Below are 57,671 nucleotides of genomic sequence, written 5' to 3'. Positions count from 1 at the left end.
ACGCTGTTGTCGTCTTCATCTTCGAGCTTTTGCAGGCAGCACAGGCCACAGCCGTCGCACAACGACTCCCATTCCTCTTGATCCAATTGATCGAGGGTTTTGCGTATCCAGAACGGTTCGACTTTGGCGGCCATGGCTCAAGCATCAACATCAGGTGGTGAAAAGGCCGCCAGTCTAGTGCCAAGGCCCTTGTGGGCCAAGCATTGGCGACTGCCGGTATAAACAGGCTTGTCAGTTTTTGCGCCGCCCAGTAGGGTTTCGCGTCGCTCCCTCACTTTCAAACGTAGCAAGGAATCTCTTGATGAGTGCTAATCCACGCGTTGCCGACTACGCCATCCACCCGCAGTTCACCGATCGCTGGTCACCCCGCGCGTTCACCGGCGAGACCATCCCGGAAGAAACCCTGCTGAGCTTCTTCGAAGCCGCCCGCTGGGCACCGTCGGCCTACAATTCGCAGCCTTGGCGGTTTCTCTATGCGCGTCGCGACACGCCAAACTGGGAGCGTTACCTGGGCCTGCTGAACGAATTCAACCGCGGCTGGGCACAACACGCCTCGGCGCTGGTGATCGTGATCTCGAAAACCACCTTCGCCGTGCCGGGCGCGACCGAAGAAACCCCGGCCCTGTGGCACACCTTTGACACCGGCTCGGCGTGGGGTCACTTGGCGTTGCAAGCGAGCATCAGCGGCTGGCACACCCATGGCATGGCCGGTTTCGATCAGGAACTGACCCGCAAGGAGCTGAACATTCCTGAAGGTTATGCGCTGCACGCGGCCATTGCGGTGGGCAAACTGGGCGACAAGGCATCGCTGGCGGATTACCTGCAAGCGCGTGAAGAGCCAAGCCCGCGTCGTCCGTTGAGCGAGTTGGCCGCCGAGGGCGACTTCACCCTCTAATCAACACTGAAGATCTACTGTAGGAGCCGAGCTTGCTCGCGAAGAGGCCGGCACTTTCAACATCCATGTTGACTATGACACCGCCATCGCGAGCAAGCTCGGCTCCTACAGGTTTTTGCATAAAATTCGAGCGAGGGGTGGGTTTAATAACCGCGATCGAAATCCACTTCCCCGCGCAACGCTTCACCCGCCTGATACGCCCGCAAATTCTCGACAAACAGGTTCACCATCATCGATGGCGACGTCGGCGCCGAGCTGTGGCCGGTCAGCAACAAGCCCCAGGCGGTCCAGAACGGATGACGTTGCGGCAGCGGCTCCTGACGGCAGACATCGATCACCGCGCCCGCCAGATGCCCTTCTTTCAAGGCTTCCACCAGATCCGCATCGACCACCGCGACACCGCGACCGACGTTGATGAACAACCCGGTCGGTTTGAACTGCTTGAACAGCGCCGCGTCGTACAGGTCGTGGGTATTGGGGGTGTTGGGCAGCAGATTGACCACGTAATCGACTTCCCCGACCAAACGCGGCAAATCCGTCAACGCACCGACTTCAACAAACGGCGCCTGCTCGCGGGCTTCGCTGGCGATGCCGTACAACTCGACGCCAAACGGCACCAGGAACTGCGCCACCGTCTGCCCGATGTCACCCGTGCCGACGATCAATACCTTGCGCCCCGCCAGGCTCTGGCCATGGCGGCTGTCCCATTTGCGCTCGACCTGGCTGACCAGCCGCGCCAATACTTCGCGCTCGTGGCCAAGCATGTAGGTCAGCACGTATTCGGCCATGACCTGACCGAAAATGCCAACCGCGCGGGTCAGGCGATAGTGACGTGGCAAACCGTCGGCCAGCAGTGGCGTGATGCCCGCCCAGGTCGATTGCAGCCATTGCGGCTCGTGGCCCTGACGCAACAGAGTGGCCAGCAGATCCGGCTGCCCCAGCCAGACCGGGCAATCAGCCGCCAGACGAGCCAGTTCAGCGGAGTCTCCACTGGTGAGCACTTCCAGCTCAGGCGCCGCCTGACGCAACAATTGTGCATACACCGGGTGGTCGTGTTCGGCAATCAGAACGCGCATGTTTCAAACCTTTCAAAAACCGTGCAGACGGCCGCGCACGGAGCATCGCTCTCTCGTCACGGCCATCGCCAAAAATCATTCCAGTGTTTCACACAGACTCTGAACAGAGCCTGTCTGCGGGTCACATCGGATCGTTGCGGCGCAGCAATTCTTCCGGCAAGTGTTCGATGTACTCGTCTTCGGCCGGCGGCATTTGCAGGTGGTAGCCCTGCTTTTCAAGGTTTTCCAGGACCACTGTGATGTCTTCGCGTGACAGCTTGCGCTCGGGCGTCAACACCAGATCGAACGCGTGGTGCGGTTTGCCGAAGGCCGCCATCAGTGATTCCGGGACACGCTCCAGTGCATCGCTTTTGAGCACATAGAGGTACATCTCGTTTTTCTTCAGGCTTCGGTAGATCGAGCAAATACGTTTCAAGGCTGTTCTCCGGCGGTGGCCAGGCTGTCGAGCAGTGCCTGGCCCATCAATTCGCGGCGCCAGCCACGCAACGAATCAGGCAATTGGTAAGGACCATTGGGGAAGCCGCTCTTGAGCAGCGCTTCCAGGGTTTTCTTGCGCAGCATCAGTTCCGGCGCGATGTTCAAGCGCTCGGCTTCGGCCTGGCCGATAGCGCGCAACTGTTTGACCAGCACGGCGGCATCCACCGGCAACGGCTCCGGCACGGCGGGCGGCCATTGATCGGGCGACACACTGCCAGAGCGCTTGATCAGATCAAGCAGAAATTCGCCATCCTGACGCACGGTACGCGGGTGCATGTCTTCAATTTTCGCCAGCGCGCCGAGGTTGTCCGGCTGAGTCCGCGCCAGCGGCCACAGGGAATGCTCACGGACGATGCGGTTGCGCGGCAAATCACGGGCACGGGCTTCGCGCTCACGCCAGGCGCACAGCTCCCGCAACACGGCGAGTTGGGCGCGGGACAGCTTCCAGGCCAGTTTGGCTTCGCGGTAGACCTCGTACGGGTCGACCTCGCGGCGCAGGTTGGCCACCAACTCGGCGCCGTCTTCCAGAACCCAGGCGTACTTGTCGTCAGAAAGCTTCGGGCGAAGCTGTACGAAAACTTCCGCCAGGTGCAAAGCATCTTCAGCGGCGTAACTGATCTGAGTATCGGAAAGCGGACGTTGCAGCCAGTCGGAACGGGTTTCGCCTTTGGGCAAGTCGATGCCGAGCACCTCTTGCACCAATCGCGAGTAGCCCATGGAGAAACCCAGGTTCAGGTAAGCGGCCGCCAGTTGCGTGTCGAACAGCGGCTCCGGCAGGCTGCCGGTCAGGCGCAACAGGACCTCAAGGTCTTCGCTGCAGGCATGGACGACTTTGACCACGGCCGGATTTTCCAGCAACGCGGCCAAGGGTTGCCAGTTGTCGATGGTCAGTGGGTCTATCAGGTAAGCGCGTACACCATCGCCGATCTGCAGCAGGCCGGCGATCGGGTAAAAGGTGTCGACCCGCATGAATTCGGTGTCGAGGGCAACGAATGGCAGCTGCTGCCACTCGGCGCAAAACTGACCGAGGCTATCGTTGTCGCGAATCCAGTGAATATCGATGGCCACACGGCTCTCCCTTGAAGAATGGCGCGCAGTATATATCGCCGCCAGCGATTTCCGCGCATCCACTGAACAAGAGCTTTAGCGAAAAGACCTGCCCGACATCAAGAAATGTCTGACAAGCGGAGACTAACTGGTCTTACTCAGCACATAGACCCGCATCCACGCGCAGCCCGGCAGGAAACCCTGATGGCTCAGCACTTGGAAACCTGCCTGCCTGAACTCAGCTTCAACCTCGACCTTGCTGACCGGCTGTGGGGCCTGAGAGGCCTCCGTCTCTAGTCGGCGCGGCTTGAAATAGCCGTCGACCCGCACCGCCACAATCACTGTGTCGCGACTGACCCGGTGGAACTCCTGAAGCATGGCCAATCGATGCTCGGGGCAACTGATGTGCTGAAACAGTCGCATGCAAAAAATGCAGTCCACTGCATTGGCGGACAAGCCAAGGTTGAAGGCGGAGCTCTGAAAGGTCTTGATTCGCTTGAGCAGGCTCTGTGGATGGTGAGTCTGCGCATGGTTAAGCATGTCCTGGGACGGGTCCGACGCGAGGATCACGCGGTTGGCGTGCTCGGCCAGCACCGGCCAGAAGCGCCCGACGCCGCACGCCACATCAAGGATCAACCCCGGCTCGCCGGCCACCTTGAGCGCATTGCGCACCAGGTTTTGCTCGCGCCAGAACGCCAGACGCCCGGTCAGGTTTCGCGGTTGCGGCTGACGGCAGACGCGGGCGTGTTCCTGATCGTAGCGCCGGGCGAACTCAAGCTCGATGGCGGATGTGGGTTGCGCAGACATGTGCAATGACTCTTGGTGGTGACTCTACCGGCCGCTGGCTAGCGGCCTGCGCGTAAAAGGGTTGAAACCTTCAATCTTTGGCCAACACGCCGTCGATAGCCGCACCACGACAACCGGCGAACATGTCCAGGTCCTGGTTGTAGACCTTGCTGCTGACTTCCAGCAGACCCAGCATCGAATGGAACAGGTTGTCCTGGCTCAATGGCTTGTCGCGAGTCAGTTGCAGGCATTGGGTGTCCACCGAGAACGACTTCTGATAGCTGTCGGAGAACCACGCCAACATCGCCACGTGCTTCTGTTGTTCAGGCGCCAACATGTAAGGCGTGCCATGCAGGAACAGGTTGTATTCACCCAGCGACTCGCCGTGGTCGGACAGGTACAGCATCGCGGTGTCGACTTTTTCCTGGTTCTTGCGCAACAGATCGATCAGGCTCGACAGCACATGGTCGGTATACACCAGCGTATTGTCGTAACCATTAACGATACTTTCGCGACTGCAGTTGTTCAGGGCGTTACTTTCACAAACTGGCGTGAACCGTTCGAATTCTTTCGGGTAGCGCTTGAAGTATTCAGGGCCATGGCTACCCATTTGATGCAAGACCAACACGGTGTCTTTATCGAGTGTGTCGATAAAGTGTTGTAAACCTTTTAGCAGGATTTCATCGCGGCATTCGCTGTTGGCGCACAGTATCGGGTCTTTCAAGTTGCTCACATCGTCAAGGGTGACGCGGTCGCACGTGCCTTTGCAGCCCGACTGATTGTCACGCCAGATCACGTCCAGACCGGCACGCTTAAGCACATCCAGCAGGCCTTCTTCATTCTTTGCCTTGCTGGCGTTGTAGTTCTTGCGGCCCATGTTAGAGAACATGCACGGCACGGACACGGCCGTTTCCGTGCCGCATGAATGCACATCGGTGAACGCGATCAGGCCGGCTTCTTTACTCAGCTTCGGGGTGGTGTCGCGGTCGTACCCCAGGATGCCGAAGTTCTCGGCCCGGGCGCTCTCGCCAACTACCAATACCGTCAGGGATTTGCGGCCATGAGCTTGCCAGACCGGATTTTTCTGCGCGTCTTCGCCGATTTTGACAAAGGGTTGACGGGCGGAAACCACTTGTTCACGCAAATAGCCGGCCGAGGCGCCGATGTAGTTGCTCGGCACAACCATCAGGCGCAACTCGTGGTGATTGCGAAACAATGAGGACAAGCCCTGATAGTTAATCAGGGCAACACCGCCGATGACGGCAGCCGAGGCAACACTCACTAACACCTTACTTAATAACTCATGGTGCCAGCGGCGATAATTAATCGGCGTTTTCCATAACAACCACGACGGCAATACGCCCAAAAACAGGATATAAGCCAACAACTTTAACGAGAGTAAGTCGCGTACTTCTGTCGCATTGGTTTGCGCAAAGTTACGTAACATACCGGTGTCAATCAGCGCACCGTATTGGCTCATGAAGTAGGCCACGCTGGCGCTGATCACGAAGAGCAGCGTCAGGACCGGCTTCAACACACGTTTGAAGGCCACAAAGGTCAGAAAAATGTTGAAAGCCGCCAGAATCATCGCACCGAATGCCACGCGCATGACGATGCCTTTACCGTCGGACGCGGTGATTTCAAACAGGTGCTGCCACAGCACAAAATTGAAGGCTGTTAACAAAAAGGCGCTGGCAATCAGTGTCACCCATTCCGGGCGCACGGCTTTAATCTTCAACATGGTGATCGGTTGTTCCTGAAAAGAAGTGCCTCCGGCAAATGTGAAAATTTCATTGACCGAGACAACACCAATGTTAGGCACCCATCCATCAATTTTTTGTGAAAAAGAAGCCAACGATTAGTTGGCTTATTAAACCTGCGACCAACGTCTTGACCCTTTGAGACTGGTTCAGACCTTGTTCAGGCCTGATGCAGATACCAGCGCCAATCCTGCTCACCGACCTCGCCCATGAACTGTCGGTACTCGGCGCGTTTCACCGCCAGGTAAACGCCAAGGAAAGGTTGTCCGAACGCTTCACGCGCCCAGGTCGAACCTTCCAGTGCGCGCAACGTGGTCAGCCAATCGGTCGGAAGCAATTCCGTGGCCTGGGCGTATCCATTGCCTTCCACCGGCGCACCCGGGTCGAGTTGTTCGCGGATACCGCGATGGATACCGGCCAGGATCGCCGCAGCGGCCAGGTACGGGTTGGCGTCGGCGCCACAAATACGGTGTTCGATGTGCCGGGAGAACGCCGGCCCGCCTGGCACGCGCAAGCTCACCGTGCGGTTATCCACGCCCCAGGTCGCCGCCAGGGGAGCGTAGCTGTTGGTCTGGAATCGACGGTAGGAGTTGGCATTCGGGCAGAACAACAGCAACGAATCGAGCAAGGTGCTGAGCATCCCACCGACGGCTTGCCTGAGCAGCGGTGTACCGTCCGGCGCTTCGCTGGCGAACAGGTTGTTGCCCTCCTTGTCCGCCAGGCTGACGTGCATGTGCATCCCGGTGCCCGCCAGGTCGTCGAAGGGTTTGGCCATGAAGCAGGCGGTCATCCCGTGCTTGTGGGCCACGCCCTTGACCAGCCGTTTGTAGCGCACTGCTTCGTCCATCGCCTGTAGGGCGTCGGTGCGGTGTTCGAGGGTAATTTCCACTTGGCCCGGCGCATATTCGGAAATCGCCGTACGCGCCGGAATCCCCTGCAACTTGCAGGCACTGTAGAGATCAGCCAGAAACGGCTCGATCTGCTCCAGCTCACGTAAACCGTAGACTTGCGTCGTGCGCGGCCGCCCGCCATCGACATCCCGCGCCGGTTGCGGTCGCCCCTGGCTGTCGCGCTGCTGATCCAGCAGATAAAACTCAAGCTCTGCAGCCATGACCGGGTAATAACCGTCCGCCTGCAAGCCTTCGATCACTTTCGCCAACAAGTGCCGAGGGTCGGCGATCGTCGCCGGCATGCCTTCTTTCGGATGCATGCTGACTTGCACCGCTGCCGTGGGAATCAACCGCCACGGCATGCGCGTCAGACTACCGCTGACCGGATAGGCGCGGCAGTCAATATCGCCGACATCCCAGACCAGTCCGGAGTTTTCCACGTCATCGCCATTAATGGTCAGGCCAAGAATGGTGCTCGGCAACGGCCGGCCGCTGTCGTACACCGCCAGAAGTTCATCGCGATGCAACAACTTGCCCCGGGGCACGCCGTTGTTGTCGAGGATGAACAGTTCGAACATTTCAATATCCGGGTTCTGTTCGAGAAAGGTCAGGGCTTCTTGCGGGGAGGCGAACGATGTCGTGGCGCAACTCATGGGAATTCTCTTTTTTCCGCGTCAGGCAAACGCGCAGGCGTCGCCGATGTGATCCAGCGCCGGGCGCCGGACCTGTCAGAACAATCAACGGGAAATGCAGGAATCCGGTGGGCGTGCGTGACGACAGTGCCACAGCGCCCAGAAGGCCAACTCGGAGGGAAGTGCGACGGGACAATCGCCCATAGGTAAAACCGTAGAGGACAGATGAGTGGCAGCGTCACACGGGCGGTCAGGTCTTTAAATCTGGATTTGAAGAACTTTGGTTGCGGGTTGGCTAAACAATCATCTCCCATGCACCGTCCAACCCTGTAGGAGCCGAGCTTGCTCGCGATGGCATCGTGTCAGTCACCATGAATATCGACTATCGCACCGCCATCGCGAGCAAGCTCGGCTCCTACAGGGGGGATCTGTGGTGTGGCTGAAGTATTTAATTTTTAAATAGTGCCGGGGATTATCTGATTTGCCGCCGCCAGCCATTGCGCGCCTAATCGAGGCCTTGTTTTTGAAGGCCTGTTTGATGGAAAACGTTCGCGCTACGACCCGCCCTGCCCTTTGGCTGATGTTCAGCATCATGCTCGTCGCCCTTAACCTGCGTCCGTCGATGGCGGCGGTCGGGCCTTTGCTGTCGTCGATTCGCGCGGACATTGCGCTGAGTTTCAGCTTGGCCTCACTGCTGACGATGCTGCCGGTCATGGCCATGGGCTTGGCGATGTTTTTCGGCTTGCGGGTGAGCCAACGCCTCGGCGAACAGCGCACGGTGGTGCTGTCGCTGTTGATCATTGGCGTGGCCACTACGTCGCGGCTGTTTCTCGATTCAGCCGCCGAACTGATCCTCAGTGCGGTGCTGGCAGGTATCGGTATTGCGCTAATCCAGGCCCTGATGCCGGCACTGATCAAAGCCCGGTTCAGTGACAACGTCGCCATGTGCATGGGGCTCTATGTCACGTCGATCATGGGCGGCGCGGCGATTGCGGCCTCGTTTGCGCCGCTGGTCATGAACCAAACCGGCAGCTGGCGCATCGGCCTGGCGATATGGGCGGCGCTGGCCGTGGTGGCCCTGCTGTTGTGGTCTGGCCAGCGCGGTGGATCAACGGCTCGCCCGACGCAATCAGCCCGCCAGCCGAGCTTCTTTGCCAATTCCCGCGCCTGGTTACTCGCAATCTTCTTCGGTTTGGGCACCGCGTCTTACACCTGCGTATTGGCGTGGCTCGCGCCGTACTACGTGGAAAAGGGCTGGAGCGAACAACACGCCGGTTTGTTGCTTGGCTTTTTGACGGCCATGGAAGTGTTATCCGGGCTGGTAACGCCTGCCATTGCCAATCGCAGCCGTGACCGGCGTCTGGTGCTGGTGGTGTTGCTGGCACTGATCATGGCCGGTTTCTGCGGGCTGATTCTCTGCCCACAACAGCTGAGCCTGCTCTGGCCGTGCCTGCTGGGGCTCGGCATCGGCGGGCTGTTCCCGATGAGCCTGATTGTGTCGCTGGATCACCTCGACAATCCGCAACGCGCCGGCGCCCTGACGGCATTCGTGCAAGGCATCGGGTACTTGATCGCCGGCCTCTCACCGCTAATGGCAGGGATGATTCGCGATCAACTGGGCAGTTTCGAATGGGCCTGGTGGACGCTGACCGGGGTCATGGGGTTGATGATCCTGATGGTCCTGCGCTTCAACCCGCGGCATTACAGCCAACACATCCGCTGATCGGAGTAGAAACTTCCTACAGGGCATTCTCTTGGCACCATCGTTCCGTTAGGATCTTTCGCACACGTTTGCGCACTGTCAGCGCAAGGAGCACAGCGAGACAGAACGGATGCTGAACAGTAACTTGCTTAGAAAGCTCGATATGCAGGACCTCATGGTGTTTGTCGCCGTGTACGAGCAAAGCAGCGTCACCGGTGTGTCGGAGACGCTCTGCGTCAGCCAGTCCACGGTGAGTTACTGCCTGAAAAAGCTGCGTACCGGTTTTGACGACGAGTTGTTCATCAAAACCCGCACCGGTATGCGCCCCACCTACAAAGCCAGCACCATGTACACGCCTGTGCTGAAAATCCTCGAAAGCATCAACCTGTGCCACGCCAGCGCCCCGGCATTTGACCCGACCCTGCACGCAGTGACCTTCAATATTTGCGCGCCGGAGTATTTCGAGCAGCTGATTTTGCCGCGTCTGCTCAAGCGCTTCGATTTCGCCGACCTGCCGGTGATGGTCAACATGTACAAGTTCGAAACCGACATCCCGGCCGACGAGTTGCGCGATGGCCGTCTCGACCTGGCGATCTGTTTCGGCCCGAATTTCCATCGCAGCCACACCGACTTCAAATCCCGGCTGTTACTGGAAGATGACTTGGTTTGCGTGTTCGACAAACGCGCCACGCCGCTGGAGCCGCGGTTAAGCCTGCAAGCCTTTGTGCAACGCCGGCATGTGTTTCCAACCCCATGGACGTCCAGCACCAACATGGTCGACGGCTGGCTGGCGCAACAGGCGCACAAACGACAGATTGTCGCGCGTGCCAACAGCTACAGCGCGGCATTGAAGATGATCACTGGCACCGACTACATCCTGACCCTGCCCCGCCGTATCCAGCAATTGCTGGCCAACGAGGCAATCTTCAATCATTGCGAAGCCCCCAACGGCCTGCCGGGTTTCACCCTGGACATGCAGTGGAGTCAAAGCGCCGATCAGGACAGTGCCAACACCTGGCTGCGCGAGCAGGTGATCGACGTTTGCGCCGAGCAGGCAATGGCCTGAGATTCAGCCGCTGATGGCGGTCTTGGTGTAGGACTCGCGATCGATATCGAGGATTTCCACGCACAGCTGCACTTCCACCTCGGCAGGCCATTCGCACAGGTCCTGGACCACCGCCAGCAGGCTTTCGGACAGCTGCTGTTTAATCTGCGGTGAGCGACCACTCAACAATGCCAGCTTCACATGCACAAACGCCCGTTCACTCAACGCAGTACCGACCTTGAAGGTCTCGACCTTCAGCGCTCGGCTCTTGATGTCGGACTCCGCAGCAAACTGACCGGAAGCCACCAAGGCATTATTGAGTCGGATCAATGCCACGTCGGCGTTCAGCTCGGGCAGATTGGCGGTGTATTCCATGTGCAGGTGTGGCATGTGGCGGCTCCAGATAGAGGGCAGAAAGATCCTACGTATAACACAGCGCCGTCTTACTCACTGGGGCTGCGGCAATGGCGAGCGCTCACTCATGAACACTTCCAGACGCGAACGCAACCAGCGTTCGGCGGGGTCGGTATCGACATGGCTGAGCCAGACCATCGACAGGTCAAGGGTCGGGGTCTTGAACGGGAACGGTTCCTTGAACAGCAAACCGGATGCCGCCATGGCTTCGGCCGCGTAATCGGGCAAACTGGCGATCAAATCGGTGCCGGCGAGCAAGGCCGGCAACGAGCTGTATTGCGGCACGGAAAGGACGACCTGGCGCGTACGCCCTATCTCCGCCAGCCACTCATCGGCGTAACCACTGACGTTCGCGGTGTGGGAAACCAACACATGAGGGCGTGAGCAATATTCATCGAGCGTCAGCGGTGTGTCGGACGCATCGGCGCGCAGGATGCTCGGCATGATGTGCCGCAACAACTTGCGCTTGGCGTTGGCCGGCAGGCCACGGGTCTGGCTGATGCCCACGGTGATGTCGCCGGCCGCCAGCAAATCGGGAATGCGCCAGTAATCGACATGCTGAACCACAAACACCACCTTCGGGGCTTCTTGGCGCAAGGCGCGCAGGAGCGGCGGGAGCAGTCCGAACTCGACGTCATCCGACAGTCCGATACGGAAGGTCATGGTGCTGCTGGCCGGGTCGAAATCGTGGGTCAGGCTTAATGCCATCGACAGCGAATCCAGCGCTGGCGACAGGTATTGAATCAACTCCTCGGCGCGGGCTGTCGGCTCCATGCGGTGGCCGACGCGGATGAACAGTGGATCGTTGAACATCGTCCGCAGGCGGTTGAGCGCGGAGCTGATGGTCGGTTGACCGAGAAACAGCTTCTCCGCCACCCGCGTCACGTTGCGCTCAAGCATCAACGATTCGAACACCACCATCAGGTTGATGTCCGCCTTGCGCAGTTCATTACGATTCATTCCTTGCCCCCGGTCCCCAACACTTGAGGCAGTGTAGAAAGGCCCGAGGGAGGCGTCTATGTCCAGCGGACATCAATTGACGGTCAAGGATTTCAATCCGAAGGCAAGCGGTCGAACGTCCGGCCCCATCCCGAACTGTTTCGGGCTGACGGCATCGGCGAACTGCAATTGCACAATCAACACCCCCTGACTCGACACCCGTTGCTGCATCTCGGCCGTAAGGGCCACATCGATGATGTTGCCATCAGCCTGTTCAAGCCGGGTATTCACGGCCGGTACGCCATTGATGTTGATGACGACACTTTGCCGCGCATGCCCCGGCGGCAGGAACGCCGTGGCTTCCAGACGTAAGGAATGCACGGGCGTCGGGACGCGGAACATCACTTCGGCGTCGGGACTTTTCGACCAGGTGCCCCAGAGTTCTGGCTCGGACCATCCATTGGCGAGCAATGCCCCGCCCTTGCCGCCGTAATTGAACAGCGTCTTTTGTCCGGGCTCGACGGAGGGCACAAGATCCAGCGGGTTGATTTGCGAGGCCAGCTGCAAACACGTGCTGCATTGTTTCCAGCCTGGGGCCAGCACCGTGAACCCGTCAATCCTGGCGAAGAGGTCCGTTCGGGTATCAACGTTTCTCACCGCCTGGATCAACGCCCGCTCATCGAGCAGGTACAACGAGTCGGCGGCATACTTGCCCGAGGCCATTTCACGCGCCGTCTCCTGCTCGGATTTGATCCAGTTGGCCGTGTCCATCCGCCCGAGGTACACGGCATTCGTTTCCAGGCCATGGGCACCGGCAAAATCAGCCACCGACATCCACTTCGGGGACAGATTCTGCGGAACGATCCAGCGAATGTTCCGGTAATGGGTCGCAGCACTGTTCCAGAACGGGTCGACCATGGGCGACACCCACTTCGACGCCGGTTCAACCATCAATTGTTTGCGCACGCCTATCCAGCCGGCGTGGGTATCGAGCACCTGGATCAGCAACGCCAGGGACAACAGACTCACGGCAGTGCGCGGGGTATTGGCGCGAATCACCAGGAAAATGATGGCGAAGATTATCGCGTAGTAGACCGGCCAGAACATCCGCCCTGACGCACGGAAGATGTTGGCGATTGAAATCACCAAGGGTGGCAGTGGATAGGTCAATTCGAGCGAACCCATTGCCACATGGTTAGAAATCGAAAACAGGCTCAGCCCCACCAGCGCCGCCAGCAACAGTGGCCACCGCCGCAGTCGCAGGAAAAAACCGGTATTGCCTTGAAGCAACCCCACCAGTGCGCAAACGCCCAGCGTCATCAGCCCAAGGCCCAGAAAAAGAAACCCTTCAACATCGCCGAGCCCTTGAACGCCGGGTAAATCCTTCAGTACATAGGACCACTGCCCCGACCAGTTCCCGGGATCTATCAGTGACAGCAGATTCATGGCGTACAGACCAAAACCGGCCGATATCGCGCCGTCCCCGCCCACCGAAAAATAGCCCGCCTGCCAGCAGCAAAAACTGACCAGCGAAAAAAGCCCGATCAATTCGATGGCAGCAGACTGCAGCGTCAGTTTTTTCCTGAAATAGCCTGCCGTGAGATCGGCGATCCAGATCACGGCCACCATCGCCAGAAAATACGCATGGATCAACGCCGCCGCCGCCAGCAACGACCCCCAGGCCAAGCGTCGACGACGCAATTGCGGATGCAGCGCCAGATACAACGAGGCCAGAACCAGAAAATGCCCGCCCAGGGACAAATGGAAAGGCATGCGCATGATCATGGGTGGAACAAACAGAAACAACGCCGTACTCACGGCACGAACACCCACATGGGTCGACACCAGCCCCACCAGTTTCCAGGCAAACCAGGCCTGCAAAACGAAGCAGGTCAGGAACCAGAGTCCGAAGTACTGGAAAGGCATTGGCAACAGTGAGGCGAACGGTTTGAACAGCAAAGCAAGCAGCGGATTGGAATCAGAAAAAATGATGCCATTGGCCAATTCCAGTCCATAGGAAGGATTGAGCCCGATTGGAAAGGCCCAGGGTGACTGCCGGAAAAACACCCAGCCCAGGTAATGCGTCGCCGGATCACCGTTGCCCAGCCATGCAATGTTTTGAGGGTTCAGCGCCCTTGGCCCAACGACGATGAAAAAGGCTAGAACACCGATCAACAAAGGCAACAGGTTGATCGGCAGCCGCTTAGCCAAGTCCTTCATCGATACGTCCAGAAGTTATGCAGTACAAAGGTGAAGGCCGGAATGGTCAGCGCCACCGCGCCAATCCCCAGCAAATAATGCAGGCCGGCCATTTGCGCGGCCCAGGCCACCAGCATCGCCAGCAGAAATCCGGCAACGGACACCATCATGAAACGCAGCAGTGTCCGTCCGTGCAACCGCGCGGAAAAACTCCAGGTGGTATTGATCACGTAGGACACCACCGTCGCCACGGCAAACGCCACGCCATTGGCCAACGGCGGCAATGGCAACACGTAATTGATGAACAGCACGGCCACCAGCGCATGCAAGGCCGTGACGAACAACCCGGTCACGGCAAAGCGCAGGCCACGCTGGATCAGGGCGGATTTTTCGGCTGACGTCACGGTTTCTGCGCCAGTACAAACACCGTCAACCCGGCCAGACGATTGGCGTTCATGAACGGCAACTCGATGCGGCACAAGGACTTCAACAGCGTATTCACCAGCGGGTGATGGCGCTTGAGTTGCGAACGCGGCGGCGAGGGTTGCGCGCCTTGGGGCAGCAATCGCAACGTGGCGGCAATCGGGAATACCAGGCCGAAGTAGTAAGCGCCCTGCTGCACCGTCAATCCGGCGTCCCGGGCCACGGTTTCCAGTTGCGCCAAGGTGTAGCGGCGTTTGTGTTCGAGAAACTCGTCGTGCCCGCTCCACAGAAACCGGAACGCCGGCACCGTCATCAGGAACCGGCTGCCGGACGGGACTTTGTCGACATAGGCCTTGAGCAACCCGACGTCGTCGTCGACATGCTCCAGCACGTCCATCAGCAACACCAGGTCGGCGTCCACCGCATCGATGGCGCGACGGTAATGCACCGGTTTGCCGGCGGTGCCGGCGTCCGAGTCGGCGTCGTAACTGATGTCCACGCACCACGCTTCATCAGCCGATGAATGACTCAGAAGATGGTGAGTAAAGAACCCGGAGCCTGCGCCCACATCGAGAATTTTCTTGAACGGGGTGCTGCCGAGCAACCGCGTGGTCGCCGCCGCTTTGGAGGCGTAATACCAATGCTGATCGATGCTTGAACCGAGAATGTCGGTTTCCTTGAGATCCACGGTTCAGTCCTTGGGGTCATAGACACGCCGCACCAGATACACCGGTCGGCGTTTGGATTCGATGTAGGTTCGGCCCAGGTATTCACCCAGCACACCGATGCCGATCAATTGCAGGCCACCCAGAAAGGTGACCGCCACCATCAGCGAGGCATAACCCGGAAGGTCGATACCGGAAATCAGGGTGCGCAATATGATGAAGATGGCGAACGAGAAGGAAATCAGCGAAACGAGCAGCCCGAGGTAGGTCCAGATCCGCAGCGGTTCGGTGCTGAAACTGGTGATGCCCTCCAGGGCGAAGTTCCATAACCGCCAGCCATTGAACTTGGTCGCTCCGGCCGCCCGCTCAGGACGTTCGTAGTTGACGTGGGTGGTGCGAAAACCGACCCAGGCGAACAGGCCTTTCATGAAGCGCCGGGATTCGGGCAAGGTCTGCAAGGCATCGATCACGCAGCGGTCCATGAGCCGGAAGTCACCGACATTTTCCGGCAGGTGTTGCTCGGCGATTTTGTTGTGCAGGCGGTAGAACCAGTTGGCTGAGGTCTGCTTGGCCCAGGAATCGGTTTTACGACTCACGCGATGGCCCAGCACCACTTCAAAGCCTTCACGCCAGCGGGCAATCATCTCGAGAATGACCTCCGGCGGGTCCTGCAAATCAACGTCGATCGGCACCACGACCTGGCCGGTGGCGGTCTGCAAACCCGCGGTTAACGCCGCTTCCTTGCCGAAATTGCGGCTCAGATCGACGATGCGCAAGCGCGGGTCCGTCAGTTGGCGTTCCAGCAACAGGTCCAGTGTGGTGTCGGTGCTGCCGTCATTGACGAACACCATCTCCAGATCAATCAGCACTTCATCCTTGAAGACGTTATTAATCCGCGCGATGAACAAATCGACGGTGGCTGCTTCATTGAACACCGGGATGACGAGCGATAACGCCAGAGGCCCGGTCAGTTGCGTTCCGTGCTGATGAGTCAATTGATTGCTCTTTTTTATAGTGGTTTTTCTACAATCCGGGGCTGTCGCCGGGTTCTCGACGCCATGAGCCGAGTCGTATTAAGCAGGACCGAGGGTGGTGATGCAAGGGCGAATCCGAGGGGGTTTTGGCCATTCCCACCGGCCCGCCGGCGTCGGCAGAAATATTTTCAAATGCCTGGAAACAAATGCCCGGTGGCCAAAAAAGCCAGCTCCGCTAGGCTTGCCCCCGACGCGTCACACAGGTTGTCGCAATAACCCATCGCATGGAGCGAGCAGTATGTATTTCGAGATTTACAGGCAATCCAAGGGCACCCCGAGCACCGGCAAAGGACAATGGCGCTGGCGCCTGAGGGCGGGGAATCACGAGACCATCGCCAGCGGCGAGTCGTATGTGAACAAGGCCGATTGCCTGCACGCCATCGGGTTGATCAAAGGTGTTGAGGGGGAAACGCCGGTGAAGGAGATCTAAGCCTGATAGCCAATGCCCGAGGTGTTTGGCTTGGGCATGCGGTTATCCATTGATTTTTTGGGCTGGATTCAGTGGCCCCTTCGCGAGCAGGCTCGCTCCCACAGTGGATTTGCGTCATCCGCAAAACCTGTGGGAGTGAGCCTGCTCGCGATGGGGCCGCAAAGAACACCATCAAATGCCTGGGTAAAAACCCGCTTCAGACAGGCAACGGATACAACGCCTCATCAAATTGAGCCAAACGCGGAAACTGCATCGGCTGGTCATCGCTCACGTGCTCCAGTCGTTGCTGATAGTTCTTCAGGAATTCCTGGCGAGCCTCGTCGCTGATGTACGGCACGTGCCAGGCCACGAATGGTTGCAGCACGTCGAGGCCGACATACGCCAGCGTGCCACGCAGGATCGGCCGTAGCATGTCTTCCAGCGGACCATGAATCGCGCCATCACCGAACATGTGCTCGCGCCCGCCCAGGGTGACAGTGACCAGCGCCTTCTTGCCGCTCAACCCGCCCTGATCGTAAAAGCGCTTACCGCCATAGCAAACCCCGGACACCAGCACCCGATCAATCCAGCCCTTGAGCATGGCCGGGGCCGAGAACCAGAAAATCGGAAAATTGAGGATCAGCAAGTCAGCCCACAGCAATTTGTCGAGCTCTTGCTGGATATCCGGCGCCAGCGACTGACTTTTCACACCTAGACGTTGTTCCAGCGCATACACCAGGTATTCCGGGTTCTCCCGTGAAGAAAAATCATCGGCGCTGGCCACCGGGTTCCAGTTCATCGCGTACAAGTCGCTGACCTGGACCTCATGCCCTTGAGATTCTAGGGTCGAGACAGCCTGGTCGCGCAACGCGGCGGTAAAGGATTTCGGCTCTGGATGAGCGTGGACGATCAATACTTTCATGACAATTCCTTAAACATTTACCAGCGTTGAGTTTGAAGTCGGTAACGCGCGCGCGGCCAGCAACCGGTCGAGCCAGTCGGGGTCCATTTGCGGTTCGGATGAAAACAGCAGCCCGGTGTAATCCTGATGCGGCGGCGTGAAGATGGCGCTGCGTGAACCATGGTCGACCACCCTGCCCCGCTGCATCACCAGCACCTCATCGGCAATGGCCCGGACGGTGGCGACATCGTGAGTGATGAACAGATAAGCGACGCCCAGTTGCTGTTGTATCCGGTTGAGCAGTTTCAGCACGCCTTCGGCCACCAATTGGTCCAGCGCCGAGGTCACTTCATCGCAAATGATCAATTGTGGATCGGCCGCCAAGGCCCGGGCAATGCACACGCGTTGCTTCTGACCACCGGACAGTTCGCGGGGTTGGCGCTCCATGAACGTCGCCGGGTCGAGTTCGATCATTTCCAGCAACTCGGCCACCCGCGCACGCATCGCCTTGCCTTTGAGGCCGAGGTAAAAGGTCAGCGGCCGACCGATGATGTCGACGATGCGCTGACGCGGGTTCAGTGCCGTATCGGGAATTTGGTAGATCATCTGGATACGCCGCAGTTGCTCCTTGCTGCGCTGGCGAAAGTCAGCCGGCAGCGCCTCGCCGTCATACAGCACCTGACCCGACGTTGGCGGCAACAAGCCGGTGATCAAACGCGCCGTGGAGCTTTTGCCGCTGCCAGACTCGCCGATCACCGCCAGGGTCTGGCCGCGATACAAGCTCAGCGAGATATCATGCAGAACCGGTTGATGACCGTAACTGGCGCAGCTTTGCTGCAACTCCAGCAGCGGTTTTTCCTGCTGCGGGCACGGTTTCGGTTCGGTGTGGAAGCTGCGAACCGCCCACAATGACTTGGTGTAATCCTCCTGTGGGTCGCCGAGCATCTTGCGGGTCTCGGCCTCTTCCACCAGTTTGCCGTGGCGCAGCACCATGATGCGATCGGCCATTTGCGCAACTACCGCCAGGTCATGGCTGATGTAAATCGCCGCACTGCCGTACGTGGCTACCGCATCGCGAATGGCCGCCAACACTTCAATCTGCGTGGTGACGTCGAGGGCGGTGGTCGGCTCGTCAAATATGATCAAGTCCGGGTGGCAAGCCATGGCCATCGCGGTCATGACCCGTTGCAACTGCCCGCCGGACACCTGATGCGGGTAACGCTGGCCAATCTGCTCCGGATTGGGCAGGCGCAGCACCCGATACAACTCCACCGCTTCGGCCATCGCCTGGGCCCGGCTCATGCCACCGTTTTTGACGGCGGTTTCCACGTGTTGATCAATCAGTCGGTGGGCCGGGTTGAACGACGCTGCAGCGCTTTGTGCGACATAGGCAATGCGCAAGCCACGCAGTTTGCGCAGCGCTTCGGGTTTGGCGCGCAGCAGGTCGATGCCGTCAAATTGCACCGAGCCGCCGGTGATCCGGCAACCGTCGCGGGTATAGCCCATAGCGGCCAGACCCAGTGTGGATTTTCCGGCTCCCGATTCGCCAATCAGCCCCAGCACTTCGCCGCGTTGCAGGGTCAGGTCGATGCCCTTGATCAGCGGATGCCAGGCGTCTTCGTAATGGCCTTCGATGTGCAGGTCGCGGATTTCCAGCAGCGGTTTTTCATTAGTAATCGCGTTCATGTTCAGCACTCCTTGAGGCCGCTGGATTTGTGCAGCATCCAGTCAACGACGAAGTTGACGCTGACCGTGATCAACGCCACGGCCAGGGCGGGCAGCAACGGGCTGATGTCGCCGAAGGTAATCAGCACCGCGTTGTCGCGAACCATGCTGCCCCAATCGGCGGTGGGCGGTTGAATGCCCAGGCCGAGAAACGACAGCGCGCTGATGAACAAAAACACAAAGCAAAAACGCAGGCCGAACTCGGCAATCAGCGGCGCGGCAGCGTTGGGCAACACCTCGCGGGTCACCAGCCACCACAGGCCTTCACCGCGTAAACGCGCAGCTTCGACGAAGTCCTGCACCACCACGTTCATCGCCACCGCCCGCGACAGGCGAAACACCCGCGTCGCGTCCAGCAGCGCGATCACCAGCACCAGCGACGTCGCCGTGGTGCCGACCACGCTGAGGATCAGCAAAGCGAAGATCAGCTGCGGAATCGCCATCAGAATATCGACGATCCGCGACAATCCCTGATCGACCCAACCACCCTTGATCGCCGCGACCAACCCGCTCAAGCCGCCGAGCAGGAACGCCAGCACCGTGGTCAGGAAGGCAATGCCCAAGGTGTTGCGCGCGCCATAGACCAGACGGCTGAACATGTCGCGACCGAGGTTATCGGTGCCCAGCAGAAACTCGCCGCTCCACGGCGCGAAGCCTTCGCCCACCACTTGGGTTTCGCCGTACGGCGCCAGCAACGGGGCGAACAGCGCCACGAGGATGTAGAGGATGATCACCAGTATTCCGAACTGGGCGCTCAACGGCGCCCGCACTAATTGTTTGAGCAGGTTCATGTTCTACCCCTTCGGATGCATCAGGCGTGGATTGCTGGCGATGGACAGCACATCCGCCGTGGTATTGAGCAGGATGTACGTCGCCGCGAAGATCAGGCTGCATGCCTGAACCACCGGGATGTCGCGCTTGGCCACCGAGTCCACCAGCAATTGGCCGAGCCCCGGGTAGACGAACACCACCTCGACCACCACCACGCCGACCACCAGGTACGCTAGGTTCAGCGCCACCACGTTAACGATCGGCGCCAACGCGTTGGGCAACGCATGACGAAAGATGATCCGCGACTGGCTGATGCCCTTGAGCCGGGCCATTTCGATGTAGGGGCTGGCCAGCAGGTTGATCAGGGATGCGCGGGTCATACGCATCATCTGCGCGATCACCACCAGGCTCAGGGTCGCGACCGGCAGCACCGAGCGTTCCAGCACGCTGCCGAACGAGGCGTCCGGGGTCAGGTTGGAAATGCTCGGGAACCAGTTGAGCTTCACCGCGAACACCAGGATCAGGATGTAGGCGACGAAGAACTCCGGAAACGACACCGCGCTCAGGGCGCTGGTGTTGAGCAAACGGTCGAACCAGCTGTTGCGGTACAACGCTGCGAGCATCCCCAGCAACAACGCGAGCGGCACCGAAACCAATGCCGCCAGCGCCGCCAGACTGAAGGTGTTGCCCAGGCGCGAGGCAACCAGATCGGCGATGGGCCGCTGATTGGCCAGCGAGACGCCGAGATCACCTTGCAGCAGGTGCCAGATCCAGTGACCGAAGCGGGTCAGCGGTGGCAGGTCCAGTCCCAGTTGCGTGCGAAATGCGGCAACGGTTTCCGGGGTGGCGGATTGGCCGAGCATGGCCTGGGCGATATCACCCGGGAGCATGCCGACGGCGAGGAAGATGATGACGGATACCGCGAAGAGCGATAGCAGGCCTAGGGCCAGGCGCTGCAGGAGCAACTTGAAAATACTATTCACCGCAAAGTTCCTCGTTGTAGCCGACAGGCATTTACGCCGTTACTCGACCCGGTAGCAGCTGGCGAAGCCTGCGTCCGGCTGCGTAGCAGTCGTAAACCCTGTTTGCTCGATTTACCTGAAACACCGCATGCACTGAATTCACGACTGCTTCGCAGCCGGACGCAGGCTTCGCCAGCTGCTACAAAAACCCTTTACGCCTGCCACCAGCGCTCGATCACGCGCAGGCCGTCCAGTTCGCCGTAAGGCGCGGTCTGGCCGCCGTGCGCGACGCGATTCGAACGTGCCGCCACCGAGCTCGCAAACAACGGCACAATCGCCCCGCCATCGTCGCGGCACAGCGCCTGCATTTCGTTGTACATCTCACGGCGCAGCGGGTCGTTCATCTCGCCACGGGCGGTATTCAGCAGCTGGTTGAAGCGCGGGTTGTCCCAATGAGTTTCGTTCCACGCCGCGCCCTTGGCGTAACCGATGCTGAACATCCGGTCGGCGGTCAGGCTGCTGTACCAGAACGAGGTGGTGAACGGTTGCTTCATCCAGACGTTGGAGAAGAACCCGTCCGCCGGTTCACGAACCACATCGATTTCGATCCCGGCCTGACGCGCCTGCTCCTTGAACAGCACCGATGCATCCACCGCCCCGGCATACGCCGCGTCGGAAGCTTGCAGCTTGACCTTGAGCGAATCGACACCGGCCTGGCGCAGGTAAAACCGCGACTTGTCCGGGTCGTAAGCACGCTGCTCCAGCGCGCTGTTGATGAAACGGCTGCCCGGCTGGATCGGATGATCGTTGCCCACCAGACCGTAGCCATGCAGCACCGAGGCCAGCAGCGTTTCACGATTGATCGCGTGCTTCATGGCCTGGCGAATGTTGCTGTTCTGGAACTGCTGGCTGTCGCACAACATCGGGAAGGTGTAGTGCTGGGCGCCTTTGGTTTCTTCGATCACCAGGTTCGGATTACGCTTGAGCAAGGCCACGGTTTTCAGGTCGACCTTGTTGATCACATCGACTTGCCCGGTGACCAGCGCATTGATCCGCGCCGCGCCGTCGGAGATCGCGATCAATTCGGCGCTGGCGAAATGCGCGCGCCCCGCTTTCCAGTAATCCGGGCTGCGTTCCAGGCCCATGCGAACGCCCGGTTCGAAGTCCTTGAGGCGATAACCGCCGGTGCCGACACCTGCCTGCCAATCCGGCACGCCGTCCTTCGCCGGCATGATCACCAAGTGGTAATCGGCGACGACATAGGCGAAATCGGCGTTGCCCGAATGCAATTCGAACACCACGCTGTCGCTGCCTTGGGCGCTGACCTTGGCCACATCGCCCAACACAGTCTTGGCCGCCGAGGTGGATTTTTCGCCGAGGTGATGCTGGATCGAAGCGACCACGTCTTCGGCGGTCAGGGTTTTGCCGTTATGGAAGCTCACGCCCTGGCGCAGCTTGAAAGTCCAGATACGTGCGTCCGGGGTTGACGTCCAGCTCTCGGCCAGTTCCGGAATCGCGCTGCCGTCCACGGCAATTTCGGTGAGGGTGTTATAGACCGCCGAAAAGCCGACGAAGGTGAAGGTGTCGCTCCAGGAGCCGGGATCTTTCGAATCGGTGGTGCTGCCGCCCGCCAGGCCGAGGCGCAACACGCCGCCGGGTTTTGGCGTCGCTTCTTGCGCAAAAGCCCCCATCGGCAACCCCATGGAAAACGCCCCCGCTACGGCCGCAGCAGCGGCGCTGTATTTGAGGAAGTCCCGACGAGGAAAACTGAATTCATGGTTCGCTTGAGTAATCTTGTTTTTGTTATCGCTCATTGCATTGCCCCCGATCAAAAGCAGCGTAAGTAATGAATTGCCGGTTTAAAGCCACGCAAGGCACCGGGCCATGGCCCGGTGCGCAGATCAATTGAATCGTCAACGGTCACACCTGAATCGCCTTCACTTCAACGAACTCGTTGAGTCCTTCTTCGCCCCACTCCCGACCATTGCCCGATTGTTTGTAGCCACCGAACGGCGCCTGATAATTGAACGCCGCTCCGTTGAGGAAACACTGCCCGGCACGCAACTGCCGCCCCAGATGCAAGGCGCGCTCAGGGCTGCCGGCCCAGACACCGCTGGACAAGCCGAACGGCGAATCGTTGGCGATTTGAATTGCCTGCGCTTCATCGGCGTAAGGAATCAGGCACAGCACCGGGCCGAAGATTTCTTCCTGGGCGATGCGCATACGGTTGTCGACGTCGGCGAACAGCGTCGGGCTGACGTAGAAACCACGCTCGAATTCGCCAGCCGTGTCGCCGCCGCAGACCAGCCGTGCGCCTTCCTGCTGGCCGACCTGGATGTAATCACGCACGGTGCGCCGTTGCGCCGCCGAACACATCGGCCCGAGGAAACTCTGCGGGTCCAGCGGATCGCCCATGCGCAAGCTCTGGGTTTTGGCGATGGCCAGTTCCACCGCTTCGGAGTAACGACTGGCCGGCAGCAGCATGCGGGTCAGCGCCGTGCAGGTCTGCCCGGAGTTGATCATCACGTCCTGCACGCCGTAGCGCACAGCGGCAGCAAGATCCGCGTCTTCGGCAATCAGCAGCGGCGACTTGCCGCCCAGTTCCAGACACACCCGTTTCACCGATGGCGCGGCCGCTTGCGCCACACGAACCCCGGCGCCGGTGGAACCGGTGAACGACACCATGTCCACGTCCGGGTGTTTGGCCAGCGCTTCACCTACCTTCGAACCCGGCCCGCTGACGAGGTTGAACACACCGGCCGGCAAGCCGATGGACTCGATCATCTGCGCCAGAAAAAAGGCGTGCAGCGGGGTTTCCTGACTGGGTTTGACCACCACGGTGCAACCAGCGGCCAGCGCCGGGGCGAGCTTGCCGATCAGTTGATGCAACGGGTAGTTCCACGGGTTGATGAAGGCGCATACGCCCACCGCTTCACGTATCACCAGCGAGTTGCCGACCTCGCGGACTTCGTCCATCAGGCCTGCGAGTTCGACGTATTGCTCCAGCCCGATGATCGGGCCGTCGACCTGCACCGAGCGGCACCATTGCACCGGCATGCCCAACTCAGCGGTGATGACGGATGCCATCTCGTCGGCCCGTGCGCGCAACTGCTCGGCGAGGGCGCGGATGTAACCGGCACGCACACTCGACGGCGTGCGCGACCATGAACTGAACGCCTTGCGTGCGGCGGCCACCGCGTTGTCGACATCGCGCTCATTGCCCAGCGGCACCGTGCCTGCGATCTCTTCAGTGGCCGGGTTGATCACCTCGGCGATGCCCTGCCCCGATGGGGTTTGCCAGCGGCCATCGATAAACAGCGTTGTGTGGTTATGCATAGACGTGAGCTTCCATCAGTTCAGTGGCGCAACGGGTGATGCGCTGGCAAGCGTCACGCAATGGTTGCGCGTCCAACACCAGCCCCAGGCGAATGTGCCCGGCGGCGCTCGGGCCGAACGCTTCACCGGCCAGCACCGAGACGCCATGGCGGTCGAGCAAGCGGTCGGCAAATGCCTGGGCGCTGAGCCCGGTGTCGCGGATATCGACCATCACGAACATCCCGCCATCGGGTTTCAAGGCACGCACGCCGGGACAATCGGCCAGGCATTCGCAAACCAGATCGCGGCGTTGGCGATAGGCTTCGCGCATCGCTTCCAGTTCTGGCAAGTTGCTTTCGAGGGCGACGACGGCGGCGTCCTGCACGAAATCCGGCAAGCCGTAGAGCATGCACAGCGCGAGGTTTTCCAGGTGCGCAGCAAGGGCTGGTGGTGCTATCGCCCAGCCGATTCGCCAGCCGGTCATGGCGTGGGATTTCGACAAGCTGTTGAGCGTCGCGGTGCGCTCGGCCATGCCCGGCAAACTCGCCGGACTGACGTGCTCACCGTCGAATAGCAACTCGCTGTAGACCTCATCGGAAATCAGCCACAGGTCGTGGGTGATGCACAGGTCGGCCAACGCTTGCCAGGTGGCGCGCGACAAACTGGCGCCGGATGGGTTGTGCGGGCTGTTCAACGCCAGTGCCCGAGTGCGCGGTGTGATGCGGGCGGCGACGTCTTCAGGCAGCACGCGGAAACCGTTTTCGGGGCGCACCGGCACCGGCACCACCACCGCGCCACAGGCACCAAACACTGCTTCATAGGTCACGTACATCGGCTCGGCGACGATCACTTCATCGCCGGGGTTGAGTACGCATTGGGCAACGCTGAACAACGCGCATTGCGCGCCGGCGAGCACGATGACCTGATCGGCCGAGACCTGCTGGCCGCTGCGGCGTCCGTAGTGTTTGGCGACGCTTTCACGCAGGGCGCGTTTGCCACGCACGTCAGCGTAGTGCGTGTTGCCGGACAACAGGCTGTCGATGGCGGCCTGCACAATCGGCATAGGCGTGTCGAAATCCGGGTCGCCTACCGACAGCAGCAGAATGTCTTCACCCTGCTCTTGCAGCGCGAGTGCGCGGTAATGAATGTCCCACGCGGCGGCGCCGTCACCGGCGATACGTTGAGTCAGATCGGAAAAGCGCATGGCGATACCTCTGCCAGAAAATGAAAATCAGTGCGCGCACGCGTGCTTGAGTTCGATCAAGGTCACGCCGTTACGCTTGAAACCGTGACGCAGATCGGTTTGCAGCTCGGCCAGACTTTGCGGCTGGTTCACGGTGCAACCGAACGCGCGGCCAAGGGCGGCGAAATCCGGGTTGCGCGGCAGTACGCCAATCGGTTCGATGTCGAGCCCAAGCATGTCGTCGCGGATCTGTCCCAGCGCGTCGTTGTTCCACAGCAGCACCACCAGCGGGCTGTCGAGTTCTTCGACGGCGGTCGCCAGCTCTTGCGCGGTGTAGAGAAAACCGCCGTCGCCGACCAACACCAGACCTGGCCGCTGCGGCGCGCCGAACTTGGCACCGATGCCCGCCGGCAAGCCGTAGCCCAAGGTGCCGTAACCGGTGGGGTGCAACCAACTGCGTGGCGCCAGGCTGTTGAAGGCGTAGTTGCCGGTGTAGGCCAGTTGGGTCATGTCAGTGCTGATGAACGCATCCTCCGGCAACTCGGCGGCGATACGGTCGAGAATTGCCTGGTGGATCGACTGTAACGGGCCATGGCTTGCCTTCACTGCGTCACGCAAAGCCGCGACGGCAGCAATCGCCACGCTGGCATCGCGCGCGGTGGACGGCAGACGCTCCAACAACACGGCGAGGGTTTGCTGCGCATCGCCATTCATCGCCACCGCGCACGGGTAGAAGTCGTTGAACTTGCGCGGGTCAATGTCTACGCGCAGCAGTTCGGCATTCAGCGGCAAACGTTCGCGCCAGAAATCGGTGTCGGCCATTTCGGTACCAACCGCCAGCACCACGTCGGCTTCGGCGATCAGGTTCCAGCCGGGTTCCACGCACAAAGTCGAGCCGGCGTTCAGCGGTGCATCCGGCGGCAGCAAGCCTTTGCCGGCAACACTGGTGAACAGTGGTGCAGCGAGTCGGGTACTGAGGTCTTGCAGTGATTGCTGCGCATTCAACGCACCGCCACCGGCAATGATCATCGGCCGCTTGGCGTTTTGCAGTTTGGCTACGGCCTCCTCCAATGCCGTGGTTGACGCGGCGCCTCGCCCGGGACGGCGCACGACGTCGTTGCTCCAGTCACGGGTGATTTTTGCGGACAGCACGTCCAGCGGCACCGAGATGTGCACCGGACGCGGACGTTCGCTGTCGAACACCGCGTAAGCACGGGCGATCAATTCCGGCAGGTCCTCGGCGCTTAATGCGACCGCCGAGAAGGCGGTGATCGGCGCGGTGATCGAGCGCTGGTCCTGGGTTTCGTGCAGGCAGCCCCACCCTTTGCCGAGGCTGGCGGTGTGGTTGACGCTGGAAATCACCAGCATCGGAATCGAGTCGGCATATGCCTGGCCGATACCGGTCGCGGCATTGGTCACGCCGGGGCCGGTGATGATGAAGCACACGCCCGGTTTGCCACTGACCCGCGCATAGCCGTCGGCCATGAAACTGGCGCCTTGCTCGTGACGAGTCAGGACGTGGCGAATGCCGCTGCCGGGCAGACCGCGATACAACTCCAGCGTGTGTACGCCGGGAATCCCGAATACGGTGTCGACGCCGTAGTTGGCCAGCAGACGTACCAGAGCCTGGCCGCCGGTCAATGTTGTGGTTTGCATATTCAATTCCTCATTCGTGGCCGAGGCGAATCAACGCGTCGACCGCAGTCGTGCCGGCGGCACCGACCAACAATGGGTTCACATCGAGTTCCAGCAACTGCGCGGCGTTTTCGCAGGCGTAATCGGCCACCGCACGGATCGCCGCGACCAGCGAATCCAGATCCGCCGCTTCACGACCGCGAAAACCTTGCAGCAACGCGGCACTGCGCAGACTCAATACGGCCTTGCGGATGGCGCCGTCGGTGGTCGGCAGCAGCAGGCTGCGACTGTCCTTGAGCAACTCCACCAGGATCCCGCCAGCACCGATGACCAGGGCCAGGCCGAAGTCGTTTTCCCGTTTGATGCCGACGATCAATTCAGCCAAGGGCGGTTTAGCCATCGGCTCCAGCAGCACTTGATCGAACGGCACTTGCGGCGCGTACTCGGCAATACTTGCGCGCATTTTTTCCAGCGCAGCGCTCAGGGCGGTGGAGTCCTTGAGATTCAGCGCCACGGCACCGGCCTCGGTTTTGTGTGGCAATTGCGCGCTGACCGCTTTGAGCACCAGCGGATAACCCAGCTTATTGGCGTCACTCAACGCTTTATCCGGCGTGCTCAGTACACCGTTGGGCGTCGGCAGGCCAAAGGCGCGCAATGCAGTCTTGGAATCCCACTCGTTGAGCAGGCGTCCTTCGCCGACCAAGGCGTGCGGACAGTACGGCACCAGCGCCGATTCACCGAGCGCCAGCAGTGCCTGACGATTGCGCTGATAACCGGCAATGCGGCCCCAAGCCGCCAAGCCATCCTCCACCCCTTGCAACGCCGCCACGCCCTGCGCATGCAGACGTTCACGAGCATGGGCCGGCAGCAGTTCCGGAAACGCCGAGGTGACGAATCCGGTCTTGCCGTGGCGGACCAGCGCGGCACAAAACAACTCCAGCAGCAGGTCGCATTCCTTGCGTTCGCCGGTGAACTGCGCCGGGTAATCGAGCACCAGCATCGCTGCGTCGGCTTCAGTGCGCAGGGCGCTGTCGAGCATGCGGTTCAAGGCTTCGCCGTCGCCCCAGATCGCCGTGGTGAAATCCAGCGGATTGACCAGGTTGGCGTAGCTTGGCAGCACCTGCGCCAGTTCTCCGACTTGGCCTTCATCGAGCTTGGGCAGACTCAAGTCATTGCGCTCGGCGTAGTCGGCAATCAGCCCGGCATCGCCGCCCGAACAGGCCAGCGCGATCAAGCTGTTGCCCGCCGGTAACTTGCCGCACGCTGCCGCTTTCAGGGTTTCAACAAAACTCACCGGGCCACTGACGCGGATCACGCCAAGGCGCGCGAACAGGCTGTCGTACAGCGCATCGGAGCCGGACAGCGAACTGGTGTGACTGAGTGCCAGTTCGGCACCAATCTGCGACACGCCGGTTTTCAGGGCGATGATCGGGATGCCTTTCTCCAGCGCCTTGTGCGCGGCGCGGGCGAAACCCGGCACGTTTTTCAGGCCTTCGAGGTGCAAGCCGATGGCGGTGACGCGCGGCTCATCGAGCAACACGTCCATCAGTTCGGCGATGCCCAATTGTGCCTGATTGCCGACCGACGCCATGTAGGCCACCGGCAGCGAACGGTCGCTCATCGACAAGTTGTAGGCGAAGTTGCCGCTCTGGGTCAGCACGGCGACGCCCTTCTCCACCGGTTTGCCACCATGGGCCACCGGCCACAGCGCGGAGCTGTGCAGGTAGTCGAGCAAGCCGTAGCAGTTGGGACCGAGCAAAGCCATGGTGCCGGCCGCTTTCAATAACTGTTGCTGCAAGGCCAGGCCTTCGGCGCCGGTCTCGGCGAACCCGGAGGCGTAGCAGATCACTCCGCCTGCGCCCTTGGCCGCCAGTTCGGCGACGCAGGTCAGGGTCAGCTCGCGGTTGGTCGCGATGAACACCGCGTCCGGGCCGCACGGCAGTTCGGCAATGCTGCGCACACACGGCACGCCTTCTAGCGTGTCGTGCTGCGGATTGACCAGCCACATCTCACCCAGGTAGCCACCTTCAGCGCAGCGCTTGAGTGCGCGGGCCATGCTGCGGCCACCGACAAACGCCAGATGGCGCGGTGCGAGCAGGCGTTTGAGGTTGTCACGAATCGTCTGCGACATAGATATTCTCCGGGCCGATCAGCGCAACAGCGGCCGCAGCAATTCGCGGGAAATGATGTGGCGCTGGATCTCCGAGGTGCCTTCCCAGACGCGCTCGATCCGCGCGTTACGCCAGATGCGCTCCACCGGACATTCATCCATCAGGCCCATGCCACCGAAAATCTGTACCGCCTCATCGGCCACTTTGCCGAGCACTTCACTGGCGAACAGTTTGGCCATGCCGGCTTCGCCATCGGTCATGGTGCCCTGGTCCATTTTCCAGGCGGTGTGCAAGGTCAGCAGTTCAGCCGCGCGGATCTGCGTGACCATGTCGGCGAGCTTGAACGAGATGCCCTGATAGGTGCCGATCGGCTGGCCGAACTGCTTGCGATCCGCCGCCCATTGCAGCGATACATCCAGCGCACGTTGCGCCTGACCAACGCAGTTGGCGGCGACCATGACGCGCCCGGCAGTCAGCCAGGCGTTGGCCACGTCCCAACCCTTGCCGACTTCACCCAACACTTTGGAAGCGGGTACGCGGCAGTCGTCGAAGAACATTTCGTAGGTGTGGTAACCGCGGTTGCTCACGCACTTCGGACCACGGCGGATGGTCATGCCCGGCGTGTTGCGATCGACCAGGAACGAGGTCACGGCGTTGCGCTTGCGGCCGTTGTGTTCGTAGGTGTCGGTGACCGCGAAGACGATGGCGAAATCGGCGTGACCTGCATGGCTGATGAAGTGTTTGCTACCGTTCAGAATGAAGTCATCACCCTCACGTACGGCGCGGGTCTTGATCGCGTTGGCGTCAGACCCAGCACCCGGTTCGGTCAGCGCAAAGCAGTCGACTTTCTCGCCCTGGATGCACGGCAACAGGTAGTCATTGATTTGATCACCGGTGCAAGCCATGAGGATTTTCGACGGCCGTGCGACGAACACATGCAGCGCCCATGACACCTTCGACAGTTCACGCTCGATCAGCGCCTGGGACAGGTAGTCCAGACCGCCACCGCCGACTTCTTCCGGCATGTTGAAGGCATAGAAACCGGCCGCGATGGCCTTGCCGCGAATCTGTGCCGCCAGCTCCGGGGAGACTTCGTCGGCACGGTCGACCGCTTCCTCATGCGGCAGCAGCTCCTTGGCGACAAAACTGCGTACCGCGTCCACCAACATTTCTTGTTCTTGGGTCAGTTGGAAATTCATGGGGCTACCTGTTGTTCGTGTACTAAATGTGGTGTCGGGGCTTATCGACCGATAAAACTGGCCGGACGTTTTTCGATGGAGGCGCGCAGGGCTTCGTTGCCGTCTTCGCTGCGACCGCACAACAGGCCGGCGGCCAACTCGGCTTGCAGTTGCTCCGGCAGGCTGCGTTGGGCGCCTTCACGCATGAGTTTTTTGGTCTGGGCAAACGCGAATGTCGGGCCGTTGGCCAGGCGCGAAGCGAGTTCAGTGGTGACGTCGAACAGTTGCTCATCGGCGCAGACTTCGCCGACCAGGCCGGCAGCCAGGGCGCGATCGGCGCCCCACAACTCGTCGAGGAACAGCAGGCGCTTGGCTTGTTCGGTGCCGATCAGCCGTGGCAGATGCCAACTGGCACCGGCGTCCGGCGAGTAGGCCATGCTGGTGTAGCCTGCCTTGAAGCGCGCCGATTGCGCAGCGATGCGCAGGTCGCAGCACAACGTCAGGTCCATCCCCGCGCCGACGGCGGTGCCGTTGATGGCCGCGATGGTGGGTTTGTCCAGGCTGTACAAACGGCTCATCAAGGCGTGAGCGGTTTCGGTCCAGCCGTAGGTTTCGAGGGCGCCACGGGCTTCGGCTTCGGCCCACTCGGCGAGGTCGGCACCGGCACAGAAGCTGCGACCGCTGCCGGTCAGCACAACGACTCGCACGGCGGGGTCGGCGTTAAAAATGTCCAACAAGGCGTGGAGGTTTTTCAGGGTCGGGATGTCCAACGCATTGCGCTGAGCAGTGCGATTGAGGGTGATCCAGGCAATGCCGGCTTCGACCTGACTGAGCAGAGAAGATTGAGTAGTCATGCGAATCCTCGAATTATTTTGATTGGTCTGAGGTGATGCGACTTGAGGCCATACTAAACGAGTGTTCAGTAAGGCGGCAATTGGGGATGGAATTGGCTGTAACAGCCAAATAAATCTAATAAGTCATTGTTTTAATTAGTTTATTTTCTTATGTGAGCTTTCATCGCAGGAGATCTGTTACAACTTTGAACAACTGACCACAACGCACTTGCCCACCGCAAAACAACTGTGGGAGCGAGCCTGCTCGCGAAGAGGGCATCACATTCAACATCTCTGTTGACTGATCCACCGCTATCGCGAGCAGGCTCGCTCCCACAGGAGGTATGTTGTGGCAGTTATGCGGTCGGCAAACTCGGCGCCAGCACCGCTTCGCGCTTGCGATGAATCAGGAAGTACGCGCCATAGCACAGCGCGATAAACCCAAAGCCCCAGTACAACGAAGGCCTTTGCGTTTCATCCAGCGCCAGAAACACAAACAGCGAGCAGCACAACGCAATGCACGTCAGTGGCAGCAGCGGAAACCACGGCGCGCGGTATTTCAAATCACTGAGTTTTCCGCCATCACGCAGATACGCCCTGCGGAATTTGTACTGCGCCAGCGCAATCACAATCCAGGTCACGGTGCCCGACATGCCGCTCACCGCCATCAGCACCATGAACAGCGTGTCTGCCGCGACAAAACTGGTCATCAGCGACACCAGCGCAAAACACAACGTGATGCTTAGCGCTCGTAACGGCACGCCGCGCTTGCTCAAGGGCGACAGGCTTTTCGGCGCCATACCGGTCTTCGACATCGCCCACAGAATGCGCGTCGAGGCGTACAGCCCGGAGTTACCCACCGACAGAATCGCCGTGAGGATCACGAAGTTCATCAGGTCAGCGGCGTACGGAATGCCGACCATGTCGAACACCTGCACGAACGGACTTTCCATCAAACCGGCTTGCTGCCACGGCACGATTGCCGACAGCACCACAATCGCCAGCACATAGAAAATCAACACGCGAAACACCACGTTGCGCACCGCACGCGGGATGCTTTTTTCCGGTTGATCAGTTTCGCCGGCGGCCACGCCCATGATCTCGCAGCCCTGGAAGGCGTAGACCACGGTCATCATCACCGCGAACACCGCCGACAGGCCGTTGGGGAACAGTGAGTCGCCTATAAGGTTACTCATCATCGGTGCCGGTGCACCGCTGGTCAGCGGGATTGCGCCGAAGATCACCAGCACGCCGACCACGATGAAGCCAAGAATCGCCGCGACCTTGATCCCGGAAAACCAGTATTCCGCTTCACCGAAGGCGCGGGTCGCCAGTGCGTTCAAACCGAACAGCACCACCACGAACAACGCCGACCAGTACCAGATCGGCACCGCAGGAAACCAGCGCGTCATCAACATGCCCGCCGCCGTGAACTCCAGCCCCACGGTGGTCGCCCAGCTCATCCAGTACACCCAGCCGATCATGAAACCGGTGGCCGGCCCGATGAATTTGGTCGCGTGGGTTTGAAACGAGCCGGACACCGGCATTTGTACGGACAACTCGCCCAGGCACACCATGACCAGGTACATCAGGAAACCGGCAACCAGATACGCCAGAATCGCTCCCACCGGGCCGCCCTGATTGATGGTCACGCCAGAGCCCATGAACAGCCCGGTGCCAATCACGCCGCCTAGCGACAGCATGAAAATGTGCCGGCTTTTCAGGGCGCGGGTCAGTTGGATGCCTTTGGTTTCGGTAGATTTGCTCATGTCCACACCTCAATTATCAGCAAGGTGCGCGGCATGGCGCGGGGAAAGATCAGCTTTACGGCAGTTCATTATTATTATCTCCAATAAGCTTCGAAGACCGCGCTGTGGCGGTTGCGTCGATTATTGGAAGCCCATGTAAGGTCCCGTTGACCGTAAAGATCGAAGTTGTAAAAAGTCGTAACAAACTTGTACGTCAGCGGTGCAGCAACTCAGCCAGTGTTTGTTGCGAACGCTGCAGTTGCGCATGAACCTGCGGGGCCAAGGTCCGCAAAGTCTGCTCATCATTGGCCATCGCGGCCTCTTCCAAAGCGCGCAGCACATTGGCCAAAGCGCGAAATCCCAATGAGTCGCTGCTGCCAGCCAGGCGATGCGCCAGGTGCGCGACTTCGGTGCAGTCGTCGGCCTCGATGGCTTCGGTCAGTGCTTCGCGATGCTGACTGATCGAATCGCGCAACACCGCCAGCAAGCCCTGAAGTTTCTGTTCACCGAGTAAGGTGCGATGGGTGTCCAGCAACGGCCAATCCATCGCCTCGTCAACAGGCTGCGGCGCAGATACCGGCAATTGCCCAGCCAGCGCTTGTCGCAGGTTTTCGAGCTTCAGCGGCTTGGCGAGAATGCCATCCATCCCGGCCTCCAGATAACCGCGCATCAAGGCCGGCTGCACGCTGGCGGTCAGGGCGAAGATGCGGGTGTGACGGTTAGGACCTTGGTTGTGGCGAATCAATTTGCACAGCTCGACGCCGCTGATGCCCGGCAGGTGTACATCGAGCAGGATCAAATCAAACGTCTGCCCGGCACATTGCACCAGCGCCTGCTCGCCTTCTTCGGCGAGCCAAACCTGATGCCCGTCGCGCTGCAACAAGCCGCTGACCACTTCACGGTTCAGCGCCACATCCTCGACCACCAGAATATTCAGTGCCCGCACGGTTTCGCTATTCTGCACCACAACGGTAATGCCGGTAGACGCCTGCAACGTCAGTTCAAACCAGAAACAACTGCCCCGCCCGACTTCGCTTTCGACGCCAATCTGTCCGCCCAATTGCTCGACCAGATGCTTGCTGATCGCCAGCCCGAGCCCGGTTCCGCCAAAGCGTTGCGCCACCTCTTCGCTGGCCTGGGTAAAGCGCTCAAAAATCTTTTCCTGCATGGCCGGGGCGATGCCGATGCCGTTGTCCGTGACGCTTATGCGCAAGCGTTGCCCGCTCTGTCCCGGAACTTGGGCCAGCAGCGCCACCTCGACCTCAACCTTGCCGCCTTCGGTGAACTTGATCGCGTTGGCCAGCAAGTTGCTCAACACCTGACGCAAGAATTGCTCGGCGCCGTGGTGCCGGTCGGCAACCTGCGGATCGAATCGGCAATGCAGCGTTGTGTCGTTGCTCAACGCGCGCGGTTCCAGCAGGGTCAACACCTCGTCGAGCAGTTGCCGGATCGAGAAATCGACCGGTTCCGGATGACTGACGCCCTCCTCCAATCGGGCGAAATACAACACCTCGTTGAGAATCGACAGCAACCCTTCCCCGGCCTTGTACAGCGCATCCAGCCGTTTGCCGTCGAGCTCATCCAGACGTGCGCCGCGCAGCAACTCGGCCATGCCGAGAATCCCGTTGAGCGGGGTGCGCAACTCGTGGCTCATGGTCGCCAGAAACCGCGACTTGGCGAGGTTGGCGGCCTCGGCTTCGTCCTTGGCGCGCATCAGGCTGGCGGTGCGGCGCTCGACCAGCCTGAGCAGTTCATCGCGATTGTCTTGCAGGGCCAGCCGATCGGTTTCGCGGCGGTCAATGTCACTGAGAATCGCCCGACGCATATCGTCCAGCGCGTGGGCCACGGTGTCGATTTCGTCTTCGTGGGTATGCCGGCGCTTGTCCAGGTGCAAGGGCTCGTGCCAGTCACCGGCGGCGATGCGCCGGGCAAATTCGGCCATGACTTGCAGGTGACGGGTGACCAAGCGGTAAAACAGCCCCGACAACGCCACCGCCAGACCGCAAAGGAACACGCTCATCCACAACAGGCTGGTCAAACCGGTGGCATACAGGCGCTGATGCACCGCACCCAGATCGGTGCTGACTTCTAACTGACCCAAGTGCCGGGAAGGCCCGGTCGGCGGTTGATAATCCAGTTCAAAACGCTCGATGCGTAATGGCCCGATCGGTTCGGGATTGCCTTGCAGCAGATCAAAATCGGGGCTGGTCAGGTGTACCCGCGCCACGTCGGAAAAGTCCACCAGCCCCCGCAGCTGCACGTTCAATTGTTCCTGGTTCAAGTCCCAAAGACTGCGCTCCAGACTGGCCAGATAACCGGCACGAATCAGCTCCATGCGTGAGTCAATGTCGCGCATTTCGCGGCGGTACTCGAAGTACAGCTGCACGGTGCTCGCCAGCACGGTGAAACACAGGCTGAACAACAGAATGAACAGCAGCAGACGCCGCAACAGTCCACCGGGCCGGGCGCGGATCATTTGGAATTCGCCGGCAGGTTGATCATGTCGCGGTAGGTGACTTCGCTTTCATTCAACAAACGCTCGACCTCCCCGGTATCGACCATGCGTTTCAGTTGCTCATCGATGTCCGGCATGCGCTTGGCCAACGGCGACTTGCGCGACACAGCCACCCGCAAATAGTCGACGCTCAAGGCATTGGGCAGCGCGACGATGTCTTGAGCGCCCGGCAGATTCTCGACGTAAAGCTGCCCGGTGCGCCGTTCCGAGGTGATGAAATCAATTCGCCCGCGAATCAGTTTGCCGAAGTTCTGGCCACTGTCAGAAACCCATTCGATGTTCTGGTGTTGGGCGACCAAACGGTCGAAATCCACGCCGTAACTTTCACCGAACAACAACCCGCCACGGTAATTTGCCAGGTCCTCCAGACGCTCGAATTTCACCGGGTGCTGACGATTGATGAACAACGCAACCTCCTCACGCAACACCGGCACCGTCGAAAAAACCATGCTCTGTTCACGTTGCGCGGTGCTGTAGGCCAACACCACATCGACCCGGCCTTCGGCGGCGTCGAGCAGGCAGCGTTTCCAGTTACCCAGCACGATGATGTCGACGTCGTAGCCCAGTCGCCCAAAAAGGTTTTTCACCACGCTCGGGGCCAGGCCGCGCACGTGTTTGCCGTCACTCCAGGAGATCGGCGGGTACACCGGATAGTCGCAGTAGCGAACTGTTTCCACCGCCATCGCGCTGTTCGCGGCCAGTGCCCACAGCAGGCCAAGCACACGCAACATCGGGCTCAGGCCGCCACGCTGGCGGTAAACAGGTAACCGGCGCCGTGAATGGTAATGATCAACTGCGGCTCGGCCGGGTCATCATGCAACTTGCGGCGCAAGCGTCCGACCAGCACGTCGATGGAGCGATCGTTGGGCACCCATTCGCGATTGCGGATCTGGTCCATCAGTTGATCACGACTCAAGGTGTGGCCACTGTTGCGCAAAAACACGCTGAGTAACTGGTATTCGCCGTGGGTCAGCAGGGTTTCGCTGCCGGCCTGGTCGATCAGCCGTCGGCGGTCGGTGTCCAGCGCCCAAGTGGCGAATTGTTTGACCGGTTTGGCGATGGCCACTGCCGGTTGCGGCGTCTGAGCGTGACGAACCCGGCGTATCAGGTTTTTTGCCCGGGACACCAGTTCCCGCGGGTTGAGCGGTTTGATCACATAATCATCGGCGCCGCATTCAAGGCCGACGATGCGGTCGATTTCGTCGTTGCGCCCGGTGATCAGAATGATCCCGACTTCCGAACGCACCCGCAGCTCCCGGGTCAGGGTCAGGCCGTCCTTGCCCGGCAGGCGGATATCGAGCATTACCAGATCGACCGTCTGGCTCGCCAGGAAAGTTTCGGCCAGCTCCGCCGTGGCGGCGCAATGCACCTCATAACCCTCTTGGGACAAGTAGGCCTGCAGCAGTTCGCGTATCAGCGGATCGTCGTCGACGATCAATACCCGAGGAGTCATCGCATGGTGTCCCGCGTATGCCCGAAGGCGTATTTCTTATTAGAGTGTTTTGTTGCATTGGCGCCAGAGAGTATCGACAGCTGAACGACCGATCAACAACCCGTCGTCTGGACGCAAAACCGTTGGCGACCACCGGCCTGCAATCCGTCGACCCAGGCCTCGCAAATCTGGATGCCCTGCTCCGGCGTGAACGTGCCGGGGTTGAGACCCGACTCCAGCCACAAACCGTCGAGCAATGCGCTGAGGCTGATGGCGGCCAGATCGGCGTCGAAATTTTCCCAGCTTTCTTCCTGCGCCAATTCGGTCAGTACCTTGCGCAAGATGCCACGGTACTCGCCGTAGGAATGCTCGTGCGCAAGATTGATCGACTCCGCCGTGCGTACCGCGCCCCAGAACGCCAACCAGGCATCGATCAATTGCGGATCGAGCAATTCGGCGGAAAACGAGCCGCGGAAGAACGCCGACAGACGCTCGCGGGCGTTGGGTGCCGCGTGTGCCATGGCGTCGCGCAGCAAGCTCATGACGCGGCCGGTAATCGCCCGGTAGGCCTCGGCCACCAGTGCATCCTTGCCGGAATAGTGATGGCTGATCAGCCCGACCGAGACGCCCGCCTCGGCGGAAATCTTACGGATCGAGGCGCCCTGGAAGCCATGGCGCTTGAGGCACACCAGCGTCGCCTCGATCAGATTGGCCTTGCGCAACTCCGGCTCCATGCGGGAAAAACGGGCTTCCTGACTCATGCGCGACACTCTCCGTGGATCAATCGTTAGGGACGCGGTGGGTTAATCCGCGCGCTGAACGACTGTACAGCAAGAGGGTGGCAAGTCTCTAGTCGGTTGCATGGCTCTGAGACCGTGTCGCGCCCATCGCGAGCAGGCTCACTCCTACATTTGATCTGTGTAAACCGGCTATGGATGCCCGACACACAAAACCCTGTGGGAGTGAGCCTGCTCGCGATGGGGCCAGCCCACCCAGTACAGAGCCAAAGGTCAATCCCGATAACCCGGCGCCACCCGATCAAGCAGGCGCAGCATCGCAGCCCACGCCAATTGCATAGCATCCGGGTCGCTCAACTCGCCTTCGTCCAGCGGCCGGCCAGGGTCGTTGAACTGACGTTCGGTGTGTTCACAAACCTGCGCCGGCGGCAAAACCAATTCACCGGCCGCTTGCGCGGCAAGCTGGATTTCGCAGGCTTTTTCCAAGTAATACATGCGCAAAAAGGCTTGGCTGACGGTGTCACCCACGGTCAGCAAACCGTGGTTGCGCAGCATCAACACCGGTTTGTCACCGAGGTCTTGAACCAGACGCTGCTGCTCACTCATGTCCAGCGCCACGCCTTCATAGTCGTGGTAAGCAACCCGGCCATAGAACTCCATCGAGATCTGATTCACCGGCAGCAACCCGCATTTCAACGCGGCGACCGCACAACCGGATTTGGTGTGGGTGTGCAGCACGCATTGCGCGTCTTCGCGAGCACCGTGAATGGCGCTGTGAATCACAAACCCCGCCGGATTCACCGGATACGGCGATGCCTCTACAGCCCGGCCATCCAGGCCGATCTTCACCAGATTGGACGCGGTGATTTCATCAAACATCAGCCCATACGGATTGATCAGGAAGTGATGCTCAGGCCCCGGCAGGCGCACCGAGATGTGGGTGAAGATCAGATCGGTCATGCGAAAGTGCGCGATCAATCGGTAACAGGCGGCCAATTCCTCGCGCAGGCGTTGCTCGGTGGCGCTGCGCTGAGAAAACGTGGCGATCTCGTTCATTATTTTTAAGTCTCCAGGCTGATCGACTGGGCGAAACAGTAAGGCTGGACGCGCTACGACGTCCAGCCGCTTGCGATTACTTGCTGGCCCAGGCGTTGAAGCGTTCTTCAAGTTCCTCACCGTGATCAACCCAGAACGCCACGTCCATCGACAGCGCACCCTTCAGGTTTTGCGGCGCGGTGGGCACCCATTGCGCGAGTTTACTGTCCAGTTTCGCGGCAGCCTCGGTATTGGTCGGACCGTAAGGGATTTGCTCCACATACTTGACCTGTGCATCCGGCTGATTGGCGAAGGCGATAAAACGCTTGGCCTGATCGACATGTTTGGAGCCTTTGATGATCGCCCAATAATCCATGCCATACAGACTGCCCGGCCACACCAGGTCGAGATGACTACCGCTTTGCGCAGCTGCGGCCACACGTCCGCTGTAGGTGGAGGTCATCACCACATCTCCGGCCGTCAGCCATTGCGCCGGTTGCGCGCCGGCTTCCCACCACTGGATGTAGGGCTTGAGCTCGGTAAGTTTGGCGAAGGCGCGGTCGACACCCTGCGGCGTATTCAGTACGGAATACACGTCCTCGACCTTCACGCCGTCGGCCAGCAAGGCGAATTCCAGGTTGTACACCGCACGTTTACGCAGGCCGCGCTTGCCGGGGATTTTCTGTACGTCCCAGAAATCGGCCCATGACGTCGGGGCCTGCGCCAGCTTCTGCGTGTCGTAGGCAATCGCCACGCTCCACACCAGCGCCGCCGAACCGCACGCCTGCGCGGCATCGGGAATCAATTGCTCGGCACGGCCGAGTTTGGTCCAGTCCAGTTTCTCGTACATGCCTTCGTCGCACCCGCGCATAAGGTCCGGGCCTTCGATCTGCACCACGTCCCAATCGGCATTGCCGGTGTCGACCATCACTTTGATCCGAGCCATCTCGCCGTTGTATTCGCTCTGGATAAGCTTGCTGTGATCCGCGACGCTGAATGGTTGGAAGAACGCCACATCCTGAGCCTTTTGGCCGGCACCGCCGTAACCCACCACCACCATGTCCGGCGCTGCCTGAGCGCTGCCCAAGCCCATGGCCAGGGACAGCATCAAGGGATAAAAACCGTGCTTGAGCGTGTTCGATTTCATCAGTGGTTCCTCTTGCGGGTGCCATGCGACTCAATGCCGCCGTGACCCCTTTTTATTGTTGTGAGGTTCGCCCCAGGTGCAGGCGCCAAATGAATCTACTTCGAGCGCAAGTAAAAAAACAAGTTGATTTTTTACTGAAGGTAAATTTCTATAGGCAAATAATAACAACGCCGAAAACCCGGCCTTTCGGCTTCAGCCCGCCTGGAGTACCCGCACCATGCCGTCCACTTCCGCCGCCTTTGCACACCTGTTCGAACCCTTGCAGTTGCGGGGAAAACGCCTGAAAAACCGCATCATGTCCAGCGGTCACGACACGTCGATGCCCACCAACAATTTGGTCAACGAGCAATTGATCGCCTATCACTCCGCGCGAGCCGAAGGCGGTGTCGGGCTGATCGTGCTGCAAGTGGCCGGGGTGCATGACAGCGCGCGATACACCTCGCACGTGCTGATGGCCACGGACGACGCGTGCATCGAGGGTTATCGAAAAATCGCTGACAGCTGCCATGCTCACGGCACGGTAGTGCTGTCGCAGATTTTCCATCCGGGGCGGGAAATCATGGAGTCCAGCGATGGCCTGCTGGCGGTCGCGTATTCACCGTCGGCGGTGCCCAACGAGCGCTTTCGGGTGATGCCGCGTGCGCTGGATCAGACGATGATTGATGAGATCGTCACCGGTTATGGGGCCGCGGCCCGACGCCTGTATCAAGCTGGAATCGATGGTGTGGAAGTGGTCGCCAGCCATGGTTACCTGCCAGCGCAATTCATCAACCCGCGCGTTAACCGTCGCACCGATGGCTACAACGGTGAACTGGAGCAGCGTCTACGCTTTCTACGCGAAGTGATCGCCGCCGTGCGCGCCAACACCGATGAGCACTTCATCATCGGCTTGCGTATCTCCGCCGACGAGCGCGATCCAGAAGGGCTGACCGAGGACGAATCCCTGGCCGCCGTACAATCGCTGCAACCGCTGCTGGATTACGTGCACATCGTCGCGGGCACCTCGGCCTCCTTGGGTGGCGCGGTGCACATCGTGCCGCCGATGGCGATCGAAGCGGCCTACCTGGCCAAGGAAGCCGGCACGTTCAAGGCCAGCCTGTCGATTCCGCTGTTCGTCACCGGGCGCATCAACCAGCCACAGGAAGCCGAGCTGATTCTGTCGCGCGGCCAGGCAGACGTTTGCGGCATGACCCGCGCGCTGATCTGCGACCCGCAAATGCCCAACAAAACCGACACCGGCCACGTCGAAGATGTGCGGGCCTGCATCGCCTGCAATCAGGCGTGCATCGGCCACTTCCACAAAGGCTTGCCGATCTCCTGCATCCAGCATCCGGAAACCGGGCGCGAGCTGATCTTCGGACAACGGCAACCGGCGAGGCAACGTAAACGCATCATGATCGCGGGCGGTGGGCCCGCAGGCATGAAAGCCGCCGCCGTTGCCGCCCAGCGCGGACACGACGTGACCCTTTACGAAGCCAGTTCGCAACTCGGCGGCCAAGTCTTGCTCGCGCAACTCTTGCCCAAGCGTGCGGAATTCGGCGGCGCGAGCACCAACCTGCAACGCGAAATGGAACTGGCTGGCGTGCGCATCGTGCGCAACACCCGCGTCGACCGGGCACTGGTGGAACGCGAACGGCCGGACATGGTGATCGTCGCCACCGGCGCCGAACCCTACTGGCCGGCGTTCGAGCGCGGCGGTGAATTGCAGGTGGTAGACGCCTGGCAAGTGCTGCGCGACGAGGTGCCAATCGGTCGTTCGGTGATGGTGGTCGACTGGCGCTGCGACTGGATCGGCCCCGGCATCGCCGAACGTCTGGTCCGTGCCGGGCATCAAGTGCAACTAGCGGTCAACGGCACCCATTGCGGCGAAAACCTGCCGCTTTACGTGCGCGATCAACTGGCCGGCGAACTGCACAAACTCGGCATCCCGATCACCCCCTACGCCCGCCTGTATGGCTGCGACGACAACACCGTCTACCTGCAACACACCGCCAGCGGCGAACCGATGCTTTTTGAAAACATCGACACATTGGTGCTCTGCCAAGGCCATCAACCTGTCGATACCCTCGGCGCAGAGTTGCAAGGCCTGGTGGAGTTTCGACGCATCGGCGACTGCCTCGCCCCACGCACCGCCGAAGAAGCCATTTACGAGGGCTTGAAAGTCGCGTGGGAGCTTTAAGGCTGTTTATACTCCGGGGTTTTGACAGCCCCCCGGTTTGGAGCACGCCATGAGCAACAGCAGCAAGATGCAGCCTGCCACCGGCGCGCCCATACAGGACAGCGCCACTGCTGAGCCGCACTTCCTCGGCACCCGGATTCGTGGCCTGCGCAAACGCCGGGGCATGACCCTGGCCGAACTGGCGCAGATGAGCGAGTTGACGGCGGGGTACATCAGCCAGCTAGAACGCAACCTCGCCTATCCCTCCATCCCTGCCCTGTTCAACATCGCCCGGAGTCTGGGCGTGACCATTCAATGGTTCTTTGCCAGCGAAACGCAAACGGCGCCGGAAGATGACGGCATTGTCGTGCGTAAAAACAGCCGGATGAGCGTGCATTACGAAGACGGTATTGTTGATCACCTGCTGACACCGCAACCGAATCGGCAGCTGGAAATGCTGCATTCGCGGTTTCCGCCGGGGTCTTATAGCCAAGCGAGTTATAGCCATGAAGGGGAAGAGGCTGGGTATTTGCTGTCAGGGAGTTTTGAGCTGTGGGTGGGGGAACGGCATTTTTTGCTGGGTGAAGGGGATAGTTTCAGCTTTTCCAGCCAGGAACCGCATCGGTATGGGAATCCGGGGGATGTGGATGCGGTGGTGATTTGGGTGGTTACGCCGCCTACGTTTTGAGCGTTTGGCATTGGCTGCCCAATGTCAGCTCACAGACTCTTCTGTTGAGCTGAATCGTCAGTAGACAGGATGAGCGGCTGCGCTACCAGCTCCGAATCGGTATCAGCCTTCTCTTGAGGTTGGGATCTGGCGGTGACAAAAGGGGCTGCTAATCGCCGCACACCTCTTTCAATGAATGTGAGGAGGCCAAAGGTGATGAAGCCGAAGATCAGCCCGACAACCAGAATACTCAACGGGTGGATTTGCTCTGCGTCAGAGCTGTCCATCATGTAGAAAAAAGCCTGAACACCAACGGCCACACAGGCCGCTACGGCTGCTATCAGCTTCACAGACAACCAAAGCCGTTGCCATTTGTTCATTCTTCCTCCGTCATCCGGGCATTTGCTGTGTATTGCATGATAGCTAATGACGTGGATTTGCCTTGTTTTCTCAATTTGGAATGGTGCTTTGGTTCTCGCTGAGCGGGAGCGATACCGGATTGGTGGACTTTAGCGACCGTCAGTCAGTATTGCGTGCTACCCGGGCCGAGAGTTTGGCACGCGTATCCAGATAATCAGTGACGGCCTCCTCAAAGGCCTCTCGAAGCTTCCGTACTGACTCTCCATGAAAGCCAACGATATCCTTGAGGCCCGCGATGTGGCCGACAAACAGGCTGTCTTCGTCGCTGTATTCAATTCGGGCTGCATAGCCTTGGTAACTCATTACGTTCATGGGGTGACTCCTGCTTGTTCAAGGAAAGCCCGCGCATCACGAACTAGGTAGGGTTTTGCTTCTGGCGTTCCGGTTTTGCACGATTACCAGACTATCCGGGTGACTCTTGATGAAGTTGTAGGCAAAATCCGAGAGTTGCGTAAGGGGGTACGCTTGCTGTGCTTTTGAGCAGGTTGCCACCTTGTTGGCCATATATTCGGCGGGATACTCTCCAGTCGTCGCTGAACATTCAGCGATCGGGCTTGGTAACCCGTCGAGTTACGCAACAGCGCTTCCTTCACAGTTTCTGGCAGTCTTACGCCTGCGAACTTGTGTTATGGCGGCTGTGCGTGGGACGCCTTCTGGCGTGCCGGTTTCCTTGACTCCCGGTTTACCAACCTGCGCGCAGCTGCCACCCATTCGCTTGGTAACGAAAGTGGCAGCTCCTTATGTCAAGGAGTTGGACAAATGCACACTGTAAATCCGAACAAACCTGGTCTTTTCTCTCCGCGCGACTCCATGTTGCGTAATGCTCCATCGCTCGCCCTCTTCCAAAACCGCCCCCTCACTGGAGGTGGAAAATGACCGAACCTGCAGAAGCAAAAACGATCGGCTTCACCCCCATTTATTGCTCAGACAATGCAATGTTCCACGTAAGCGCGGGAGTGCCCATCAGCGTTGCATTGGCACAGGCCTCAGATTTTCTGTTCCTGGCTAAAGCGTTCACAGAAGACGCCGCTTACGAAAAAAACTCCGACCGTCATGCCTGGGCCGCGCACTATTTGACGGCAATGGGCAAAGCACTGATTGATGATGTGGTTAAGGCCGTTACGCCTAAACCCGTCAGGAAGGACAAGGCTGAAAAATAGTGGCTGCCGCCCTGAGGGAATCCACAGCATTGACGCCATTGCGTAAATGAAAGGCAATTAACCCAATCGCGCCCAAACCTCTGGTGTTGGCTTAGTCCGGCATTATGTTTGGGCCTTCTTTTTTCCGGGACATGGGCTGTTGCAGCAATTAGCCCCGCCAAAACCGTTTCGATCCTACAGTGACCTTTGCGCTCTGCTTGCCAGCCGAGGCATGCAGATCACAGACGTCCCCCGCGCCGAACGTAAGCTCAGTCAAGTGGGCTACTACCGCCTGAGCGGTTTTTGGTAGCCGCAGACAAAGAGCCATATCAATCGACCATTGAAGTCTGGCAGTCAGGCCCAACGGGATTTTGAAGAATCTGAGAAGGTTGGCGCTATCAGTCGGAGACATGGTTGAGCAATGTTGCTAACCCTCTGAGGGATTTCAGATCAGCGATTCATTGCCACCCTCAATCGCGAGGCTTGGTGCCGTATTTTCCGGTGTACGGATTTGCATTCCCTTTCGTACTGTAGTTATTGTTCCTGGTGGTATCTGGGTTTGTTGCGTGGGAAGGTCGGACATACGTTCCGTTACTTCGCGTATATCCACTGACAGTATGATCAGAACGACTCCCGGCCGAATAACTAGATTTGTACGAAGAATGTCCGCCATAACTGCTACCACGAGCGTATGCGTTCCCTGAAAGCGCTACGGCTGCTACCACAGCAGCCAAAAACAATACCTTTCTCATGCAGTCTTTCATTTCCAGATAAATAATGGCTCAACGATAGCACCTCAGAGCCTCTGGAACACCTCAGGAGCACAGCTCTGTGGAAACCGGTCTTGCTCACTTCTTGCAGGGGTAGGCAGTTTTGTATGCTAAGTAAACAAGACTGACAGCGTCTTCTTGTAGCTGCTCAGGGTGGTCTTGGAGGTACTTCAACACGATACGCATCCCTTGCCCGTTAGTAGTGCCACCGGGAAAACAAGTTTGGTACGTTGTTGGGAGTTCTTCGTTGAGGAGCCTCATGGCCTGCCGGACACCCTGTGTCAGACCCAGGCAGTAACCGGCGTCATAATAGTCATCAAGCTTTGCCCCGTCCGCGGCTTTGACGGCATTCGCACACTCCGTAATTAGCTGATTACCATCACTGCTATCTGCTGCCACGACCGTCCAGCTTGCCAATGTCCCTGCCAGTGCAACCACTCCAATCCATGCCTTCATGATGATTCTCTCGATGTGTGGTGGCACGATGTTACCGGTAGCTATGGCTGGTGTGCCATCACGCCATACGCTCAACTGAGTGCAAAACCCCGTGACTCACGCGACATCAATCTGCGCTATTCGATGCGATGCACCCTACACAGCTTCTTCAGACTACCCAGCTTGAGTACGTGCTCAGGGTGTCCGTCCAGCGTGGGCTCGATGATGTCTTCGCCTGTCTTAATCTGAGTCACTACGTTCTCTACCTGAAGTGCATTCCCACGGGCAAAGGCAAGTCGGTATTCAGCTTGATCCGTGTAGTCGATGGTCTTCCTCATGACCATCCGTTCAGGTACTGCCCACTCAGCCAGCGGCTCTGTTTCCGGTGAGTAGTAATCCACCGAGTCGTGCAACAAACGGCCTTGTTTCACCCATTTACGAAGCCGTAATGCCGATCGGATTTGAGCAATCAGGTATGCAGGCTCTGCAATCTCAACGCAGACATCAGATTTGAATTCCCTTGCCAGCTCCGGTGAGAACACTTTGCTCATGCAGAAGACGAAAATTTCACGGTCACGAACGGTTGATTCGAACGTCCCGTGAAGCTGCGATGTTTTGCCAGTTGTCGTGTTCGTCAGTTCGAGGCCACCAACCGGTTTGAAAACTCGCTTGCCTTCGTTTCGATCACCGCGAACCTGCATTTCCTCGTAGTTGCTGTAATACGACAGTGAGCGGAAGAGGACTTCGCCCTTGCCGACGAAGGCATCCAAGTATTTGGAAGGAAGGTACTTGAACAGACGGTCCACTGTTGCACCTGATATTTGGGGGGGGTGTCGCGGACGCTACTGAAACGTCAAGATGATGTCCATCCGGGCATGGTGAACAAAATCACTCCGTTGACCTAGAGCTACGCTTGCTCCGATAGTGTGGTCCCCATTAGGGGGCTTTCTGGACACCCTGTGGGTATGACAACGCCTAATTGAGTGCTGTAGCAGCAGTAAAAGAGCCAAATCAATCGACCATTGACTAGGGGGCGTTCTCAATTAGTTTTCACGCCGCGCCGGGTCTGCTGTTGTGCAGGGCAAGGCGCGAGAAGCGTGGTTTGGTCATTCCTAATAAGCTTCGAGCAACACAGCCCTGCACAGCAGCAGGCCCGCCCCTTCGGGCTGTGCCTTAAAGCGGGCCAGCCTGCGTTGCAGGCCTTGGAAAGGGAACAACCATTACCAGCGGCCTGCGCCTTGCCTGGCCCGCTTTAAGGCGACAACGCGGCGGGAAAACTAATTGAGAACGCCCCCTAGCTGATCGGCTGTGATGGTATTGAGCTGGGGGATTTGTCGAAAGATTGGGGCAACCGCTGCCATACAAACGTCAGGCGTCGAGCAATGCTGCTATCCCCTGAGGGATTTTCCAGCAAAAACCACGCGGCGCTTGTCAGCTAGCGCCAACTGTTTTTCGGGGGGGTGAATAGTAGAAATGAGTAGTAGAATCAAAAAACACACAGACACAAAAAAGCCCCGTAAATCAACTACTTACGAGGCTTTCTGAATAATGGCGGAGAGATAGGGATTCGAACCCTAGGTACCGGTGAAGGTACAACGGATTTCGAATCCGTCCCATTCGGCCACTCTGGCATCTCTCCAACGGCGCGCATMATAACAACACTTTCGCAGGAAGCGAACCCCCTAAGCGAAATTTTTCCGTGCTATCAGATGCTTGCGTCGATTAAAGCGGTACGCCCAGACGATTGGCGACTTCTTCGTAGGCTTCGATGACGTCACCGAGGCCCTGACGGAAGCGGTCCTTGTCCATTTTCTTGCCGGTGGCCTTGTCCCACAGGCGGCAGCCGTCCGGGCTGAATTCGTCGCCCAGGACGATGGAGCCGTCGTGGAATACGCCGAATTCGAGTTTGAAGTCGACCAGCAGCAGGCCGGCGTCGTCGAACAGTTTGCTCAGGACTTCGTTGACCTTGAGCGACAGTTCTTTCATGCGAACCAGTTGCTCGGCAGTGCCCCAACCGAAGGCCACGACGTGGGATTCGTTGATGAACGGGTCGCCCTTGGCGTCGTCCTTCAGGAACAGTTCGAAGGTGTAAGGATTGAGCTTCATGCCTTCTTCGACGCCCAGGCGCTTGACCAGGCTACCGGCGGCGTAGTTACGCACAACGCACTCGACCGGGATCATGTCGAGTTTTTTCACCAGGCATTCGTTGTCGCCCAGCAGTTTGTCGAACTGGGTCGGCACGCCGGCAGCTTCGAGTTTCTGCATGATGAAGGCGTTGAACTTGTTGTTCACCATGCCTTTGCGGTCAAGCTGCTCGATACGTTTGCCGTCGAACGCCGAGGTGTCGTTGCGAAACAGCAGGATCAAGCGGTTAGCGTCGTCGGTCTTGTAAACCGATTTGGCTTTGCCGCGGTAGAGTTCTTCACGTTTTTCCATGATGGGCTCCGCTTGCTAAGTAGGTGGGCTAGGCGATGTGTCGCCAGTCGAGCCCTGAATCTTGATCGGCCAGTTGCAGCCAGTCCGGATCGCACCCGAGGGTGTCGACAAAACATTGCCGGGCCAGCTGCGGCAGGTTGTTCTTGCTGCTCAGATGGGCCAGGACCAGGTGTTGCAGGCCTTGCCAGCCCAACTCGGACACCAGGAATGCCGCCTGGTGGTTGTTCAAATGTCCCAATTCACCGCCCACCCGCTGCTTCAGAAAGTACGGGTAATGACCGCGAGCCAGCATGTCACGGCAATGGTTGGACTCGATCATCAACGCATCGAGGTCCCGATAGCCATCCAGCACCTTGTTGCAATACGAGCCCAGGTCGGTCAACAGGCCGAAGCGCCGCTCACCGTCGCTGAAGACGTATTGCGTCGGCTCCTGTGCATCATGGGCCACGGCAATGACACCGATGCTCAGAGCGCCGATCTGCAGTTGCTCGCCGCCGGCCAACAGGCCAGCCGGTTCAATCGGTTTGCGCATCCCGCGCAGGGTCCCGCGACTGAGGTACACAGGCAGATTGTAGCGCCGAGACAGCAAACCCACGCCATGCACGTGGTCGGCATGTTCGTGGGTCACGAGTATCGCGCTCAGCTGCGCAGGGTTTACACCCAGGCGCAGCAGGCGTTTTTCGGTTTCTCGCAGGGAGAAACCACAATCCACCAGCACATACGTATCATCGCTGGCTATCAGCGTGCCGTTCCCTTGGCTACCGCTGCCGAGAACGGCAAAACGCATGTGATCAGCCCAGTTTGTCCTGAATCTCGCTCAACACTTTGCGCGCCACGTCTGCCGGTGCAACGGTGTTGATGTTCTTCTCGACGGTGACCTGGACGTTTTCGCCGACCTTGCTCAGGCGAACCTGATAACGCTCGGCACGGGCTTCCACTTCTTCCTTGCTCGGCGCGGTGCCGAACAGGCTGCTTAAGAAACCAGGCTTATCGTCTTTATTCTCGGCTTTTTCAGACAAGTTGATGTAGTACAGGCCCAGGCTGCGGTTGATGTCTTCAACGCGCCATTCGCCCTGTTCCAGCGCACGACCGACGCTCGACCAGGCACGATCCAGGTCGGTGCCGACGTTCAGAACCGGGTTGCCGCTACCGTCTTCGCTCAGGCTGACACGACTTGGTGTATCGAAATCACGCGAAGCCAGCATGGAGACCGAACCGCCCTTCTCCGAAATGCGGCTCATGCTCGCGAGCATGTCGTTGGTCAGTGCCGCGTCCAGGCCGGTGTTGAGCGAACGGTTGGTGAACTCCACGTCGGCAGTGCTGCCGGCAGGACGTTCGGCGCTGACCACATAGATTTCACTGGTGTTGCGCTGCACGCCCGGCTCGACACGTACCCGCACGCGGGTTTGGCTGTCGGTGCTCACGCCGGCTGCGCTCAGGCGCTTGGCCATTGCGGCGGACAGTTCGTCGGAATGTTGCCAGGTGGTGGTGAATTCACCGGTTTGCGGACGCTGTTCATCCAGACGGAAACCGTTGTCCTGGAAGAACTGCACAGCCACTGGCCAGATTTCGGCCGGTGGGTTTTGCGCCAGGATCGAGCGCGAATCGCCGACTTTCTGCAGGGAGTAAGGACTGGCATCGACCGACGCCGACAACGGCTGTGGACGAGGAACGACGTATTCGCCCTTGGCGGTGTCATCAGCCACGTTACGCGGGATCGGCAGCAGCGGGTCCAGACGTTTGGCGTCTGTGATATTCGCTGGCAATTGCATCGGTGGAGTCTGTTGCGCTTCCAGGTAATCGCTACCACGGTCACGGAAATAACCTTCCGGGCCCCAGACCCATCCACAGCCACTTGTGCTGGAGATAATCAAGGCAAGTGCGGAAAGTCCGGCCATTCGCTTCATGCGTTGTACTTCCTCAATTAAACCAGTACGCCGGACTGGCGCATGGCCTGCCGCAGCGGTTCGTGACAGGCAGCACTGAGCCAGGTGAGCGGCAGACGGATACCGTCCGGCATCAAGCCCATTTCATGCAGAGCCCATTTCACGGGAATAGGGTTGGATTCGATAAACAGGGTTTTATTGAGTGGCATCAGCTTTTCGTGAATCGCGCGAGCGGTCACGGCGTCGCCTTTCAGGGCAGCGTTGCACAGGTCGCTCATGTCGCGCGGCGCAACGTTGGCGGTGACCGAGATGTTGCCTTTGCCGCCAAGCAGGATCAGCTCGACTGCGGTGGCGTCGTCACCGGATAGCACCACGAAATCTTTACTCACACCATCAATGATGGCCTTGGCACGGCTCAGGTCGCCGGTGGCTTCCTTGATGCCGATGATGTTTTTCACGGTCGACAGGCGGATCACGGTTTCGGTCAGCATGTCGCACGCTGTACGGCCGGGCACGTTGTAGAGAATTTGCGGGATATCGACAGCTTCGGCGATGGCCTTGAAGTGCTGGTACAGGCCTTCCTGGGTCGGCTTGTTGTAATACGGAGTCACCAGCAGGCAAGCGTCGGCACCGGCGTTCTTCGCATTGGTGGTCAGCTCGATAGCTTCGCGAGTCGAGTTCGCGCCAGTCCCGGCGATCACCGGAATGCGCCCTGCAACCTGCTTGACCACGTAACGAATCACTTCGATGTGCTCGTTCACGTCGAGGGTGGCCGATTCACCTGTAGTGCCGACCGCCACAATGGCGTGGGTGCCGTTTTGCAGGTGAAAGTCCACCAGTTTGCTCAGGCTGTCCCAGTCGAGATTACCTTGTGCATCCATGGGTGTGACCAGTGCCACCATACTGCCCGCAATCATGCAACCGCTCCTGCCGGAAAAAGAGAGCCGTAATGGTACTGGCGCCAAGATGCTTGTACAAGCGAAGTACTGCGCTGCCGCCATTCCCCTTGGCGCTGCTTTTCGCTACCCTTCAGACTTTGATCGGTACTGATAAGCTCGTACGCCAGTTTCCAGCCTCCATTTACGGCATCACAAGCCCCGATCCAGCGTTGCCACCCCTCGCTCCTGCCTCACTGGAGCATGTTGCAACCTTGTGGCTCGGGTTTTCTGAATTCGCATCCGCAGGCTCGTTCCCGGAAAAAAGCCTTTTGACGTATCGACCGCTCATCGCTTTAGGAATGCTGCATGTCCACCCCCACAGTTCGCGAACAATTCCTTGTCATCAGTGCCCTCGGCGCCAACCCCATGGAGCTGACTAACGTCCTGTGCCGCGCCAGCCATGAAAATCGCTGCGCCGTGGTCACTTCCCGCCTGACCCGTCATGGCGAGTGCAGTGCGTTGATCCTCGAGATTTCCGGCAGCTGGGACGCCCTGGCGCGCCTGGAAGGCAGCCTGCCGAGCCTCTCCAAAAAGCATGCATTCACCGTCAACGTGGTGCGTAGCGCGGCGCTGGAGAATCGTCCTCAGGCGCTGCCTTACGTGGCTTATGTCAGTTCGGCCTATCGCTCGGACATCATCAATGAACTGTGCCAGTTCTTCATGGACCACAACGTCGAACTGGAAAACCTGACCTGCGACACGTATCAGGCGCCACAGACAGGCGGCACCATGCTCAACGCCACGTTTACCGTGACCTTGCCGGCCGGCGTGCAAATCAGCTGGCTGCGCGATCAGTTCCTGGATTTCGCCGACGCGCTGAACCTGGATGCCCTGATCGAACCGTGGCGCCCACAAAACCCAATGTAAGGAAGCTTTCATGGCCGTTGCCATCGACCAACCGGTCGCCGACTTCGAAGCACCCGCCACCAATGGACAGACCATCAGCCTCGCGGGCCTTAAAGGCAAGCAGGTGGTGATTTACTTCTACCCGAAGGACAGCACGCCAGGCTGCACCACTGAAGGCCAGGGCTTTCGCGATCAGCTAGAGGCTTTTAAAGCGGCCAACACCGAAGTGTTCGGCGTATCCCGTGACAGCCTCAAGTCCCATGAGAACTTCAAGGCCAAGCAGGCGTTCACCTTTGAGCTGATCAGCGACAAGGAAGAAGCGCTTTGCCAACTGTTTGATGTGATCAAGCTGAAAAAGCTGTATGGCAAAGAATACATGGGCGTTGATCGCAGCACATTCCTGATCGACAAGAACGGTGTGTTGCGTCAGGAATGGCGTGGCGTGAAGGTGCCGGGGCATGTGGATGCGGTATTGGCGGCTGCTCAGGCGTTAAACAAAGTCTGATCTCTTCGGCGCCTGTTCGGACGCCTTCCCGAGCAGGCTCGGTCCCACCTTGGTTTTGTGTTCACCACAAATCATCTGTGGGAGCGAGCCTGCTCGCGAAGAGGCCCTTTGCCTCACCTCATTTTCCAGAATGATGCTTAAAGCAGCGGCGCGACTTCCGGCTCCTTGCGCGGCCAAGCATCCAGCACGGCCTTGAACAGCGTCGCCAGCGGAATCGCAAAGAACACCCCCCAAAACCCCCACAACCCGCCAAACAACAGCACCGCACAAATAATCGCGACCGGGTGCAGGTTGACCGCCTCCGAGAACAGCAATGGCACTAGCACGTTGCCGTCCAGCACTTGAATAATCCCGTAGACCGCCATCAAGTAGATGAACTGATCGCTCCAGCCCCATTGGAACAGCGCAATCAGCATGACCGGCACGGTCACCACCACGGTGCCGACGTACGGCACCACCACCGACACGCCCACCAACAAGGCCAGCAGCGCCGCGTAGTTAAGCCCCAGAACGACGAAGCCGATATAGGTCACACCTCCGCAGATGAAAATCTCGATGACCTTGCCGCGAATGTAATTGGCGATCTGCCGGTTCATTTCGTGAGCGACTCGGGTGATCAGTGCCCGCTCACGGGGCAGGTAACCGCGTACCCACAGGCCGATCATTTCCCGATCTTTCAGAAAGAAGAACACCAGGATCGGCACCAGAACGAGGTAGATCATGATGTTCACCAGCAGCGGCAGACTCGACAACGAGAACGTCAGCGCCCACTGCCCGAACTTGCCGATTTCGCCGCGCGCCACTTCGATGAACTGCAATACCTGTTCATCAGACACCATATGCGGATAGCGCTCGGGCAACAGCAATAACAACGACTGCCATTTTGCGAGCATGCCGGGCAACTCGTTGAACAGCGTAAGCAATTGATGCCAGAGCAACGGCACCACGACAATCAAGAAGACCAGCAGCGCGCCCATGAACAGCGCGAAGACCAGCCCCACCGCCACGCCACCGGGCATGCGCAGGCGTTCGAGGGTGGCCACCAGGCCCTGCATGAGATACGCCAGCACCATCCCGGCCAATACCGGCGCAAGCATGCCGCCCAAGGTGAGTACGGCGGTGAATGCCAGAATCAGCAACACAGCCAGTACCACGGCTTCTTCATCGGAAAAGTAGCGCTGAATCCAGTCGCGTAACACTTTGAACATCAATATTCCTTAGAAACGAACGCAGCAGGTTTCAGGCTTTTTTTAACCAGTAGCGGTAAACACCCGCCTCATCTTCTTCACGAAGCAGCGTATGACCGGCCAATCGGGCAAAGGTGCGGAAATCGCGCTGAGAACCGGCATCCGTGGCGATCACCTTGAGCACCGCGCCACTGGCCAGGCGATTGAGTTCCAGCTTGGCCTTGAGCAACGGCAACGGACAATTCAGGCCGCTGGCGTCCAGTTCGGCGTCATGGGCTACAGCGTCGGTCATTACTTCTCTCCGGGCACGTGGTTGAGAGGCTTAGAATATCTGGTCGCAAGCCCAGTGTCCGGCTACAGTAAGGACTTTGTCGACTAAGGCTTTGTGCATGACTTTTTTGCGCCCTACCCTGCTGACGCTCGCTTGCCTGCTTGCCTCACCTGGCTTTGCCGACGACCTGCCGTCACTTGGCGACGCCAGTTCTGCCATCGTCTCGCCGCAACAGGAATACCAGTTGGGCCGTGCCTGGCTGGCACTGTTGCGCAGCCAGGTTGCGCAACTCAACGATCCACAACTCAAGGATTACGTCGAATCCAGCGTTTACCGATTGGTGGAAACCAGCCAGGTGAGTGACCGGCGACTGGAATTCATCCTGATCAACAGCCCGCAACTCAACGCCTTTGCGGCGCCGGGCGGGATTGTCGGGGTCAACGGCGGCTTGTTCCTCAATGCGCAGACCGAGGGCGAATACGCGTCGGTGCTGGCTCACGAACTGGCTCACTTGTCGCAACGCCACTTTGCCCGTGGCATTGAAGCCCAGCAGCGCATGCAAGTACCGATGATGGCCGCCCTGTTGACCGGGATCGTGATTGCGGCAGCCGGTGGCGGCAATGCCGGGATTGCGGCCATTGCGGGTACTCAAGCGGCGGCCATTCAGGAGCAACGGCGTTTCTCGCGTCAGAACGAACAGGAAGCCGACCGCATCGGCATTGTAAATATGGAAAAAGCCGGTTACGACCCACGCTCGATGCCGAGCATGTTCGAGCGCTTGGCGCGCCAGTACCGCTTCGACGCCAAACCGCCGGAATTTTTGATGACTCACCCGGTTACCGAGTCGCGGATCGCCGACACCCGCAACCGCGCCGAACAGGCCCCACCGGGTGGCATCGAAGACACCATGCGTTATCAGCTGATTCGTGCACGAGTCCAGTTGTTCTATGAAGAAACCCCCGGCCTGGGCGCCAAGCGCTTCCGTGCCTTGCTTGATGAAAACCCGAAAAATGATGTCGCACGCTATGGTTTGGCGATTGCCCAAATCAAGGGAGGCCGGTTGAATGAGGCTCGGGAGAACCTCAAGCTGCTGTTGGCAAAATCGCCGAACGAGATCATCTATAACCTGGCGCAGATCGATCTGGACATGACCAACAATCGTCTGCCGGATGCTCAATCTCGCGTCGACCGGATGCTTACTCAGTACCCCGGTAACTATCCGCTCAATCAGATACGTGTCGATTTGCTGCTGAAACAGGACCGCACCGCCGATGCTGAAAAGGCACTGGAAGGTCTGCTCAAGTCGCGTCCTGACGATCCCGACGTGTGGTATCAGGTGGCCGAGACTCGCGGCCTGTCGGGCAACATCATCGGCTTGCATCAGGCTCGCGCGGAGTACTTTGCGTTGGTCGGCGACTTTCGCCAGGCCATCCAGCAACTGGATTTCGCCAAACGTAAGGCCGGCAGCAACTTCCCTCTGTCTTCGCGCATCGATGCACGTCAACGTGAGCTGATGGAACAGGAGCGCATGATCAAGGACATGATGGGCTGACTTTCAGCTTCAAAAGCCGGACACAAAAAAACCGCCTCTTTCGAGGCGGTTTTTTTATTCAGCCAACAACCGGATTAATCAGCCAGTTTGAAGGTGATGAAGCTGGCACGACCTTGGCGCAGAACCCGCATCGAAACCGAACGGTTCTTCGGCAGTGCCTTGGCAATGTCGGTGAACTCCTTGCTCGAGCCGATGGCCTGGTTGTTCAGGTGAGTGATGATATCACCTGGCTGCAAACCAATCAGCGATGCAGGGCCTTCCTGAACTTCCTTGATCACCACACCACCTTTGAGGTCGTAGGTTTTCTTCTGCTCATCGGAAAGCTCGGCGACGGAGACACCCAAACGATTACTGCTGATTTCAACGCCCGATTTAGGCATCGTATCCATTTCTTTTTCTTCGTCAGGAATCGCGCCAACCGTTAGCTCGACATTCTTGCGCTTGCCTTCACGAATCACTTCAAGATTGGCCTTGGAGCCCGCCTTCAGCGCGCCCACCAGGTGTGGCAAATCGGCTGACATGATGATCGGCTGGCCGTTCATGCTCAGAATGACGTCGCCGACTTGCAGACCACCCTTGGCAGCCGGGCCGTCGTCCTGGATCTGAGCCACCAGTGCACCGGCCGGTTTCTCAAGACCAAACGACTCGGCCAGGTCCTTGTTCACTTCCTGAATCACCACGCCCAACCAGCCACGGCTGACTTTGCCGCCATCTTTCAGTTGATTGGAAACATCCATGGCGACGTCGATAGGGATCGCGAACGATACGCCCATGAAGCCACCGGAGCGGGTGTAGATCTGCGAGTTGATCCCGACCACTTCGCCATTCAGGTTGAACAGCGGACCACCGGAGTTACCCGGATTGATCGGCACGTCGGTCTGGATGAACGGCACATAGTTTTCGTTCGGCAGGCTGCGCCCGATGGCGCTGATGATGCCTTGGGTCACGGTGTGGTCGAAACCAAACGGCGAACCGATGGCGACAACCCACTGACCGGCTTTCAGGTCCTGGGATTTACCGAGTTTGAGAACCGGCAGGTCCTTGCCTTCGATCTTCAGCAGCGCCACGTCGGAGCGCGGATCGGTGCCGACCAGTTTGGCTTTCAGTTCACTGCGATCAGCGAGACGCACGAGGATTTCGTCGGCATCGGCAATCACATGGTTGTTGGTCAGGATATAACCATCAGGCGAGATGATGAAACCCGAGCCCAGGGACTGAGCTTCTCGCTGGCGATCACCGCGTGGCGAACGCGGTTGTTGAGGCATGCCCCTTTCAAAGAACTCGCGCAGTGCTGGCGGCAAGCCTTCAAGGTCCGGCATTTGCCCGGACACTTTGCGGTCAGGCAGTTTCTGTGTGGTACTGATGTTCACCACGGCAGGCGAGGCCTGCTCGACGATATGGGTGAAATCCGGCAACTCGGCTGCTTGAGCAGTGACCGCCTGACCAAGTATCAGCACGGTGGAAAAAATGGCGAGGTAGGACTTAAAGCGTGGTATCGACATACGGCTCCCGTTACGACGAGCATGGTTGAGCGATATGGAGCAAGGGACACCGGGAACAATACGCCGGTATTTTTGTTCCGGAAACAACAAAACAAGGCTAGAGCCGTGAAACTCTAACCTATAGAAAAATTCAGGATTGTTTGCAAATTGAAATGTTCACCAAACATTTCGACATTCACTCACTACTTGGTTGCAGTGGCATCGGTGCGCATCGACAGCGCAATCCGTTCAGCAGTGCCTATCGGGATCTCACCGACCACGGTCACCATCATTTCGCCTTGAGGCGTGGTCAGGCGCCGGGATACAGCGACAGTGGGTCCCAACTGTGTGCGGGTGTCCGTCACAGTTGCGCCATTCAATGGTTCAAGGAATACCGAGAAACGCGTCAGACCGTCGTCATACATCAGACTGTTGACCTGAGCTTTGGTCTGCGGGTCCTTGCGAGCGCTGCTGCTGGTCAACTCGAAACCAGGTGGCAACCAGTCCGAATGCCAGACTTGAGCCGTTTTAATGGCGGAAGCCTTGTCACTGTCGAGAGTGACGGCCTTGCAATCGTCGCCTGCCTGCAAGTCGCTGTCAGACGGCACCTTGGTGGTATCCAATTGCGTAAACTGGAATCGCTCCAGCAACTGCCCTTTGTCATTGAGCAACAATGACTTGAGCGGCAGGCCGGTTTCTTTATCCAGATGAAGCTCAAAACCGTATCGGTGCTGATCACGTGGCGTCAGCGAAACAATCACTGCCGCACGCCCAGCCACACGCGACTTGCCGATGACGGCAAGGTCATACCAATTCTTTAACTTTTGTGGATCCAGTGCACGAGCAGCAGAATTGGGCGAATCACCCAGTCCTGCTATCAGGGTGCCGCTGACGCATTGAGTATGCCCATCAATGCGCACGACTTCCTGTGCTGAGCCATCGAGCTGGAGTAAACGCTCGCGGACTTTGCCATCCTGGACGCGATGCCAGATGTTATGGGTAGAAAAACTACCGTTACGCTCGTAAACGAAAGTACCGTGAAAGCTTTGCTGCTGCTCGGCCTGACCCAGACGGGTCAACCAATCCTGGGCCTCATCAGCGTGGGCTGGAACAACAAACCAGCCTGCGAGTAGAAGCGAAAGTAGAGGTATGGAGCGCATGATCCTCCTTAACGGTTTTCCAGGCTTGCTGCACGAGCATATGGCAGCGCACTTTCAGTGCCTTTTAATGCAGCCTGTTGAGCATGTTGGCGCAAGTAGCTTGGCAGACGCTGATCGTGCCAGCCTGGCTGACCTTGCAAAACGCCGTTGGCCATAGGGCCAGTGGCATCCGAACTCTCATTGTAGCCTGCTAATACAG

The 57,671-nt window shown here is 59.1% G+C and carries 53 protein-coding genes, 1 tRNA gene and 1 pseudogene (2 of these 55 cut by a window edge); 10 read left to right on the top strand and 45 right to left on the bottom strand.

From position 1 onward, the window contains the following. Window positions 1–134, bottom strand: partial view of a YcgN family cysteine cluster protein gene (locus tag AC1DWM_RS06575; protein ID WP_007944020.1) — the beginning only. The gene continues 316 nt to the left of window position 1, outside the view; only the first 134 of its 450 coding nucleotides appear in the window; it begins with the start codon at window positions 132–134; its stop codon lies off the left edge, out of view. Window positions 135–301: 167 nt separating this feature from the next. Between AC1DWM_RS06575 and AC1DWM_RS06570 the strand changes: the two genes are divergently transcribed. Further along, window positions 302–895, top strand: coding sequence for a nitroreductase family protein (locus AC1DWM_RS06570; RefSeq protein WP_223511412.1), 594 nt, complete (start codon window positions 302–304; stop codon window positions 893–895). Window positions 896–1,038: 143 nt separating this feature from the next. Here AC1DWM_RS06570 and AC1DWM_RS06565 read toward each other — a convergent pair whose 3' ends face one another. The 6 genes from AC1DWM_RS06565 to AC1DWM_RS06540 form a co-directional block, all read right to left on the bottom strand. Beyond that, a complete protein-coding gene (locus tag AC1DWM_RS06565; protein ID WP_223511410.1) occupies window positions 1,039–1,971 on the bottom strand; it encodes a D-2-hydroxyacid dehydrogenase in 933 nt (310 codons plus the stop codon). A gap of 121 nt (window positions 1,972–2,092) precedes the next feature. After that, window positions 2,093–2,386, bottom strand: a complete 294-nt coding sequence (locus AC1DWM_RS06560) for a YcgL domain-containing protein (protein ID WP_007898694.1) — start codon at window positions 2,384–2,386, stop codon at window positions 2,093–2,095. Beyond that, window positions 2,383–3,516 (bottom strand): ribonuclease D, encoded by a 1,134-nt coding sequence (rnd, locus tag AC1DWM_RS06555; protein ID WP_223511408.1) that lies wholly within the window; start codon window positions 3,514–3,516, stop codon window positions 2,383–2,385. Before rnd ends, AC1DWM_RS06560 begins: the two co-directional genes overlap by 4 nt. 123 nt (window positions 3,517–3,639) lie before the next feature. Then, window positions 3,640–4,302, bottom strand: coding sequence for a class I SAM-dependent methyltransferase (locus AC1DWM_RS06550; RefSeq protein WP_223511406.1), 663 nt, complete (start codon window positions 4,300–4,302; stop codon window positions 3,640–3,642). 70 nt (window positions 4,303–4,372) lie between these two features. Next, window positions 4,373–6,022 (bottom strand): phosphoethanolamine transferase, encoded by a 1,650-nt coding sequence (locus tag AC1DWM_RS06545; protein WP_223511405.1) that lies wholly within the window; start codon window positions 6,020–6,022, stop codon window positions 4,373–4,375. Window positions 6,023–6,201: 179 nt separating this feature from the next. Then, window positions 6,202–7,584, bottom strand: a complete 1,383-nt coding sequence (locus tag AC1DWM_RS06540) for a glutamine synthetase family protein (RefSeq protein ID WP_223511404.1) — start codon at window positions 7,582–7,584, stop codon at window positions 6,202–6,204. Window positions 7,585–8,101: 517 nt separating this feature from the next. Here AC1DWM_RS06540 and AC1DWM_RS06535 point away from each other — a divergent pair. Together AC1DWM_RS06535 and AC1DWM_RS06530 are read left to right on the top strand one after the other, a co-directional pair. Continuing rightward, complete coding sequence (locus tag AC1DWM_RS06535; RefSeq protein WP_477794852.1) at window positions 8,102–9,286, top strand: cyanate transporter; 1,185 nt, start codon at window positions 8,102–8,104, stop codon at window positions 9,284–9,286. A 109-nt stretch (window positions 9,287–9,395) separates the two neighbouring features. Further along, entirely contained in the window at window positions 9,396–10,331 is a 936-nt protein-coding gene (locus AC1DWM_RS06530) for a LysR family transcriptional regulator (RefSeq protein ID WP_477794851.1), read from the top strand. A gap of 3 nt (window positions 10,332–10,334) precedes the next feature. Here AC1DWM_RS06530 and AC1DWM_RS06525 read toward each other — a convergent pair whose 3' ends face one another. From AC1DWM_RS06525 to AC1DWM_RS06500, 6 genes are all read right to left on the bottom strand, one after another. After that, window positions 10,335–10,700: a 5-carboxymethyl-2-hydroxymuconate Delta-isomerase gene (locus AC1DWM_RS06525; protein ID WP_477794850.1), complete on the bottom strand. Its 366-nt coding sequence runs from the start codon at window positions 10,698–10,700 to the stop codon at window positions 10,335–10,337. Between the two features lie 57 nt (window positions 10,701–10,757). Continuing rightward, the gene (locus AC1DWM_RS06520; RefSeq protein WP_223511400.1) at window positions 10,758–11,684 is read right to left on the bottom strand and encodes a LysR substrate-binding domain-containing protein; all 927 of its coding nucleotides are present in this window, start codon (window positions 11,682–11,684) and stop codon (window positions 10,758–10,760) included. 72 nt (window positions 11,685–11,756) lie between these two features. After that, complete coding sequence (locus AC1DWM_RS06515; protein ID WP_477794849.1) at window positions 11,757–13,883, bottom strand: DUF6311 domain-containing protein; 2,127 nt, start codon at window positions 13,881–13,883, stop codon at window positions 11,757–11,759. Next, window positions 13,880–14,266 (bottom strand): GtrA family protein, encoded by a 387-nt coding sequence (locus tag AC1DWM_RS06510; protein WP_223511397.1) that lies wholly within the window; start codon window positions 14,264–14,266, stop codon window positions 13,880–13,882. The genes AC1DWM_RS06515 and AC1DWM_RS06510 overlap by 4 nt, the downstream gene beginning before the upstream one ends. After that, entirely contained in the window at window positions 14,263–14,973 is a 711-nt protein-coding gene (locus tag AC1DWM_RS06505; protein ID WP_223511395.1) for a class I SAM-dependent methyltransferase, read from the bottom strand. Before AC1DWM_RS06505 ends, AC1DWM_RS06510 begins: the two co-directional genes overlap by 4 nt. A 3-nt stretch (window positions 14,974–14,976) precedes the next feature. Next, complete coding sequence (locus tag AC1DWM_RS06500) at window positions 14,977–15,945, bottom strand: glycosyltransferase family 2 protein (protein WP_223511393.1); 969 nt, start codon at window positions 15,943–15,945, stop codon at window positions 14,977–14,979. A gap of 277 nt (window positions 15,946–16,222) precedes the next feature. Here AC1DWM_RS06500 and AC1DWM_RS06495 point away from each other — a divergent pair, with 277 nt between their 5' ends. Further along, entirely contained in the window at window positions 16,223–16,414 is a 192-nt protein-coding gene (locus AC1DWM_RS06495) for a YegP family protein (RefSeq protein ID WP_010462174.1), read from the top strand. Window positions 16,415–16,610: 196 nt separating this feature from the next. Here the strand turns inward: AC1DWM_RS06495 and AC1DWM_RS06490 are convergent, their stop codons facing one another. From AC1DWM_RS06490 to AC1DWM_RS06405, 18 genes are all read right to left on the bottom strand, one after another. After that, a complete protein-coding gene (locus AC1DWM_RS06490) occupies window positions 16,611–17,315 on the bottom strand; it encodes an NAD(P)H-dependent oxidoreductase (RefSeq protein ID WP_223511392.1) in 705 nt (234 codons plus the stop codon). 9 nt (window positions 17,316–17,324) lie between these two features. Further along, entirely contained in the window at window positions 17,325–18,980 is a 1,656-nt protein-coding gene (locus AC1DWM_RS06485; protein ID WP_223511390.1) for an ABC transporter ATP-binding protein, read from the bottom strand. A 2-nt stretch (window positions 18,981–18,982) separates the two neighbouring features. Continuing rightward, window positions 18,983–19,810 (bottom strand): ABC transporter permease, encoded by an 828-nt coding sequence (locus tag AC1DWM_RS06480; RefSeq protein ID WP_223511389.1) that lies wholly within the window; start codon window positions 19,808–19,810, stop codon window positions 18,983–18,985. A 3-nt stretch (window positions 19,811–19,813) separates the two neighbouring features. Then, window positions 19,814–20,773, bottom strand: a complete 960-nt coding sequence (locus tag AC1DWM_RS06475) for an ABC transporter permease (protein ID WP_223511388.1) — start codon at window positions 20,771–20,773, stop codon at window positions 19,814–19,816. A 191-nt stretch (window positions 20,774–20,964) separates the two neighbouring features. Next, window positions 20,965–22,566: an ABC transporter substrate-binding protein gene (locus AC1DWM_RS06470; RefSeq protein WP_477794848.1), complete on the bottom strand. Its 1,602-nt coding sequence runs from the start codon at window positions 22,564–22,566 to the stop codon at window positions 20,965–20,967. Window positions 22,567–22,672: 106 nt separating this feature from the next. Continuing rightward, window positions 22,673–24,088 carry an aldehyde dehydrogenase family protein gene (locus AC1DWM_RS06465; protein WP_477794847.1) on the bottom strand — a complete coding sequence of 472 codons (1,416 nt, stop codon included), beginning with the start codon at window positions 24,086–24,088 and terminating at the stop codon, window positions 22,673–22,675. Further along, a complete protein-coding gene (locus AC1DWM_RS06460) occupies window positions 24,081–25,271 on the bottom strand; it encodes a pyridoxal phosphate-dependent aminotransferase (RefSeq protein WP_223511385.1) in 1,191 nt (396 codons plus the stop codon). The genes AC1DWM_RS06465 and AC1DWM_RS06460 overlap by 8 nt, the downstream gene beginning before the upstream one ends. 27 nt (window positions 25,272–25,298) lie before the next feature. Continuing rightward, window positions 25,299–26,906 carry a 5-guanidino-2-oxopentanoate decarboxylase gene (locus tag AC1DWM_RS06455; RefSeq protein WP_477794846.1) on the bottom strand — a complete coding sequence of 536 codons (1,608 nt, stop codon included), beginning with the start codon at window positions 26,904–26,906 and terminating at the stop codon, window positions 25,299–25,301. A 10-nt stretch (window positions 26,907–26,916) separates the two neighbouring features. After that, the gene (locus AC1DWM_RS06450; RefSeq protein ID WP_477794845.1) at window positions 26,917–29,016 is read right to left on the bottom strand and encodes an acetate--CoA ligase family protein; all 2,100 of its coding nucleotides are present in this window, start codon (window positions 29,014–29,016) and stop codon (window positions 26,917–26,919) included. Window positions 29,017–29,034: 18 nt separating this feature from the next. Further along, entirely contained in the window at window positions 29,035–30,195 is a 1,161-nt protein-coding gene (locus AC1DWM_RS06445; protein WP_223511380.1) for an acyl-CoA dehydrogenase family protein, read from the bottom strand. Window positions 30,196–30,236: 41 nt separating this feature from the next. Continuing rightward, window positions 30,237–31,028 carry an enoyl-CoA hydratase/isomerase family protein gene (locus AC1DWM_RS06440; RefSeq protein ID WP_223511378.1) on the bottom strand — a complete coding sequence of 264 codons (792 nt, stop codon included), beginning with the start codon at window positions 31,026–31,028 and terminating at the stop codon, window positions 30,237–30,239. 335 nt (window positions 31,029–31,363) lie between these two features. Beyond that, window positions 31,364–32,776, bottom strand: a complete 1,413-nt coding sequence (locus tag AC1DWM_RS06435) for an amino acid permease (RefSeq protein WP_452625305.1) — start codon at window positions 32,774–32,776, stop codon at window positions 31,364–31,366. Window positions 32,777–32,969: 193 nt separating this feature from the next. Continuing rightward, window positions 32,970–35,231 carry an ATP-binding protein gene (locus tag AC1DWM_RS06430; RefSeq protein WP_477794844.1) on the bottom strand — a complete coding sequence of 754 codons (2,262 nt, stop codon included), beginning with the start codon at window positions 35,229–35,231 and terminating at the stop codon, window positions 32,970–32,972. After that, a complete protein-coding gene (locus tag AC1DWM_RS06425) occupies window positions 35,228–36,001 on the bottom strand; it encodes a substrate-binding periplasmic protein (protein WP_477794843.1) in 774 nt (257 codons plus the stop codon). Before AC1DWM_RS06425 ends, AC1DWM_RS06430 begins: the two co-directional genes overlap by 4 nt. A 5-nt stretch (window positions 36,002–36,006) precedes the next feature. Next, complete coding sequence (locus AC1DWM_RS06420) at window positions 36,007–36,723, bottom strand: response regulator (RefSeq protein WP_477794842.1); 717 nt, start codon at window positions 36,721–36,723, stop codon at window positions 36,007–36,009. 92 nt (window positions 36,724–36,815) lie between these two features. Beyond that, the gene (locus AC1DWM_RS06415; RefSeq protein ID WP_477794841.1) at window positions 36,816–37,463 is read right to left on the bottom strand and encodes a TetR family transcriptional regulator C-terminal domain-containing protein; all 648 of its coding nucleotides are present in this window, start codon (window positions 37,461–37,463) and stop codon (window positions 36,816–36,818) included. 249 nt (window positions 37,464–37,712) lie between these two features. Further along, complete coding sequence (locus AC1DWM_RS06410) at window positions 37,713–38,495, bottom strand: class II aldolase/adducin family protein (RefSeq protein ID WP_477794840.1); 783 nt, start codon at window positions 38,493–38,495, stop codon at window positions 37,713–37,715. Window positions 38,496–38,571: 76 nt separating this feature from the next. Then, window positions 38,572–39,621, bottom strand: coding sequence for an ABC transporter substrate-binding protein (locus tag AC1DWM_RS06405; protein ID WP_223511367.1), 1,050 nt, complete (start codon window positions 39,619–39,621; stop codon window positions 38,572–38,574). A 217-nt stretch (window positions 39,622–39,838) separates the two neighbouring features. Here AC1DWM_RS06405 and AC1DWM_RS06400 point away from each other — a divergent pair, with 217 nt between their 5' ends. Beyond that, on the top strand, window positions 39,839–41,800 hold the full coding sequence (locus tag AC1DWM_RS06400) for an oxidoreductase (protein WP_477794839.1): 1,962 nt from the start codon (window positions 39,839–39,841) through the stop codon (window positions 41,798–41,800). A 67-nt stretch (window positions 41,801–41,867) separates the two neighbouring features. Continuing rightward, entirely contained in the window at window positions 41,868–42,467 is a 600-nt protein-coding gene (locus tag AC1DWM_RS06395; RefSeq protein WP_477794870.1) for a cupin domain-containing protein, read from the top strand. A 29-nt stretch (window positions 42,468–42,496) separates the two neighbouring features. Here AC1DWM_RS06395 and AC1DWM_RS06390 read toward each other — a convergent pair whose 3' ends face one another. Both AC1DWM_RS06390 and AC1DWM_RS06385 read right to left on the bottom strand, forming a co-directional pair. Continuing rightward, window positions 42,497–42,826, bottom strand: coding sequence for a hypothetical protein (locus tag AC1DWM_RS06390; protein WP_477794838.1), 330 nt, complete (start codon window positions 42,824–42,826; stop codon window positions 42,497–42,499). A gap of 169 nt (window positions 42,827–42,995) precedes the next feature. Beyond that, window positions 42,996–43,178 (bottom strand): annotated as a pseudogene (locus AC1DWM_RS06385) (toxin-antitoxin system HicB family antitoxin); the annotation flags it as partial. A gap of 560 nt (window positions 43,179–43,738) precedes the next feature. On the opposite strand from AC1DWM_RS06385, the gene AC1DWM_RS06380 reads away from it, so the two are divergent. Next, window positions 43,739–44,026 carry a DUF3077 domain-containing protein gene (locus AC1DWM_RS06380; RefSeq protein WP_477794837.1) on the top strand — a complete coding sequence of 96 codons (288 nt, stop codon included), beginning with the start codon at window positions 43,739–43,741 and terminating at the stop codon, window positions 44,024–44,026. A gap of 827 nt (window positions 44,027–44,853) precedes the next feature. On the opposite strand, the gene AC1DWM_RS06375 is transcribed toward AC1DWM_RS06380, so the two are convergent. The 7 genes from AC1DWM_RS06375 to dapA form a co-directional block, all read right to left on the bottom strand. Further along, window positions 44,854–45,231, bottom strand: coding sequence for a Rap1a/Tai family immunity protein (locus AC1DWM_RS06375; protein ID WP_477794836.1), 378 nt, complete (start codon window positions 45,229–45,231; stop codon window positions 44,854–44,856). 116 nt (window positions 45,232–45,347) lie between these two features. Continuing rightward, complete coding sequence (locus AC1DWM_RS06370) at window positions 45,348–46,016, bottom strand: hypothetical protein (protein WP_477794835.1); 669 nt, start codon at window positions 46,014–46,016, stop codon at window positions 45,348–45,350. A 743-nt stretch (window positions 46,017–46,759) separates the two neighbouring features. Then, window positions 46,760–46,849, bottom strand: a tRNA-Ser gene (locus AC1DWM_RS06365). 83 nt (window positions 46,850–46,932) lie between these two features. Next, on the bottom strand, window positions 46,933–47,646 hold the full coding sequence (gene purC, locus AC1DWM_RS06360) for a phosphoribosylaminoimidazolesuccinocarboxamide synthase (protein WP_007944067.1): 714 nt from the start codon (window positions 47,644–47,646) through the stop codon (window positions 46,933–46,935). A gap of 28 nt (window positions 47,647–47,674) precedes the next feature. After that, window positions 47,675–48,433, bottom strand: a complete 759-nt coding sequence (locus tag AC1DWM_RS06355) for an MBL fold metallo-hydrolase (RefSeq protein WP_223511337.1) — start codon at window positions 48,431–48,433, stop codon at window positions 47,675–47,677. 4 nt (window positions 48,434–48,437) lie between these two features. Next, window positions 48,438–49,553, bottom strand: coding sequence for an outer membrane protein assembly factor BamC (gene bamC, locus AC1DWM_RS06350; protein ID WP_223511336.1), 1,116 nt, complete (start codon window positions 49,551–49,553; stop codon window positions 48,438–48,440). A gap of 17 nt (window positions 49,554–49,570) precedes the next feature. Continuing rightward, the gene (dapA, locus tag AC1DWM_RS06345) at window positions 49,571–50,449 is read right to left on the bottom strand and encodes a 4-hydroxy-tetrahydrodipicolinate synthase (RefSeq protein WP_223511335.1); all 879 of its coding nucleotides are present in this window, start codon (window positions 50,447–50,449) and stop codon (window positions 49,571–49,573) included. Between the two features lie 327 nt (window positions 50,450–50,776). Between dapA and AC1DWM_RS06340 the strand changes: the two genes are divergently transcribed. Both AC1DWM_RS06340 and AC1DWM_RS06335 read left to right on the top strand, forming a co-directional pair. Further along, window positions 50,777–51,337, top strand: a complete 561-nt coding sequence (locus AC1DWM_RS06340; RefSeq protein ID WP_027925530.1) for a glycine cleavage system transcriptional repressor — start codon at window positions 50,777–50,779, stop codon at window positions 51,335–51,337. 10 nt (window positions 51,338–51,347) lie between these two features. Next, a complete protein-coding gene (locus AC1DWM_RS06335) occupies window positions 51,348–51,821 on the top strand; it encodes a peroxiredoxin (RefSeq protein WP_477794834.1) in 474 nt (157 codons plus the stop codon). 137 nt (window positions 51,822–51,958) lie between these two features. Here AC1DWM_RS06335 and AC1DWM_RS06330 read toward each other — a convergent pair whose 3' ends face one another. Beyond that, window positions 51,959–53,029: an AI-2E family transporter gene (locus AC1DWM_RS06330; protein ID WP_223511333.1), complete on the bottom strand. Its 1,071-nt coding sequence runs from the start codon at window positions 53,027–53,029 to the stop codon at window positions 51,959–51,961. Between the two features lie 31 nt (window positions 53,030–53,060). Continuing rightward, the gene (locus tag AC1DWM_RS06325; RefSeq protein WP_020300476.1) at window positions 53,061–53,300 is read right to left on the bottom strand and encodes a sulfurtransferase TusA family protein; all 240 of its coding nucleotides are present in this window, start codon (window positions 53,298–53,300) and stop codon (window positions 53,061–53,063) included. Between the two features lie 97 nt (window positions 53,301–53,397). Here AC1DWM_RS06325 and AC1DWM_RS06320 point away from each other — a divergent pair, with 97 nt between their 5' ends. After that, the gene (locus AC1DWM_RS06320; protein ID WP_223511332.1) at window positions 53,398–54,831 is read left to right on the top strand and encodes a M48 family metalloprotease; all 1,434 of its coding nucleotides are present in this window, start codon (window positions 53,398–53,400) and stop codon (window positions 54,829–54,831) included. Window positions 54,832–54,905: 74 nt separating this feature from the next. On the opposite strand, the gene AC1DWM_RS06315 is transcribed toward AC1DWM_RS06320, so the two are convergent. The 3 genes from AC1DWM_RS06315 to AC1DWM_RS06305 all read right to left on the bottom strand — a co-directional run. Continuing rightward, window positions 54,906–56,333: a DegQ family serine endoprotease gene (locus tag AC1DWM_RS06315; RefSeq protein WP_223511331.1), complete on the bottom strand. Its 1,428-nt coding sequence runs from the start codon at window positions 56,331–56,333 to the stop codon at window positions 54,906–54,908. A gap of 182 nt (window positions 56,334–56,515) precedes the next feature. After that, window positions 56,516–57,472, bottom strand: coding sequence for a MucB/RseB C-terminal domain-containing protein (locus tag AC1DWM_RS06310; protein ID WP_223511330.1), 957 nt, complete (start codon window positions 57,470–57,472; stop codon window positions 56,516–56,518). A gap of 8 nt (window positions 57,473–57,480) precedes the next feature. Further along, a protein-coding gene (locus AC1DWM_RS06305) for a sigma-E factor negative regulatory protein (RefSeq protein WP_223511329.1) crosses the window boundary here: on the bottom strand, window positions 57,481–57,671 show its 3' end. The gene runs 397 nt beyond the window's last position; only the last 191 of its 588 coding nucleotides appear in the window; its start codon lies off the right edge, out of view; the stop codon is at window positions 57,481–57,483.

The organism is Pseudomonas sp. P4_C8, from assembly GCF_056401975.1.
This window is presented reverse-complemented; position numbering and strand designations above follow the sequence as displayed.

Coding starts and splice junctions, on each gene's coding strand:
- AC1DWM_RS06570 (WP_223511412.1), top strand. CDS start 302: ATGAGTGCTAATCCACGCGTTGCCGACTACGCCATCCACCCGCAGTTC.
- AC1DWM_RS06565 (WP_223511410.1), bottom strand. CDS start 1,971: ATGCGCGTTCTGATTGCCGAACACGACCACCCGGTGTATGCACAATTG.
- AC1DWM_RS06550 (WP_223511406.1), bottom strand. CDS start 4,302: ATGTCTGCGCAACCCACATCCGCCATCGAGCTTGAGTTCGCCCGGCGC.
- AC1DWM_RS06545 (WP_223511405.1), bottom strand. CDS start 6,022: ATGTTGAAGATTAAAGCCGTGCGCCCGGAATGGGTGACACTGATTGCC.
- AC1DWM_RS06540 (WP_223511404.1), bottom strand. CDS start 7,584: ATGAGTTGCGCCACGACATCGTTCGCCTCCCCGCAAGAAGCCCTGACC.
- AC1DWM_RS06535 (WP_477794852.1), top strand. CDS start 8,102: ATGGAAAACGTTCGCGCTACGACCCGCCCTGCCCTTTGGCTGATGTTC.
- AC1DWM_RS06530 (WP_477794851.1), top strand. CDS start 9,396: ATGCTGAACAGTAACTTGCTTAGAAAGCTCGATATGCAGGACCTCATG.
- AC1DWM_RS06525 (WP_477794850.1), bottom strand. CDS start 10,700: ATGCCACACCTGCACATGGAATACACCGCCAATCTGCCCGAGCTGAAC.
- AC1DWM_RS06520 (WP_223511400.1), bottom strand. CDS start 11,684: ATGAATCGTAATGAACTGCGCAAGGCGGACATCAACCTGATGGTGGTG.
- AC1DWM_RS06515 (WP_477794849.1), bottom strand. CDS start 13,883: ATGAAGGACTTGGCTAAGCGGCTGCCGATCAACCTGTTGCCTTTGTTG.
- AC1DWM_RS06495 (WP_010462174.1), top strand. CDS start 16,223: ATGTATTTCGAGATTTACAGGCAATCCAAGGGCACCCCGAGCACCGGC.
- AC1DWM_RS06490 (WP_223511392.1), bottom strand. CDS start 17,315: ATGAAAGTATTGATCGTCCACGCTCATCCAGAGCCGAAATCCTTTACC.
- AC1DWM_RS06485 (WP_223511390.1), bottom strand. CDS start 18,980: ATGAACGCGATTACTAATGAAAAACCGCTGCTGGAAATCCGCGACCTG.
- AC1DWM_RS06480 (WP_223511389.1), bottom strand. CDS start 19,810: ATGAACCTGCTCAAACAATTAGTGCGGGCGCCGTTGAGCGCCCAGTTC.
- AC1DWM_RS06470 (WP_477794848.1), bottom strand. CDS start 22,566: ATGAGCGATAACAAAAACAAGATTACTCAAGCGAACCATGAATTCAGT.
- AC1DWM_RS06465 (WP_477794847.1), bottom strand. CDS start 24,088: ATGCATAACCACACAACGCTGTTTATCGATGGCCGCTGGCAAACCCCA.
- AC1DWM_RS06460 (WP_223511385.1), bottom strand. CDS start 25,271: ATGCGCTTTTCCGATCTGACTCAACGTATCGCCGGTGACGGCGCCGCC.
- AC1DWM_RS06455 (WP_477794846.1), bottom strand. CDS start 26,906: ATGCAAACCACAACATTGACCGGCGGCCAGGCTCTGGTACGTCTGCTG.
- AC1DWM_RS06450 (WP_477794845.1), bottom strand. CDS start 29,016: ATGTCGCAGACGATTCGTGACAACCTCAAACGCCTGCTCGCACCGCGC.
- AC1DWM_RS06445 (WP_223511380.1), bottom strand. CDS start 30,195: ATGAATTTCCAACTGACCCAAGAACAAGAAATGTTGGTGGACGCGGTA.
- AC1DWM_RS06440 (WP_223511378.1), bottom strand. CDS start 31,028: ATGACTACTCAATCTTCTCTGCTCAGTCAGGTCGAAGCCGGCATTGCC.
- AC1DWM_RS06435 (WP_452625305.1), bottom strand. CDS start 32,776: ATGAGCAAATCTACCGAAACCAAAGGCATCCAACTGACCCGCGCCCTG.
- AC1DWM_RS06430 (WP_477794844.1), bottom strand. CDS start 35,231: ATGATCCGCGCCCGGCCCGGTGGACTGTTGCGGCGTCTGCTGCTGTTC.
- AC1DWM_RS06425 (WP_477794843.1), bottom strand. CDS start 36,001: ATGTTGCGTGTGCTTGGCCTGCTGTGGGCACTGGCCGCGAACAGCGCG.
- AC1DWM_RS06420 (WP_477794842.1), bottom strand. CDS start 36,723: ATGACTCCTCGGGTATTGATCGTCGACGACGATCCGCTGATACGCGAA.
- AC1DWM_RS06415 (WP_477794841.1), bottom strand. CDS start 37,463: ATGAGTCAGGAAGCCCGTTTTTCCCGCATGGAGCCGGAGTTGCGCAAG.
- AC1DWM_RS06410 (WP_477794840.1), bottom strand. CDS start 38,495: ATGAACGAGATCGCCACGTTTTCTCAGCGCAGCGCCACCGAGCAACGC.
- AC1DWM_RS06405 (WP_223511367.1), bottom strand. CDS start 39,621: ATGAAATCGAACACGCTCAAGCACGGTTTTTATCCCTTGATGCTGTCC.
- AC1DWM_RS06400 (WP_477794839.1), top strand. CDS start 39,839: ATGCCGTCCACTTCCGCCGCCTTTGCACACCTGTTCGAACCCTTGCAG.
- AC1DWM_RS06395 (WP_477794870.1), top strand. CDS start 41,868: ATGCAGCCTGCCACCGGCGCGCCCATACAGGACAGCGCCACTGCTGAG.
- AC1DWM_RS06390 (WP_477794838.1), bottom strand. CDS start 42,826: ATGAACAAATGGCAACGGCTTTGGTTGTCTGTGAAGCTGATAGCAGCC.
- AC1DWM_RS06380 (WP_477794837.1), top strand. CDS start 43,739: ATGACCGAACCTGCAGAAGCAAAAACGATCGGCTTCACCCCCATTTAT.
- AC1DWM_RS06375 (WP_477794836.1), bottom strand. CDS start 45,231: ATGAAGGCATGGATTGGAGTGGTTGCACTGGCAGGGACATTGGCAAGC.
- purC (WP_007944067.1), bottom strand. CDS start 47,646: ATGGAAAAACGTGAAGAACTCTACCGCGGCAAAGCCAAATCGGTTTAC.
- AC1DWM_RS06355 (WP_223511337.1), bottom strand. CDS start 48,433: ATGCGTTTTGCCGTTCTCGGCAGCGGTAGCCAAGGGAACGGCACGCTG.
- bamC (WP_223511336.1), bottom strand. CDS start 49,553: ATGAAGCGAATGGCCGGACTTTCCGCACTTGCCTTGATTATCTCCAGC.
- dapA (WP_223511335.1), bottom strand. CDS start 50,449: ATGATTGCGGGCAGTATGGTGGCACTGGTCACACCCATGGATGCACAA.
- AC1DWM_RS06340 (WP_027925530.1), top strand. CDS start 50,777: ATGTCCACCCCCACAGTTCGCGAACAATTCCTTGTCATCAGTGCCCTC.
- AC1DWM_RS06335 (WP_477794834.1), top strand. CDS start 51,348: ATGGCCGTTGCCATCGACCAACCGGTCGCCGACTTCGAAGCACCCGCC.
- AC1DWM_RS06330 (WP_223511333.1), bottom strand. CDS start 53,029: ATGTTCAAAGTGTTACGCGACTGGATTCAGCGCTACTTTTCCGATGAA.
- AC1DWM_RS06325 (WP_020300476.1), bottom strand. CDS start 53,300: ATGACCGACGCTGTAGCCCATGACGCCGAACTGGACGCCAGCGGCCTG.
- AC1DWM_RS06320 (WP_223511332.1), top strand. CDS start 53,398: ATGACTTTTTTGCGCCCTACCCTGCTGACGCTCGCTTGCCTGCTTGCC.
- AC1DWM_RS06315 (WP_223511331.1), bottom strand. CDS start 56,333: ATGTCGATACCACGCTTTAAGTCCTACCTCGCCATTTTTTCCACCGTG.
- AC1DWM_RS06310 (WP_223511330.1), bottom strand. CDS start 57,472: ATGCGCTCCATACCTCTACTTTCGCTTCTACTCGCAGGCTGGTTTGTT.